Annotated in this window: 51 protein-coding genes and 2 pseudogenes (1 of these 53 running past the window's edge); 25 read left to right on the forward strand and 28 right to left on the reverse strand. The window is 63.1% G+C overall.

Going from position 1 to position 55913, the window contains the following annotated elements; genetic code table 11:
- Positions 1–91: 91 nt before the first annotated feature.
- The 3 genes and pseudogenes from tssC to tssA all read right to left on the reverse strand — a co-directional run.
- Positions 92–1159 (reverse strand): annotated as a pseudogene (gene tssC / locus AO268_RS14540) (type VI secretion system contractile sheath large subunit); the annotation flags it as partial.
- 2 nt (positions 1160–1161) lie between these two features.
- Positions 1162–1668 (reverse strand): type VI secretion system contractile sheath small subunit, encoded by a 507-nt coding sequence (gene tssB / locus AO268_RS14545; protein ID WP_010168268.1) that lies wholly within the window; start codon positions 1666–1668, stop codon positions 1162–1164.
- 54 nt (positions 1669–1722) lie between these two features.
- Positions 1723–2742: a type VI secretion system protein TssA gene (tssA, locus tag AO268_RS14550; RefSeq protein ID WP_099169060.1), complete on the reverse strand. Its 1020-nt coding sequence runs from the start codon at positions 2740–2742 to the stop codon at positions 1723–1725.
- A gap of 402 nt (positions 2743–3144) precedes the next feature.
- On the opposite strand from tssA, the gene tagH reads away from it, so the two are divergent.
- The 13 genes from tagH to AO268_RS14615 all read left to right on the forward strand — a co-directional run bounded on the left by tagH (position 3145) and on the right by AO268_RS14615 (position 20641).
- Positions 3145–4485 carry a type VI secretion system-associated FHA domain protein TagH gene (gene tagH, locus AO268_RS14555; RefSeq protein WP_099169061.1) on the forward strand — a complete coding sequence of 447 codons (1341 nt, stop codon included), beginning with the start codon at positions 3145–3147 and terminating at the stop codon, positions 4483–4485.
- A 43-nt stretch (positions 4486–4528) separates the two neighbouring features.
- The gene (gene tssJ / locus AO268_RS14560; RefSeq protein ID WP_099169062.1) at positions 4529–5035 is read left to right on the forward strand and encodes a type VI secretion system lipoprotein TssJ; all 507 of its coding nucleotides are present in this window, start codon (positions 4529–4531) and stop codon (positions 5033–5035) included.
- 18 nt (positions 5036–5053) lie between these two features.
- Positions 5054–6388 (forward strand): type VI secretion system baseplate subunit TssK, encoded by a 1335-nt coding sequence (tssK, locus tag AO268_RS14565; protein ID WP_099169063.1) that lies wholly within the window; start codon positions 5054–5056, stop codon positions 6386–6388.
- A 6-nt stretch (positions 6389–6394) separates the two neighbouring features.
- Positions 6395–7684 carry a DotU family type VI secretion system protein gene (locus AO268_RS14570; protein ID WP_099169064.1) on the forward strand — a complete coding sequence of 430 codons (1290 nt, stop codon included), beginning with the start codon at positions 6395–6397 and terminating at the stop codon, positions 7682–7684.
- On the forward strand, positions 7681–11181 hold the full coding sequence (gene tssM, locus AO268_RS14575; protein ID WP_099169065.1) for a type VI secretion system membrane subunit TssM: 3501 nt from the start codon (positions 7681–7683) through the stop codon (positions 11179–11181). The genes AO268_RS14570 and tssM overlap by 4 nt, the downstream gene beginning before the upstream one ends.
- Positions 11178–11831: a type VI secretion system-associated protein TagF gene (gene tagF, locus AO268_RS14580; protein WP_099169066.1), complete on the forward strand. Its 654-nt coding sequence runs from the start codon at positions 11178–11180 to the stop codon at positions 11829–11831. Before tssM ends, tagF begins: the two co-directional genes overlap by 4 nt.
- Entirely contained in the window at positions 11832–12551 is a 720-nt protein-coding gene (locus AO268_RS14585; RefSeq protein ID WP_076963454.1) for a PP2C family protein-serine/threonine phosphatase, read from the forward strand.
- Positions 12548–15535 carry a serine/threonine-protein kinase gene (locus tag AO268_RS14590; protein WP_099169067.1) on the forward strand — a complete coding sequence of 996 codons (2988 nt, stop codon included), beginning with the start codon at positions 12548–12550 and terminating at the stop codon, positions 15533–15535. Before AO268_RS14585 ends, AO268_RS14590 begins: the two co-directional genes overlap by 4 nt.
- Positions 15535–16239, forward strand: a complete 705-nt coding sequence (locus AO268_RS14595; protein WP_099169068.1) for an ABC transporter ATP-binding protein — start codon at positions 15535–15537, stop codon at positions 16237–16239. Before AO268_RS14590 ends, AO268_RS14595 begins: the two co-directional genes overlap by 1 nt.
- Positions 16239–17423 carry an ABC transporter permease gene (locus AO268_RS14600; RefSeq protein WP_099169069.1) on the forward strand — a complete coding sequence of 395 codons (1185 nt, stop codon included), beginning with the start codon at positions 16239–16241 and terminating at the stop codon, positions 17421–17423. Before AO268_RS14595 ends, AO268_RS14600 begins: the two co-directional genes overlap by 1 nt.
- Positions 17416–19128, forward strand: coding sequence for a formylglycine-generating enzyme family protein (locus AO268_RS14605; protein WP_099169070.1), 1713 nt, complete (start codon positions 17416–17418; stop codon positions 19126–19128). The genes AO268_RS14600 and AO268_RS14605 overlap by 8 nt, the downstream gene beginning before the upstream one ends.
- A gap of 83 nt (positions 19129–19211) precedes the next feature.
- On the forward strand, positions 19212–20138 hold the full coding sequence (gene tagQ / locus AO268_RS14610; RefSeq protein ID WP_076963449.1) for a type VI secretion system-associated lipoprotein TagQ: 927 nt from the start codon (positions 19212–19214) through the stop codon (positions 20136–20138).
- A 125-nt stretch (positions 20139–20263) separates the two neighbouring features.
- Positions 20264–20641: an SCP2 sterol-binding domain-containing protein gene (locus AO268_RS14615; RefSeq protein ID WP_099169071.1), complete on the forward strand. Its 378-nt coding sequence runs from the start codon at positions 20264–20266 to the stop codon at positions 20639–20641.
- 112 nt (positions 20642–20753) lie between these two features.
- On the opposite strand, the gene AO268_RS14620 is transcribed toward AO268_RS14615, so the two are convergent.
- From AO268_RS14620 to exbB, 6 genes are all read right to left on the reverse strand, one after another.
- Positions 20754–22154 carry an aminoacyl-tRNA deacylase and HDOD domain-containing protein gene (locus tag AO268_RS14620; protein ID WP_076963448.1) on the reverse strand — a complete coding sequence of 467 codons (1401 nt, stop codon included), beginning with the start codon at positions 22152–22154 and terminating at the stop codon, positions 20754–20756.
- Between the two features lie 88 nt (positions 22155–22242).
- Positions 22243–24318: an ATP-dependent DNA helicase RecG gene (recG, locus tag AO268_RS14625; protein WP_099169072.1), complete on the reverse strand. Its 2076-nt coding sequence runs from the start codon at positions 24316–24318 to the stop codon at positions 22243–22245.
- A gap of 8 nt (positions 24319–24326) precedes the next feature.
- Positions 24327–25247, reverse strand: a complete 921-nt coding sequence (locus tag AO268_RS14630) for a hydrogen peroxide-inducible genes activator (protein ID WP_076963446.1) — start codon at positions 25245–25247, stop codon at positions 24327–24329.
- Between the two features lie 238 nt (positions 25248–25485).
- The gene (locus AO268_RS14635; RefSeq protein WP_076963445.1) at positions 25486–26232 is read right to left on the reverse strand and encodes a TonB family protein; all 747 of its coding nucleotides are present in this window, start codon (positions 26230–26232) and stop codon (positions 25486–25488) included.
- Positions 26229–26654 carry a TonB system transport protein ExbD gene (exbD, locus tag AO268_RS14640; RefSeq protein ID WP_029289838.1) on the reverse strand — a complete coding sequence of 142 codons (426 nt, stop codon included), beginning with the start codon at positions 26652–26654 and terminating at the stop codon, positions 26229–26231. Before exbD ends, AO268_RS14635 begins: the two co-directional genes overlap by 4 nt.
- 6 nt (positions 26655–26660) lie before the next feature.
- Positions 26661–27665, reverse strand: coding sequence for a tonB-system energizer ExbB (gene exbB / locus AO268_RS14645; protein ID WP_099169074.1), 1005 nt, complete (start codon positions 27663–27665; stop codon positions 26661–26663).
- 190 nt (positions 27666–27855) lie between these two features.
- Here exbB and AO268_RS14650 point away from each other — a divergent pair, with 190 nt between their 5' ends.
- Entirely contained in the window at positions 27856–28707 is an 852-nt protein-coding gene (locus AO268_RS14650) for an NAD-dependent epimerase/dehydratase family protein (protein WP_099169076.1), read from the forward strand.
- A 110-nt stretch (positions 28708–28817) separates the two neighbouring features.
- Here the strand turns inward: AO268_RS14650 and AO268_RS14655 are convergent, their stop codons facing one another.
- The 7 genes from AO268_RS14655 to AO268_RS14685 form a co-directional block, all read right to left on the reverse strand.
- The gene (locus AO268_RS14655; protein WP_076963476.1) at positions 28818–29552 is read right to left on the reverse strand and encodes a hypothetical protein; all 735 of its coding nucleotides are present in this window, start codon (positions 29550–29552) and stop codon (positions 28818–28820) included.
- Between the two features lie 65 nt (positions 29553–29617).
- Positions 29618–30361 carry a hypothetical protein gene (locus AO268_RS14660; protein ID WP_099169078.1) on the reverse strand — a complete coding sequence of 248 codons (744 nt, stop codon included), beginning with the start codon at positions 30359–30361 and terminating at the stop codon, positions 29618–29620.
- Positions 30362–30416: 55 nt separating this feature from the next.
- A complete protein-coding gene (locus AO268_RS14665; protein WP_025130815.1) occupies positions 30417–30797 on the reverse strand; it encodes a RidA family protein in 381 nt (126 codons plus the stop codon).
- A 38-nt stretch (positions 30798–30835) separates the two neighbouring features.
- A complete protein-coding gene (gene spoT / locus AO268_RS14670) occupies positions 30836–32941 on the reverse strand; it encodes a bifunctional GTP diphosphokinase/guanosine-3',5'-bis pyrophosphate 3'-pyrophosphohydrolase (RefSeq protein ID WP_076963441.1) in 2106 nt (701 codons plus the stop codon).
- A gap of 60 nt (positions 32942–33001) precedes the next feature.
- Positions 33002–33265, reverse strand: coding sequence for a DNA-directed RNA polymerase subunit omega (gene rpoZ, locus AO268_RS14675; RefSeq protein WP_032856811.1), 264 nt, complete (start codon positions 33263–33265; stop codon positions 33002–33004).
- A gap of 167 nt (positions 33266–33432) precedes the next feature.
- Positions 33433–34053 carry a guanylate kinase gene (gene gmk, locus AO268_RS14680; protein ID WP_076963440.1) on the reverse strand — a complete coding sequence of 207 codons (621 nt, stop codon included), beginning with the start codon at positions 34051–34053 and terminating at the stop codon, positions 33433–33435.
- A 10-nt stretch (positions 34054–34063) separates the two neighbouring features.
- Positions 34064–34927 (reverse strand): YicC/YloC family endoribonuclease, encoded by an 864-nt coding sequence (locus AO268_RS14685; RefSeq protein WP_099169080.1) that lies wholly within the window; start codon positions 34925–34927, stop codon positions 34064–34066.
- 233 nt (positions 34928–35160) lie between these two features.
- Here AO268_RS14685 and rph point away from each other — a divergent pair, with 233 nt between their 5' ends.
- Both rph and AO268_RS14695 read left to right on the forward strand, forming a co-directional pair.
- Positions 35161–35883 (forward strand): ribonuclease PH, encoded by a 723-nt coding sequence (gene rph / locus AO268_RS14690; protein ID WP_076963438.1) that lies wholly within the window; start codon positions 35161–35163, stop codon positions 35881–35883.
- Between the two features lie 23 nt (positions 35884–35906).
- The gene (locus AO268_RS14695; protein WP_076963437.1) at positions 35907–36275 is read left to right on the forward strand and encodes a DUF4870 domain-containing protein; all 369 of its coding nucleotides are present in this window, start codon (positions 35907–35909) and stop codon (positions 36273–36275) included.
- A 58-nt stretch (positions 36276–36333) separates the two neighbouring features.
- Here AO268_RS14695 and AO268_RS14700 read toward each other — a convergent pair whose 3' ends face one another.
- A complete protein-coding gene (locus AO268_RS14700) occupies positions 36334–37113 on the reverse strand; it encodes an exodeoxyribonuclease III (protein ID WP_029289816.1) in 780 nt (259 codons plus the stop codon).
- An 82-nt stretch (positions 37114–37195) separates the two neighbouring features.
- On the opposite strand from AO268_RS14700, the gene pyrE reads away from it, so the two are divergent.
- Complete coding sequence (gene pyrE / locus AO268_RS14705) at positions 37196–37840, forward strand: orotate phosphoribosyltransferase (protein WP_076963436.1); 645 nt, start codon at positions 37196–37198, stop codon at positions 37838–37840.
- Positions 37841–37886: 46 nt separating this feature from the next.
- Here pyrE and AO268_RS14710 read toward each other — a convergent pair whose 3' ends face one another.
- From AO268_RS14710 to coaBC, 5 genes and pseudogenes are all read right to left on the reverse strand, one after another.
- Positions 37887–38762, reverse strand: coding sequence for a LysR family transcriptional regulator (locus AO268_RS14710; RefSeq protein ID WP_076963435.1), 876 nt, complete (start codon positions 38760–38762; stop codon positions 37887–37889).
- A 196-nt stretch (positions 38763–38958) separates the two neighbouring features.
- Positions 38959–39864 carry an acetylglutamate kinase gene (argB, locus tag AO268_RS14715; RefSeq protein WP_076963434.1) on the reverse strand — a complete coding sequence of 302 codons (906 nt, stop codon included), beginning with the start codon at positions 39862–39864 and terminating at the stop codon, positions 38959–38961.
- 21 nt (positions 39865–39885) lie between these two features.
- Positions 39886–41292: pseudogene (locus tag AO268_RS14720) on the reverse strand (phosphomannomutase/phosphoglucomutase); the annotation flags it as partial.
- A 148-nt stretch (positions 41293–41440) separates the two neighbouring features.
- Positions 41441–41896, reverse strand: a complete 456-nt coding sequence (dut, locus tag AO268_RS14725; RefSeq protein WP_076963475.1) for a dUTP diphosphatase — start codon at positions 41894–41896, stop codon at positions 41441–41443.
- A 5-nt stretch (positions 41897–41901) separates the two neighbouring features.
- Positions 41902–43110, reverse strand: a complete 1209-nt coding sequence (gene coaBC, locus AO268_RS14730) for a bifunctional phosphopantothenoylcysteine decarboxylase/phosphopantothenate--cysteine ligase CoaBC (protein ID WP_076963432.1) — start codon at positions 43108–43110, stop codon at positions 41902–41904.
- 130 nt (positions 43111–43240) lie between these two features.
- Between coaBC and radC the strand changes: the two genes are divergently transcribed.
- On the forward strand, positions 43241–43915 hold the full coding sequence (gene radC, locus AO268_RS14735; RefSeq protein ID WP_076963431.1) for a RadC family protein: 675 nt from the start codon (positions 43241–43243) through the stop codon (positions 43913–43915).
- Between the two features lie 4 nt (positions 43916–43919).
- Here the strand turns inward: radC and AO268_RS14740 are convergent, their stop codons facing one another.
- On the reverse strand, positions 43920–45512 hold the full coding sequence (locus AO268_RS14740; protein ID WP_076963430.1) for an ABC transporter substrate-binding protein: 1593 nt from the start codon (positions 45510–45512) through the stop codon (positions 43920–43922).
- A 459-nt stretch (positions 45513–45971) separates the two neighbouring features.
- On the opposite strand from AO268_RS14740, the gene rpmB reads away from it, so the two are divergent.
- Together rpmB and rpmG are read left to right on the forward strand one after the other, a co-directional pair.
- Positions 45972–46205, forward strand: a complete 234-nt coding sequence (rpmB, locus tag AO268_RS14745; protein WP_007920377.1) for a 50S ribosomal protein L28 — start codon at positions 45972–45974, stop codon at positions 46203–46205.
- Positions 46206–46216: 11 nt separating this feature from the next.
- Positions 46217–46372 (forward strand): 50S ribosomal protein L33, encoded by a 156-nt coding sequence (gene rpmG, locus AO268_RS14750; protein ID WP_003176906.1) that lies wholly within the window; start codon positions 46217–46219, stop codon positions 46370–46372.
- 80 nt (positions 46373–46452) lie between these two features.
- Here the strand turns inward: rpmG and AO268_RS14755 are convergent, their stop codons facing one another.
- Positions 46453–46815: a cupin domain-containing protein gene (locus AO268_RS14755; RefSeq protein ID WP_099169082.1), complete on the reverse strand. Its 363-nt coding sequence runs from the start codon at positions 46813–46815 to the stop codon at positions 46453–46455.
- A 227-nt stretch (positions 46816–47042) separates the two neighbouring features.
- On the opposite strand from AO268_RS14755, the gene AO268_RS14760 reads away from it, so the two are divergent.
- Together AO268_RS14760 and AO268_RS14765 are read left to right on the forward strand one after the other, a co-directional pair.
- Complete coding sequence (locus tag AO268_RS14760; protein WP_076963428.1) at positions 47043–48536, forward strand: aldehyde dehydrogenase; 1494 nt, start codon at positions 47043–47045, stop codon at positions 48534–48536.
- A 160-nt stretch (positions 48537–48696) separates the two neighbouring features.
- On the forward strand, positions 48697–49839 hold the full coding sequence (locus tag AO268_RS14765; protein WP_076963427.1) for an MFS transporter: 1143 nt from the start codon (positions 48697–48699) through the stop codon (positions 49837–49839).
- Between the two features lie 38 nt (positions 49840–49877).
- On the opposite strand, the gene AO268_RS14770 is transcribed toward AO268_RS14765, so the two are convergent.
- Together AO268_RS14770 and AO268_RS14775 are read right to left on the reverse strand one after the other, a co-directional pair.
- Positions 49878–51446 carry a phospholipase D family protein gene (locus AO268_RS14770; protein ID WP_076963426.1) on the reverse strand — a complete coding sequence of 523 codons (1569 nt, stop codon included), beginning with the start codon at positions 51444–51446 and terminating at the stop codon, positions 49878–49880.
- A gap of 63 nt (positions 51447–51509) precedes the next feature.
- On the reverse strand, positions 51510–52943 hold the full coding sequence (locus tag AO268_RS14775; RefSeq protein ID WP_099169083.1) for an aminotransferase-like domain-containing protein: 1434 nt from the start codon (positions 52941–52943) through the stop codon (positions 51510–51512).
- Between the two features lie 166 nt (positions 52944–53109).
- On the opposite strand from AO268_RS14775, the gene AO268_RS14780 reads away from it, so the two are divergent.
- Positions 53110–53343 carry a DUF1127 domain-containing protein gene (locus AO268_RS14780; protein ID WP_076963424.1) on the forward strand — a complete coding sequence of 78 codons (234 nt, stop codon included), beginning with the start codon at positions 53110–53112 and terminating at the stop codon, positions 53341–53343.
- 1 nt (position 53344) lies between these two features.
- On the opposite strand, the gene AO268_RS14785 is transcribed toward AO268_RS14780, so the two are convergent.
- Complete coding sequence (locus AO268_RS14785) at positions 53345–54637, reverse strand: NAD(P)/FAD-dependent oxidoreductase (RefSeq protein ID WP_076963423.1); 1293 nt, start codon at positions 54635–54637, stop codon at positions 53345–53347.
- Between the two features lie 115 nt (positions 54638–54752).
- Between AO268_RS14785 and AO268_RS14790 the strand changes: the two genes are divergently transcribed.
- Positions 54753–55106 (forward strand): YkgJ family cysteine cluster protein, encoded by a 354-nt coding sequence (locus AO268_RS14790; protein ID WP_029289779.1) that lies wholly within the window; start codon positions 54753–54755, stop codon positions 55104–55106.
- Between the two features lie 112 nt (positions 55107–55218).
- Here the strand turns inward: AO268_RS14790 and AO268_RS14795 are convergent, their stop codons facing one another.
- A complete protein-coding gene (locus AO268_RS14795; protein ID WP_003206849.1) occupies positions 55219–55707 on the reverse strand; it encodes an Lrp/AsnC ligand binding domain-containing protein in 489 nt (162 codons plus the stop codon).
- A 156-nt stretch (positions 55708–55863) separates the two neighbouring features.
- On the opposite strand from AO268_RS14795, the gene dadA reads away from it, so the two are divergent.
- Positions 55864–55913, forward strand: the start of a protein-coding gene (gene dadA, locus AO268_RS14800; protein WP_076963422.1) for a D-amino acid dehydrogenase. 1252 nt of this gene lie beyond the right edge of the window; 50 of the gene's 1302 nt are visible here — the first part of the coding sequence; the start codon lies at positions 55864–55866; the stop codon falls past the right edge of the window.

Consider the following 55913-nt stretch of genomic DNA (forward strand, 5'->3'; position numbering starts at 1 on the left):
CTCGTCGAATTGATTGTTTTTTGATCATTTGGCGAGTTTAAAAGTTGCGCTAGGTGGTATGCCGGGGAAATACATGGCTACTTCAGACCATCCTGTGCAGCAGCGGCATGAAACCGTTCTTCGCCAGTTCCGCTTCACGGCGGTCGCTGATGGCGATTTCGGTCGGGCACTTCATGTCCACGCCACCGTCATCGGTAGGGAAGGTGTGGGCCGGCAGGTTTTCCACTTCACCGCCGGACTCCACGCCACGAATGCGCGAGCACCAGCCGAAGTGTTTGAACGAACGGTTGATGTTCACCGCCATCGCGTACGCGGCGTTGGCCCAGGTGTACTTGGAGCTGTCGGCACCGTCGGTGTTTTCTTCAAAGGCAAAGGCTTCCACCGGGTCGGTCTTGGCGCCATACGGCAGGGGCGCAAGGAAGCGCGGCAAGGTCAAGCCGATATAGCGTGCGTCTTCCGACTCACGCAGCGAGCGCCAGCCGGCGTATTCCGGGGTGGTGAAGATCTTGGTCAGGTCGCGCGGGTTCGACAGCTCCTGCCACGAGCCCATGCCCATCACGGTCGGCGACGCGGCGGCGATGAACGGCGAGTGCATGGCGGCGCAGACTTTCGACAGCTCGCCCAGCAGTTCCACATCGGGTGGCGACTGGTCGAAGTAGTAATCGCCCACCAGGCAACCGTATGGTTCGCCGCCGAACTGGCCGTACTCTTCCTCGTACATCTTCTTGAAGATCGGGCTCTGGTCCCACGCGGTGCCCTTGAACTTCTTCAGGGTCTTGTGCAGGTCGGTCTTGGAGATATTGAGCACGCGAATCTTCAGCTGCTCATCGCTCTCGGTGTTGTTGACCAGGTAGTGCAGGCCGCGCCAGGCGCTTTCCAGCTGTTGGAAATCCGGGTGATGGATGACCTGGTTGACCTGGGCGGTGAGCTTGGCGTCGATGGCGGCGATGATCGATTCAATCGACTTGATCGCGTCGTTGGACACCAGGTCCGTCTGCGCCAGGGCCTGCTCGGCCAGGGTGCGCACGGCGGTCTCGACGGCTTCGCGGGCACGCTCGGTCTTGGGCTTGAATTCTTGCAGCAACAGCGAGGCGAACTCGCTGGTTTCTTCGGTGGCGCCCAGGTTCTGTGCGCCTTCGCGGGCGGTATTCTCGCTCATGATTACTGGTCCCCAGCAGGTTTGGGCGCGCTCGCAAGGGCCTGCAGCAATGCCGGGTCCTTGATCGCCTTCATGATGATTTCTTCAGCACCGGTCTTGCCGTCCATGTAGGTCAGCAGGTTGGCCAGCTGGGTACGGGCTTCGAGCAGCTTGTTCAGCGAGTCGACCTTGCGCGCCACGGCGGCCGGGCTGAAGTCGTCCATGCTTTCAAAGGTGATATCCAGGCTCAGGTTGCCTTCGCCGGTCAGTTCGTTGGGTACGTGGAATGCCACGCGCGGCTGCATGGCCTTGAGGCGTGAGTCGAAGTTGTCGACGTCCACTTCAAGGAACTTGCGGTCTGCCACCGGAGCCAGAGGCTCGGCGGGCTTGCCGGCGAGGTCGGCCATCACACCCATCACGAAGGGCAGCTGGACCTTTTTCTCGGCGCCGTAAAGCTCGACGTCGTACTCGATCTGCACTCGAGGCGCGCGGTTGCGCGCGATGAATTTCTGAGAACTTTGCTTCGCCACGTTGCTGCTCCTGGTCGCTTGAGCGACGGTGTTGTTACTGCAAAGCCTGGCGACTTACTCGCCGTCCGGGCCGCGCAGGTTTTCAAATTGGGACATGCCGTCGGGAATCAGATTGCGCACGATGGCCGCAAAATCGGCGTGCACCAGGTTTTTCGCCCGGTTCAACAGCACCGGCAGCGGGCTGGAAGGCTCGTGCCGGGTGTAGTACGCAAGGATTCGGTCCAGCTCGCGCAGCACCTCGTCGCGGCTGGCGATCTCGCCAGTATTGCGGGGTGCGGCAGGGGCGCCAGCGTGTTCGACCGAGGCGTGGCTGTCGTCACTGACCACCTCGGGTTCACGGCTGTCGCCGCTTTGCGCTGCGAACTGGCTGAAAATCTGCAGGGCTTGTTTAAGCAGGTGTTTCAGCGCGCCGAGGTCCACGCCCTGGGCGGAACCGACTTGCTCGCTGACATATTTTTCAATGGTTTCACAGGCCGCACGGGCCTCGACGAGGGCGGCGTGGGTGGCTTGCAACTGCTCTGGGTCGCTGTCGAGAAAGGCCCCGGCCAGTTGCTCGGCGCCGAGGCTTTCGCCGGGAAACCCTTGCAGGCCGCTGGCATTCAGGGCACCACGCAGGCTCACGGGGCCGAACGCTCGCGAGCGCGTGAGGACGCTTTCGCGCAGCAGGCGGATGTTCGTGTCGCAGGTCAAGCCGGCGAGGGCGTTGATGCGCACAGTGGGGTCGTTGTCGTCATCGGCATCCAGGCGCGGATGCAGCTCGGCCCAGTACTGCTGGAGCAGTTCGCTGATCAGGGTCAGGGCGCTGGCCAGCCCGCCGACGCCTTGCAGGGCGAGGGAGCTTTGCAGCAAAAAATGGGTGATGCGCAGGTCTTTGCTGCGTTGCAGCAGGTCCAGGCTTTGTTGCTGGATGCTACGCCATTCGGGTGGCTCGGCGGGCAAAATGGCATCGCCCATGCTGCGCTCGGGTTGACCCTGGGCAGCACGTTCCAATTGCAGGAAATCCGCGTCATATTCCAAGTCTTCGCCACACGGCGAAGTCGCGCAAACAGCGGCGAGCAGCAACGGCACATCCACTAAATTCGATCTCCATATCGCCCAGTTAGTCTCGGGCAGTTCATGCGTTAGTTGCGCAACTAGTTGCGCACTTTATCGGCATGGTTTCTTGGTCGGCTCAGCGCATTGATTTCAATGTGCCACTACTTATCTTCAAGAAGTTGTGCATTTTTGGTGTAGTAGTTAGGCGTTGTCAAGGTAAGCTATTCGTCCCATGTGACAGATGTGCGGTGCTTAACAACCTGTGCGACCCATGAGTCAATACAGGCACTGCTGGAGGATTTTTGTCACAAGAGCCAGTTAAAATCAGTGATCATGCTGATAAAGATGGCTTTTATAGGTTGTTTCAAGGATTTGGCGGGTGGTGCTTGGGAGGGTGTTTCCCTTGGGTCGGCCGTGCGCGAGGTTCAGCAAGGAGGCAAGATGTCGCTGTGTTTGACTATCACTAGTTATCACAAGATCACCCCAGGTCAATGCCCGGAAAAGTCCATGGATAATGGAGTGATGGCAATTGGCCGCTCCAGTGAAAACGACTGGATATTGCCCGATCCCGAGCGATTGGTCTCCGCGCAACATTGCGTTATTCAATACAAAGATGGTCGTTACTACCTGACCGATAACAGTACCAACGGTGTGGAATTGGTTAATGCCGGTATTCGTCTGCGCCGGGGAAATAGCGAGCCATTGCAAGACGGTGAGTTGATTCGGATCGGCGATTACGAAATCCAGGCACGGATTGATTCCGGCGTGAATGTGACAGGCAGCCTGCCTTTCGCCGGTGACGCCTCCAACAGTTTTGAAGCGCTGATGGGGCGACACAGTGGAGCCGTGGCCACGCCACTGCCGACCCCGGTGATTGCCCCGCAGTTCCAGGGCGCGTCGTCGATGGACACGCTGCCGGACCTGTTCGATTTCCTCGCGCCCACGGCCGTGCCACCGGCCACCCAGCCTGACCATGTGCCGGCTGAACAGCATGATTTTCGCCCGCCCATCGCCGTTAGCGTGCCTGCGCCCGAGCAGCCGGTGACTGCGGGCGCGGTGATTCCAGAAGACTGGGATCTGTTGGGGACAACACCCGCGCCGCCGATCAGCGCACCGCCGCCGACCATCGCGCCGCCTGAGCCTCCCCCCGCGCCACCTGTGGTCGAGCCCCCGCTCCCCGTGGCAGATGCCAACCCAACCGATTTGCTACAAGCCTTCCTGCGCGGTGCCGGTCTGGATCAACTGCGCCTGGACAAGGCCCAGGCCGAGGCGCAGATGGAAAGCATTGGCCGCAGCTACCGGCTGATGGTCGAAGGCCTGATCGACGTATTGCGTGCGCGCAGCAGCCTCAAGGGCGAGTTCCGCATGCAGCAGACGACGATCCAGCCGGTGGAAAACAACCCGTTGAAATTCGCACCGAATGCCGACGAAGCGTTACTGCTGCTGCTTCGTCACGGCAACCAAGCGTTTATGGCGCCGGACCTGGCGGTGCGCGACAGTTTCGACGACCTGCGTGCCCACCAACTGGCGGTAATGGCCGGTGTCGAGGCGGCCATCCAGCATCTGCTGACGCGCTTTGAGCCCGCGCAGTTGGAAACGCGCATGGGCAAGCCCGGCGGGCTGTCGAGCCTGTTCAACGGTTCGCGCCAGGCCCAGTACTGGCAACAGTTCACCGAGCTCTACAACAGTATTTCCCGTGAGGCCCAGGAGGACTTCCAGGACCTGTTCGGCCGTGAATTCAGCCGGGCCTATGAAGCACACAGCGCACGACAGCGGCGCTGAAACTGGAACAACGGACAGCCACATACGTCATTGAGGACGCAGGATGATTTCCAGGTTTTTACTCGCAGCCGCCAGCCTGTTGCTGCTGACGGCCTGTGCCAAGGATGCCGCGCCGCCCCAGGCGCCAGAGGCACACATCGACACTACCCGCGTCGAACTGCACTTCCATGCCATCGCTGGGCTCAACCCCGGCACCATGGGCCAGCCAGCCCCGGTGCGGGTACGGATTTTTGAGCTGAAAAACGCCGCAGCCTTCAGCCGTGCCGACTACTTCGCCCTGGCCGATCGTGCCCAGCCGACCCTCGGCCTGGACCTGCTGGACCAGGATGAAGTGGTGATCCAGCCTGGCCAGCAACTGAGCATCCAGCGCGACCTTGACCCGGCCACCCGGCAGATCGGCTTGCTGGTGGGCTATCGCGAACTGGACCGCGCGCAATGGCGCACGGTGTTCAGCGTGACGCCGCGCCAGGCCAGCCAATACCAGATCAGCCTTGATGTGCGCGCCGTACGTGCGCACCTCAGTGTTTCCCCATCCAGCCCTGCCCAATAAGAAGCAATCGGAGCCCCCATGTCCTGGAACAATCGCGTGGTCTGGTCGGAAGGCATGTTCATCGGAACGCAGCACTTCCAGCAGCATGACCGTTACCTGGAAAACCTGATCGATGCCCGCAGCCGCCCGCTGGCGGCCGGTGCCTGGGGGTTTTGCGAACTGCTGCTCGACCAGGGCCTGCTGGCCCAGGGCAAGCTGGCCATTGTCTCGGCCCGTGGCCTGTTGCCCGATGGCACCCCGTTCAATATTCCCCAGGACGACCTGGCGCCGAGCCCGCTGAATATCGACGACAACCTGCGTGACGGCCTGGTGTACCTGGCCTTGCCCCTCAAGCGTGCCGGTGCCCGCGATACGGTGGACGAAGGCGAGCCCCTGGGTGCTGCGCGTTACCTGAGCCAGGTGCGCGAGGTGCGGGATGACAACGCACCCTTCGAGAACCGCGCGCCGGTGGCCGTCGGCTCCCGGGCCTTGCGCTTGCTGACTGCCGCCGATGGCGTCAGCGACTACGCCGCCATCGGCCTGGTGCGCATCAAGGAAAAACGCGCCGACCGCGCCCTGGTGCTGGATGACAGCTACATCCCGCCGGTGCTCGATGTGGCGGCGAGCAAGCCGTTGACGGCGTTTCGCAGTGAGCTGCTGGGCCTGCTGCACCAGCGTGGCGAAGCCCTGGCCGGGCGGGTGGTGGCCTCGGGCGCCGGGGGCGCCTCGGAGATCGCCGACTTCATGCTGCTGCAACTGGTCAACCGCGCCCAGCCGCTGATCCAGCACCTGAGCCAGTTGAGCCCGCTGCACCCGGAGCGCTTGTTCAGTGAACTGGTCAGCCTGGCCGGCGAGTTCTCGACCTTCTCCACCTCGGGCCGGCGCCCCGAAGAATACCCGCGCTACCAGCACGACGACCTGGCGCTGAGCTTCGCCCCGGTGATGCAGGCCCTGCGTGAAGCGCTGTCGATGCTGATCGACAGCAAGGCCACGCCGATCCCGATTGTCGAGAAAGCCTACGGCGTGCATGTGGCGATGCTGGCGGATAAAACCCTGATCGACAGCGCCAGCTTCATCCTCGTGGTGCGTGCCGATGTACCGGGCGAAACCCTGCGCGCGCGCTTCGGCCAGCAGAGCAAGGTCGGCTCGGTGGAGCACATCCGCGACCTGGTCAACCTGCAACTGCCGGGCATCGGCCTGCTGCCGTTGCCGGTGGCGCCACGGCAGATCCCGTATCACGCCGGCTCCACCTACTACGAGCTGGACCGCGGCAGCGAGCACTGGCAGCAGTTGATCCACTCCGGCGGCTTTGCCTTCCATATCGCCGGGCAGTTCCCGGGCTTGAACCTGGCCTTCTGGGCGATCCGAGGATAATCCGCGATGCACCCCAATGATGACGACCGCACCCAGTTCATGCCGCGCCCGGGTGGCCGTGCGCCGGAGCCTGCCCGCGCGGAACCGGCGCCTTTGTCGATGCCGGCGGCGCCGATCCTCACCGGCAAAAGCCAGGGCCTCAACCCCCTGGAAAGTGCTGCCGGCCCGTTGTTGGCGCTGTTGACGCGCTTGCGCAACACCATCGCCCATCCCGCGCCCGCAAGCCTACGTGCGCAGTTGCTGGCCTACCTGCGCCAGTTTGAAGAGCGCGCCGAGGCCGCCGGCGTGGCCCGTAACGAGGTGCTGCTGGCGCGCTACGCGCTGTGCACCGCCCTCGACGAAGCGGTGCTGAGCACGCCCTGGGGCAGCGCCAGTGACTGGGGCAAGCAGAGCCTGCTGATCACCGTGCACAACGAAGCCTGGGGTGGGGAAAAGGTCTTCCAACTGCTGGACCATTGCCTGCAAAGCCCGCGTGAGCGCCTGTACCTGCTGGAGCTGTTGTACCTGTGCATGTGCCTGGGTTTCGAGGGCCGCTACCGCGTGATGAACGACGGCCGCAGCCAGTTGGAAACCCTGCGCGAGCGCACGGCAGCGGCGATCCGCAGTGCCCGTGGCGAGCATGAGCGCGAGCTGTCGCCCCATTGGCGCGGCGTGACCGTGGCCCGCGATCGCCTGGCGCAATTCATGCCGCCGTGGATCGCCGTGGCCATCGGCCTGGCCTTGTTGCTGGCCCTGCTGTTTGGCTTGCGGATGAAGCTGGCGTCGGATGCCGAGCCGGTGTTCAAGAACATCCATGCCCTGGGTGAAATCCCGGTGCAGGCGATCGACCGTCCGGTGGCGCAGCCGAAAATCATCGAGCGTCCACGCCTGGCGGGCTTTTTGGTCGAAGACATCAAGGCGGGCCGGGTGGCGGTGGAAGATGCCGTTGACCGTTCCGTGGTGACGATCCGGGGCGATGAGCTGTTCGCCTCGGCCAGCTCCAGCATTGTCGATGACTACCAGCCCCTGATGCTGCGCATCGCCGACGCCATCCGCAAGGTCAAGGGCCAGGTGCGGGTGACCGGGCACAGCGACAACCGCCCGATTGCCACCCTGCGGTTCCCGTCCAACTGGGCCTTGTCCGAAGCGCGGGCCAAGTCGGTGCTGGAAATGCTCGCGGCCAAGACCGGCCAGGGCGAGCGCTTCAGCGCCGAGGGCCGCAGCGACACCGAGCCAGTGGCGACCAACGCCACAGCCGAAGGCCGTGCCCGCAATCGTCGGGTTGAAATCACCGTACTGGCGGAGGGCGTCGAGTGAAGGCGTTTTTCAGTTTTATGATTCGCTGGGTGATCCCCGTGCTGGGCCTGATCGCCCTGGGCCTGATCATCTGGTTCGTCGGGCCATTGCTCGATGTACTGGTGCCGGAAGGCCGGCGCTGGGCCCTGATTATCCTGGTGTTCGCGGTGTGGATCGCCTACCGCGTGTTTCGCATTATCCAGGCCCGCCGCCAGGCCGCCGAAGTGATGCGCAGCCTGGCCGCCGAAACCCCGGCCGACCCCAACAGTGTCGCCACTGCCGAAGAGCTGGCCACCCTGCGCCAGCGCATGGACGAAGCCCTGACGCTGCTGAAAAAGGCCAGGCTGGGCGGTGACGAGCGGCGTAACCTCTACGAGTTGCCGTGGTATGTGATCATCGGCCCGCCGGGTTCGGGCAAGACCACCGCGCTGGTCAACTCCGGGCTGCATTTCCCCCTGGCTGCCCAGCTGGGTGCCGGCGCGGTGCGTGGCGTGGGCGGTACGCGCAATTGCGATTGGTGGTTTACCGATCAAGCGGTGCTGCTGGACACCGCCGGGCGCTACACCACCCAGGACAGCAACTCCACGGTGGATAAAGCCGCTTGGCTGGGCTTTCTCGACCTGCTGAAAAAACAGCGCGCGCGCCGCCCGATTGACGGCGCCTTTATCGCCATCAGCCTGTCGGACCTGCTGCTGGGCACTGACGCCGAGCGTGCTGCCCATGCGGCGGCGATCCGCTTGCGCATCCAGGAGTTGTACACCCAGCTGGGGGTGCGTTTCCCGATCTACCTGATGCTCACCAAGCTCGACCTGGTGCCGGGCTTCATGGAGTTTTTCGACAACCTGAGCAAGGAAGACCGCGCCCAGGTGTGGGGCATGACCTTTGCCCTGGACGACGGCAAACACAGCGACAGCCCGCTGGCCCACCTGCAAAGCGAATTCGCCGGCCTGGAGCAGCGCCTCAACGAACGTTTGGTGGAACGCCTGCAACAGGAACGCGACCCGGCGCGGCGCGACCTGATCTACGGCTTCCCGCAGCAGTTCGGTGCGCTGAAGGATTGCCTGCAAGGCTTCCTCGAAGGCGTATTCAAGCCCAATGCGTTTGAAGAGCGTGTGCTGCTGCGCGGCGTGTATTTCACCAGCGGCACCCAGGAAGGCAGCCCGATTGATCGACTGATCGGCGCCATGGCCCAGAGCATGAACCTCGACCGCCAGCACCTGGCGCGCCAGAGCGGCACCGGGCGCAGTTACTTCATCGAAAAACTGTTCAGTGCCGTGGCTTTTGCCGAGCGTGGCCTGGTGGGCGTCAACCCGAAGGTCGAGCGCCGCCGTAAATGGCTGGCCCGTGGGGTACTCGCGGCGACGGTCGCGCTGGTGCTGGTGGTCAGCAGCCTGTGGTGGCTGAGTTACCGGGCCAACCAGGCGTATATCGCCCAGGTCGACCACAAGGTCGCGCCCCTGGGCCAGGCCGTGCAGAGCCTGAGCCCGGCGCAGCGCGAGGTGCTGGCGGTGTTGCCGCTGCTCAACGCGGTGAAAAACCTGGCGGGCGATTCGCCAGGCTGGTCCGAGGGCCTGGGCCTGTATCAGGGCGACATGCTCGAAGCCGAGTCCGCCAGCGTTTACCGCAAGCTGCTGATCGCGGTATTCGCCCCGCGCCTGGTAACGCGCATCGAAGAGCAACTGCACGGTGGCGGCAATTCCGACTTCCTCTACGAAGGCTTGAAGGCCTACCTGATGCTGGCGGACAGCGAACATTACGACCCGGACTTTATCAAGGCCTGGATCGCCCTGGACTGGGACCGCAACCTGCCGCGCGACCTGCCCGCCGACCAGCGCCAGGCGCTGACCGGTCACTTGCAGGCGCTGTTCGACCGCCATCCGCCGAATGCGCGCCTCGACCCACGGCTGATCGATGACTTGCGCCGACAATTGCAACAACTGCCGGTGGCCCAGCGCGTGTACGACCGGGTCAAGCGCCAGAAGCTGCCCGATGGGGTGACCGATTTCCGTATCAACGAAGCTGCCGGGCGGGATGCCGCCCTGGTGTTCAGCCGCAAAAGTGGCAAGCCGCTGGGCGAGCCGTTGAGTGGCTTGTTTACCGCCAAGGGCTATCGCCAGGGCTTTTTGCTGACCAGCCTGAACCAGGCCGGCACCCTGGCCGAAGAGCAGTGGGTCTTGGGCCATGCACCGGCGGATCAGCAGAATGTCGCCAGCCTTGCTGCCGATGTGCGGCGCCTGTACTTCCAGGACTATCAGCGCCAGTGGGATGCCTTGCTGGCGGATATCGACTTTGTGCCCATCACCAGCGTGGCCCAGGCGGCGGATGTGTTGCGCGTGATCTCCGGCCCGACCTCGCCGCTGAAAAAGCTGCTGGTGGCGGTGGCCAAGGAAACCGACCTGCAAGCTGAAGAACGCCAACTGGCGGCCAAGGGCGTGCCGGTGGAAGGCGGTGTGGACAAGCTCAAGGAACGCCTCGGCAGCCTGCTCGGCGAGGCCCAGCCGACGGCCAGCGCCCCGGCCCTCACGGAAGACCCGGTGACTGCGCACTTTGCCGAACTCAACAGCATCGTTGCCAAGAACGAAGGCGAGCCGGCGGCCATCGACGGCCTGTTGGCGGACATGAATGCGCTGTATGTGCAGGTCAGCGCCATGGTCGGCGCCAGTGGCGATGCCTTGCTCGGCGAAGCCAAGAACCAGGCCGCGGCGGCAGCCACCCGGGTCAGCCTGAATGCCGAACGCCAGCCGCCGCTGGTGCAGGGCATGGTCAAGTCGGTGGTCAACTCCACCACCAACAGCATGATGGGCGGGGTGCGCAATCAGCTGAATGCAGCCTGGGTCAGTGAGGTGGTCAATGTGTATCGCCAGTCCCTGGCCGGGCGTTATCCGATGTCCCCGGGCAGCGCTCGCGACGCCACCCTGGACGACTTCGGCCAGTTCTTCGGGGTGGGCGGGGTGATGGATAACTACTTCCGCAAATACCTGCAACCCTACGTCGATACCTCCGCGCAGACCTGGCGCTGGCAGCCGGGGGCTGCGCAGAAGCTCGGCATCGCGCCGGGTGTGCTGCAAACCTTCCAGCGCGCGGCGACTATTCGGGATGCGTTCTTCCGTGCCGGTGGGACCCAGCCCATCGTGCGTTTCGAGCTCAAGCCGGTGGCGATGGACGCGACCATCACCCAGTTCCTGCTGGACCTGGACGGCCAGCAACTGAGCTACGACCATGGCCCGAGCCGCCCAGTGGCAATGCAATGGCCGAACCCCGGCAGCAGTGGCGGGGTGCGTATCTCGATCATGCCGCCAGCGGCCAGCGGGCGCTCCGGCGTTACCCTGGATGGCCCATGGGCGTGGTTCCGCCTGTTGGAGCAGTCGGAGCTGTCTGCCGGCAATTCGCCGGACCGCTTCAACCTGCGCCTGCGGGTCGATGGCGCGAGCATCGCCTATGAATTGCGCGCCAACAGCGCCTTCAACCCATTCAAGAGCCGCGTGCTCAGTGGGTTCAGCCTGCCGGAGCGGTTATGACCACCCTGGGGTTCTACGGCAAGTTGGCCAGTCGCGGGGACTTTGTCAGCCGCGCCTTGCCCCAGAGCTTTATTGGGCCCTGGGACAGTTGGCTGGCCGCCGGCTTGCTCGCCAGCCAGCACAGCCTGGGCGACAACTGGCTCAACGTGTACCTGGTCAGCCCGCTGTGGCGTTTTGTACTGGCGCCGGGGGTGTGCGGGCCGGATGCGGCGGCGGGGGTAGTGATGCCGAGCATTGATCGGGTCGGGCGGTATTTCCCGCTGGCGGTGGTCGTGTTGTTGGATCACGACACCAATCCGGCGTCCCTGGTGGGTGGCCCGGACGCCTGGTTCGAGCAGGCCGAGGAGTTGCTGCTCGGCACCCTGGATCCCGGCGCCACATTTGAAGGATTCAGCGATGGCCTTGAGCGCCTGGGTGTGCCGGCGAGTGATCCGCGTGCGCTGGACAGCCGTTTCGCCGGTCTGCAGCGGGTCGCCGCCACCGTGCCCCATGGGCGCATGACCGCCCTCGCCGAACAGGCCTGCGAAGGGGCGAGCCTGTGGTGGGGCCGTGGTTCGCAACGTATTTCCCCCGGTTTATTGCGGTGCCAGGGCTTGCCTGCCGCCGGCGATTTTGCGCAATTTTTGCTCGGACAAGAAGGTGTGGTGTAGATGGGGTCGACGTACAAATCCGCGAGCAAAACCCATGTGGGCATGGTGCGCCAGGTCAATGAAGACGCGTGCCTGGACCTCCCGGAAAACCGCCTGTGGGTGGTGGCCGATGGCATGGGCGGGCATGCGGCCGGCGACTATGTCAGTAGCCTGATCGTCGACAGCCTGCGCAGCCTGCCCGTGGGGCGGTCCCTGGACGAATACACGGCGGCGCTGCGCACTGAACTGACCCGGGTCAACGCCGCCGTACGTGAAGAAACCGCCAACCGTGGCGTGACCATGATGGGCAGCACTGTGGTGCTGCTGGCGGCTCGTGGCCTGCGCGGTGTATGCCTGTGGGCCGGCGACAGCCGCTTGTATCGCCTGCGCGACGGCGAGCTGGAACGTATCTCCCGCGACCACAGCTACGTCCAGGACCTGCAAGACAGTGGCCTGCTCAGCGAGGCCGACGCGCGGGTGCATCCACGGGCCAATATCGTCACCCGCGCCATTGGCGTGGAGGCGCAATTGGAGCTGTCGGTGGTCGACCTGTTGATCGCCCCCGGTGACAGCTACCTGCTGTGCAGCGATGGCCTGAACAAGACCGTCGAAGACCACGAGATCCGCGACGTGCTGAGCCATGCCGAGCCTGACGAAATCGCCCGCAGCCTGGTGCACCTGGGGCTCAACCGTGGAGCGCCCGACAATATCACCACCCTCGTCGTGAAGGTGTCGCCATGAGCCTGATCATCCCCGGCTACGACATCGACGGCGAAATCGGCGAAGGCGCCATGGCCAGCGTGTACCTGGCAACCCAGCGTTCGCTGGAGCGCAAGGTGGCGCTGAAAGTCATGGCCGCCGCGCTGGCCGCCGACCCAAGCTTTTGCGAACGTTTCCTGCGCGAGGGCAAGACCCTGGCGCGGCTGTCGCACCCGCACACGGTGACCATCCACGACATCGGCAATGTCGGCGAGCTGTATTACATGGCCATGGAGTACCTGCCCAACGGCACGCTCAAGGAGCGCATCGCCGCCGGCCTGACGCCGGAGCAGGGGCTGGTGTATATCCGCCAGATCGCCTCGGCCCTGGGTTACGCCCATGCCCAGGGCCTGGTGCACCGCGACGTTAAGCCGGCGAACATCCTGTTTCGCGCCGATGGCACGGCGGTGCTGTCGGATTTCGGGATCGCCAAGTCCCTGGATGACCGCACCCAGTTCACCCAGGCCGGGTTTGCCGTGGGCACCCCCAGCTACATGAGCCCGGAACAGGCGCGCGGCCAGGAAATCGACGGCCGCGCCGACCTGTACGCCCTGGGGGTGGTGCTCTACGAAATCCTCGTCGGCAAGCTGCCTTACAACGGCACCGATGCACTTTCCACCGCCCTGGCGCACCTGACCGAGCCTTTGCCGGAACTGCCGCTGCACCATGGCCGTTATCAAGAGGTGTTGAAAAAACTCCTGGCCAAGGACCCCGCAGAGCGTTTCCCGGATGCCGCTGCGTTGCTGCTGGCCCTGGATCGGCTGCCACTGGAGGCGCCAAAAGACGCGTTGGAAGCGACCTTGATTCGCCCCGCCGTGACGCCGGCCGGTAGTGACCTGGCCGGGCTGACCCCGGTGTCCATCGAAATCCCCACTGCCACACCGCAGCCACAAGCGGTGCGCCAGCCGGTGGTGAGCCCTACGCAGCCTCACGCCGTTTCCGAGCAGCGGCGTGGCCCGGTCCTGGCATTGGCCGCCGTGGCCGTGGCGGTTGCGCTGGCCATCGGTGGCGCCAGTTACTGGTGGCTGAGTGACGATGCCCCTGCGCCGCCGCCTGCTGCGGTTGTGCCCGTTACACCGGCCGGGGTTAAACCGGTGGCCGCTGATAGCGACGGCGGCCAGCGTCCCTTGCTGATGGCGGGCAAGAAAACCCTGTTCCAGCGTGTCTTGAGCAAGCCCGGCGCCAAGCTCTCCAGCGCGGCGGGTGGTGCACCGGGCGAGGCCTTGCCCGCGTTTTCGGTGCTTTATGTGTACCAGCGCAAGGATGTCGATGGCAGCCCATGGCTGCGCATTGGCACTGCCAGCGACGGCCGCAGCGACGGTTGGTTGCCGGCCGCGCAAGTCAGCGACTGGAAGCAGAGCCTGGTGCTCAAGTTCACCGAGCGTTCGGGGCGTGCGCCGGTGATGTTCCTGCGCCAGCCCGGCGAGGTGGAAAAACTCCTGGCTGACCCGGCAGCGGCGAAAAACCTGCTGCTCAAGGCGCAGAAAAACCCCGACGACAATCAACAGGTCCTGGCCCTGGAACCCGCCGCCAGTGCCGTGCCGCAGAACCAGTTCTACCTGTTGCCGATTTTCGACGCCAAAGAGAGCTTCGACGAGAATGGCCAGCCGGTGCAGCTGCTCAATGTGGCGTCCATCGACCCCGGCGGCGCCGCTGCCAAGCCGGCGACCCCGCTGATCAGCGCTAACGCCGATGCATTCCGTACCGCCGTGGTGTTGGTGGTGGATACCACGGTGTCGATGCAGCCCTATATCGACCAGGTGCGCGACGTGGTCCACGAGCTGCAAACCCGCATTGCCGAACGTGGCGAGTTGGACAGCGTCAGTTTCGGCATGGTCGGCTTTCGCAGCAGCGTCAAGAAAACCCCTGGCCTGGAATACGTGGCCAAGACCCTGATCACCCTCGACCAGGGCCGCGACCCCCAGCGGTTTCTCGACATGGCGCGGCAGGTCAAGGCCTCCAGTGTTTCCAGCCATTCGTTCAACGAAGACGCGTTTGCCGGGGTGATGCAGGCGGTGGAAGGCATGGACTGGTCCGGCTACGGCGGGCGCCTGATCCTGCTGGTGACCGATGCCGGGGCCCTGCGCAAGAACGACCCGTTCGCTGCGACCCAGATGAACGAAGCCGAAGTGCGCCAGGCCGCCCTGGGCAAGCAGATCAAGATCTATGCCCTGCACCTGCGCACCGACGCCGGCAAGAAAACCCACGGCGGCGCCGAATCCCAGTACCGCACCCTGACCGCCGACGCCAACCCGCGGATCGGCGACCTGTACACGGCGGTGCCGGGCGGTGATGTGCGCAAGCTGGGCGAGCGCGTGGATGAGATCGGCACGGTGTTCGCCAACCTGGTGCACCAGGTGCGCAGCAACACCCCGCAGCCGGTGCCGTTGCTCAGCAGTGCGCCGAGCCTGGCGGACAAATCCGCTGCCGTCGGCTATGCCATGCACATGGACTTCCTCGGCCATAAAAGCGCGAGCCAGGCACCGCAACTGGTCAGCGCCTGGACCGCCGACCGCGACCTGACCAACCCGGCACTGCCGGCGTTCCAGGTGTGCGTGATGCTGACCAAACTGCAGCTCAACGACTTGCAGCAATCGCTGAAACTGATCGTCGATGCGGCGCGCAAGACCCAGACGTCGCCCGGGGATTTCTTCCAGGAAATCGCCAGCGCCTCGGCCTATATGAGCCGCGACCCACAGGCCCTGCGCAAGGGTGGCAACCTCGCCGACGGCGGCATTCTGGGTGAATACCTGGAAGGCCTGCCGTACCGCAGCAAGTCGCTGAACATGACCCAGGACCTGTGGTTGTCGTTGAGCGTGGCTGAACAGGAAGACTTTATCGACGAGCTGGACTCGAAGATCCGCCTGTATGAAACCTTCCATAACGATGTGGCCAACTGGGTCCGTTTCGGTGATGCCGAACCGGGCGATGCGTTGTACCGCGTGCCGCTGTCGACGCTGCCCTGATGCTGAACCTGAGCGCGGTGCACAAGAGCCGGGGCCTCGGTAGCCAGCGCTATAGCCTGGTGATCCCGGCGCTGCACGTGGGCGCGGGTGAGCAGTTGGCGATTGTCGGGCCCAGTGGCTGCGGCAAAAGTACCTTGCTCGACCTGTTGGCGTTGGTCCTGGCACCGGACCAGGTCGGCCGGTTTGAATTCAACCAGCTGGATATCGACGGGCTGTGGCGTGCCCATCAGCAATCCACCTTGGCCGGGTTGCGTAGCCGGCATCTGGGTTACGTGCTGCAAACCGGTGGCCTGCTGGGCTTTCTCGATGTGCGCAGCAATATCGCGCTGTCCCGGCAACTGTTGGGCCTGAAGGACGATGGCAGCGTTGCGCGGCTGGCTGCGCAGTTGCACATCAGCGACCAGTTGGCCAAGAAACCGGCCGCGTTGTCGGTAGGCCAGCGCCAGCGTGTTAGTTGCGCCCGTGCCCTGGCCCATGCCCCGCAATTGGTGCTGGCCGATGAGCCGACCGCGTCCCTGGACCCGCTTAACGCCGAGCGTGTGATGCAGGCGCTGCTGGCCCAGGCCCGTGAGTACCGCGCCGCCTGCGTGATCGCCACCCATGACGAGCCCCTGGCCCGCGCCAGTGGCTTGCAGGTGCGGCGCATCAGTTGCCGGCGCGACAGCGACGGTGGCGTTACGGCGACCCTTGGGGAGGCGTGCTGATGCGCATCCCCCTGGTGGCTTCCCTCGCGTGGCAGGACTACCGCAACGATGGCTGGCTGTCGGCCTGTGCGGTGCTGGCGCTGGTGGCGGTGATCGCGCCGTTGCTGGTGTTGTTCGGCCTGAAATTCGGCTTGGTCAGCAGTTTGACCGAGCGCCTGGAGAATGACCCGGCGACCCGGGAAATCATTCCGTTGGGCGGGGGACGATTGAGCCGCGCGTTTGTCGAGCAGCTCGGCCAGCGCAGCGATGTGGCGTTTGCCATCCCACGTACGCGGCAGATCGCGGCCACGGCCCAGGTGGGGGCATTGAGCCTGGAAATGTTGCCCACCGCACCGGGTGACCCATTGCTGGGCGGCCTGCCTATTCCGGCGGGCCTGGACCAGATCGTGCTGAGCCACACCGCCGCCGAGAAGCTGGCGGCGCGACCGGGGGATTGGTTGCAAACCCGCTTTGCGCGGCAAGTGGCCGGGCGTGTCGAGGCCCAGGGTACGCGCTTGCAGGTGCTGGCAGTGCTGCCCCTGGAGGCGTTCGCCCGGGACGGTTTGTTTGCCGGCTTGAGCCTGCTGGAAGCGGCGGAAGATTACCGCGATGGCCGGGCAGTACCGGCGCTGGGTTGGGACGGTGATGCAGTGGGGGGGAGCGAGCAGCGGGTGTATCCGGCGTTTCGTCTATATGCGCGCAGCCTTACCGATGTAGAGCCGCTGCGGGTGTATTTCGCCGGGCAGAACCTGTTGGTCTCGACCCAGGCGCTGAGCATCGCCCAGGTGCAGTCGTTGAGCCGCAATTTGTCGATCGTGTTCTGGATCATCGCCGGCCTGGCCTTGGCGGGGGCGTTTGCGGCGATCTTCGCCGGCGCGTTGGCCGCTGTGGCGCGCAAGCGCCGGGAGTTGTCGGTATTGCGCCTGCTGGGGTTTTCCACTGGCGCGCTGCTGCTGTTTGTGGTGATGCAGGCGCTCTACAGCGCGGGTTTCGCCGCCGTGCTCAGCGCCGGGCTGTATGGCCTGGCCGAGGCGGGCTTGAATCAATTATTCGTGCAGGTGCCGGGCGAATACGCCAGCCACCTGCTGGCGCGGCATTACGCCCTGGCCCTGGTCGCGGTACTCGGCGTCAGCGCCGTGGCGGCCGCGTGCGGGGGGTGGCGGGTAGCGCGTATCCAGGCTTCTGAGGGCATCAGAGATGTATAGATTATTGGGCGCTGCCGTGGCGCTGAGCCTGGCCACTGCGGCCTGGGCCGACGAGGCCAGCGATAAGCTGGACAACCCCAAGCCGTTGGCCGATGACGTCAGCCTGCCGCTGCCGTGCGAGGGCAACATGGTGTTTCGCTACGCCTATGTCCTGGCCCAGGGCACCCTGGACGACCGGGAGGTCAGCCTCGGCTACCCGTTCAGCAAAGGTGAGGCGGGCTACAAGCAGTCGTTTATCTCCGGCTATCGCCGCGACTTTATCAACGGCCAATTCACTCTCAAGGATTTGCCCAAGGGCTGGAACAAGGTGATTGCGCCGCTGATGCCCAAGACCGACGCCAAGACCCCGCTCAAGCCGATGCTCTACTTTATCGGCAAGTACGAAGTCACCGCGCGCCAATACGCCCAGGTCATGTCCCAGGCCCAGTCCCTGGCCAGTGGCGAACCGGCGCCGGCGTGCGAAGCGCCCACGGGCATGGCCGGGCGCTTGCCCAAGGTCAAGCTGTCGCGCTTTGAAGCCGAGCGCTTCTCGGCGGTGTACAGCGCCTGGTTGATGAAAAATCACCGTGACCTGCTGCCGGTCAGTGGTCGCGGATCTTCGGCGGAGGATGGCGGCCTGGGCTTTGTGCGGCTACCCACCGAAGTGGAATGGGAGTTCGCCGCACGCGGCGGCCAGGCGGTGAGCCGCCAGGACCTGGAAGGCCGGCTGTTCCCACGGCGCCTTGAGGGCAGCGACAGCGACGGCCCGTTGGGCGACTGGGCGGTGTTCAACCAGGTCGCCGGCGGCACCGGCCAGGCGGCGCGACTGATGCCTATCGGCACCAAGTTGCCGAACCCCATCGGCCTGTTCGATGTGATCGGCAACGCCGCCGAGATGGTCCAGGAGTCATTCCAGCTGGTCCACGCCGGCCGCCGCCAGGGCACCTATGGCGGCTTTATCGTCAAGGGCGGCAACTACCTGGAGGGCGAGGGCACGTTGTTTAGCGGCATGCGCCGGGAATACCCGCTGTTCGGCGCCGACGGCACCGAGCAAAGCAACGAGACCACAGGCTTCAGGGTGGCGATTGGCGCGCTGTCGGCACCGCGTTCGCGCTACAACGAACTGTTCGCGCAGTGGCAGAAAGAGGGGCGGCTGGCCGCGTTGACCGATGCCATCGACGATGCCCAGGACCCGACCAAGCGCCTGGACAGCATCATCGCCGCCAGCGTCGACCCACGGCTGCAAGCCGAGTTGGGACTGGTCAATGAAGAGCTCAAGCGCAACGTATCGCTGATCGCCCAGCAGCGTGAGGAGGCGGCTGGCAATTTGATCCAGTCTGCCGCCCTGGTGGCCGAGACCATCAATAACTACAACATCCGCCTGATCAATCTGCACAAGAGTCGCCAGCAGTCCCTGGACGCCAAGGACGAGGCCAGCGCGCAGTTGTTCGCCACGGCCATCGCCAATGGCCGCAGCGCGCTGGACGGTGCGGTGGCGATCTATATCGACAACCTGGCCACCGGCACGCGCTACACCGATGCGGTGATCCAGGCGCAGTTTCAACGGATCCAGCAAGAGTTGGAGCGCAAGCCGGTGCTGGGCAAGAGCCTGGTGACGCGCGCGACGTTATTCGTTCGCCATGTCGGCAACTATCGCAAACAACAGCGAGCCGACCCGGCAACGATTTTGAAGGAATTGCTCGCAGCAAGCGGTCAGCGGTCTTGATCGCTCGCAGGCTGGCGAGCTTGGAAGGGACTCAGGCGGCATGGGCCGTGCTGGGCAAGTCAAACTTAAAAGAGAACACACCTATGCTTTTTTCCCGTAAGGCGGTTTCCAAGCGTCACTTGCTGCTGATTGCGGCTGGTTTCAGCACTGTGCTGACCGGTTGCGCCACGTCGCCGGCCTCCAAGGTCGCGTCGAGCACCAAGGTCGAGTACTACCCCAATTGCTACGAGCCGGTGCAGCACCTGCGTGCCACCGATTCGGACATGACCAAGTCGGTCGTCACCGGCGCCGCCCTTGGCGCGGCCGGTGGCGCGCTGCTGGGCGCCCTGACCGGCGACTCGGACAAGCGCGGGCGCAACGCGGCGATTGGCGCGGCGGGCGGTGCCCTGGCGGGCGGCGCGGCGGGTTACTACACCGAGCGCCAGAAGCAGATCAGCGATGACAACCAGCGCATCGCCTCCTACGCCACCGACTTCAATAAAAGCGCCTCCGACATCGACCGCAGCACCGCGTACGCCAAGGCGTCCCAGCAGTGCTACCAGAGCGCATTCACCAAGCTGGTGGCCGACCGCAAGGCCAAGACCGTCAATGACACCGAAGGTCGCAAGCGCCTGGCGGAAATCGTTGCGGGCCTGAAGGAATCCAACGACCTGATCGTCGCGGTCAACGGCAAGGCCAGCGAAGACCTGAACAACTACACCCAGGCCTACGAGAAAGACCTGCAACAAGTGGGCGTACAGCGTAACGATGTGGTGACTGTGGCTACTGCTGAGACCACCTCGGCTGCGGCTGCGGCGAAAAAAGACAAGAAGAGCAAAGTCGTGACCAAGCGTCCGCCACTGCCCAAGGTGCCGTCAGAAGCGGTGAGCACCGAAAGGAGCATCCGCACCGCCAAGGTCAAGCAGACTGAAAGCAATCAAGTGGCCAATGCCGGCAAAGCACAGATCGAAGGCACTTGCCGCGATCCGAACCTGGCCGACTGGGCACCGGTGCCTTGCCCTAACGTTTAAGCCAAGTTGTTGCTATAAGCGGTAAACGCCAGCCGATCTCCTGCTAACGCGGGAGATCGGTAGCGTTCTGCGCACAAATCGTTAAACTGCTGCGGCCACCCAATAATTACACTGAGGCCGTGTGCATGAAATTTCGTTTTCTCCTGTGGGTGCTGGGCCTGATGATGGCCAAAGCCAGCCGCAACAACCCCGCGTTCCAGCAACAGTTGGGTGACAAGGACCTGGCGTTCCAGTTGCAGACCCTCGACGGCAAGGTTGCCCGTCACTTCATCGTCAAAAACCAGCGCATCACCAGCCACTCGGGTGTGCACCCGGAGCCGGCGTTTGCCATCGCTTTTAAAGACGCCGCCTATGGCTTCGCCACGATGCAGGCGAAGAACAAGCAACTGGCGTTCATGACGGGGATTCAGGACAAGTCGATCCAGATCAAGGGCAACCCGGCCCTGGTGATGTGGTTCCAGGGCTTGACCAAGTATTTGAAGCCGAAGAAAAAGAAGGCCTGAGAGAGCGAGTTGCATTCATCGCAGGCAAGCCAGCTCCCACATTTTGACCTTGGAATGCATTCAAGATGTGGGAGCTGGCTTGCCTGCGATAGCGGTGTAACAGGCGCCAAATTTACCCCTGGCTGAACTGCGACGCCAATTCCCGCAACAACACCTCGGCATCCAGCACCTTGCTCACCACGTCCTCGGCCTTGTCGCGGCTCAGGCCCAGGCGCTCCAGCAACTCGTCCGGAATCTCGGCTTCAGGCCCGGAGCCAATCCCCCGCCCGCGCAGCAAGCGCACGGCCAGGCACACCAGGTTCGGGTATTCGGCGTATTGGCCGTCGTAGCTCGGGTCATGCTGGAAGCGCAGGGCCGTGGACAGCTCTTGCGGCATATCCCAGTAACGCATCAGCCAGGCGCCGATCTGCTCGCGGCTGATGCCCAGCAAGTGTTGCTCGACATAGCTGTGGCACAAGTGCGGGTTGACCTCCAGGTGCCGGCAGATCAGTGAGAAGTGCGGCGGGAAGACGTGGGCCAGCAACAGGTAGCCAAAGTTGTGCAGCAGGCCCGCCAGGTAGGTCAGGCCGGCTTCCGGGCGCTGGGCGCGGGGCATGGCGCGGGTCAGGCCTTCGATCACCGCCGCTGTGTAGATCGACTGGTGCCAGTAGGGCGTGGCCTGTTGCGGATGGTCCTTGGGCAGGCTCAAGGTCTTGCCCAGCGCCAGGCCCAGGGCCAGGTTGATCACCAGGTCGAAGCCCAGCACACGCACAATCGCATCTTCCACCGAGCGGATCTTGCCCGGCGAGGCGTAGTACGGCGAGGCCGCCCAGCTCACCACTTGCGCGGCCAGGGCCGGGTCGGTCTCGACCACGCCGGTGATGTCGTCGATGGTCGCGTTGGGATCGACCCGCAGCTTGATGATCTTTTGCGCGGTGTCGGCCAGCGGCGGGATCTCGATGGTGGCTTCCAGGCGTTGCTGAATACGGCGCGCGGTAAACGCCTGCATCGCCTGGGTGATCTCATCACGGTCGTCGGCAGGGCGGTCGAAGTTGGGGCGGATGCTGCTCAGGGGCTCGCCGAAGTGGGCGGCACTGGCTTTGCTCAACATGCGCTTGAAGTCATCGCTGGCGATTTCCAGCAACACCGTGGCTTCGCCCGAGTGCACCAGCAGGGTCGGCTCGCGTAGCAGGCTTTCTTCGTACAGGCACGGCGAGCTAGTCAGCGGCGGCAGGCCGGGCAGCAGGCTCAGGTGGTGTTTGCCGAGCATACGCTCCAGGCGCTCCGGTGCCACGGCGGTCAGGTTGCGGCCGGTCAGCTCGGTAAGGCGGTTGAGGTCCAGCAACTGGCTCTGGGGGAACAGCACCATCAGGGCGCCCACCGCGTCATCGACCAGTACCGCCTGAACCTTTCGGGCCGGGTTCAGGCCTGGGTGGTCGGTGACTTCCGTGTAGTTGACGGCGAGTTTTGCGAGCAGGTCCCGAATGACCGAGGGTGCGGTCGGTGGGGCTGTGGCGTGGGCAACTTCTGACATGGCCGGATCCAATTTCCTACATTTGCTTGGAGTATAACCAGCTTGGTCCGGCTGAGGGGGTCTAACTGCGGTTTGTGATGGGGGCGGGTCAGACCTGGCCGTATTGTTGGCCGTGGCGCAGCCAGCGATCCAGCAGCGGGCTGACGTGGTGCGGCCAGCGTTCCAGCAGGGCCTGGGCCGCATCGCGCACGGCGGGCAGCAGGTCGGCATCGCGCATCAGGTCAGCCACCTTGAATTGCAGCAGGCCGGTCTGGCGGGTGCCGAGCATCTCGCCGGGGCCGCGCAGTTCCAGGTCTTTTTCGGCGATCACGAAGCCGTCGTTGGTCTCGCGCATGATCCCCAGGCGCTGGCGGCCAATCTGCGACAGCGGCGGATGGTAGAGCAGCACGCAGTGGCTGGCGGCACTGCCCCGGCCGACCCGCCCGCGTAGTTGGTGCAACTGTGCCAGGCCCAGGCGCTCGGGGTTTTCGATGATCATCAGGCTGGCGTTGGGCACGTCCACACCGACCTCGATCACGGTGGTGGCCACCAGCAATTGCAGGTGGCCGGCCTTGAATTCGGCCATCACCGCGGCTTTTTCCGCAGGCTTCATGCGCCCGTGGATCAGCCCGACCTTGAGCTCGCCCAGGGCGCTGGTGAGGTCTTCATAGGTGGTTTCGGCGGCCTGGCAGGTCAGCTCTTCGGACTCTTCGATCAGCGTGCACACCCAATACGCCTGGCGCCCTTCGGCACAGGCGCCGCGCACCCGCTCGATCACTTCGACCCGCCGGGTGTCGGTGACCAGCACCGTATTGACCGGGGTTCGGCCCGGTGGCAGCTCGTCGAGGATCGAGGTGTCGAGGTCGGCGTAGGCACTCATGGCCAGCGTGCGCGGGATCGGGGTAGCGGTCATGATCAACTGGTGCGGGTTCATCCGCCCGCCCACGCCTTTTTCGCGCAGGGCCAGGCGTTGTTGTACGCCGAAGCGGTGCTGTTCGTCGATGATCACCAGGGCCAGGTTCTTGAATTTAACCTCGTCCTGGAACAGCGCATGGGTGCCCACCACCATCGGGGCGCCGGCGGCGATCTGCTCCAGGGCGGCCGTGCGGTTCTTGCCCTTGAGCTTGCCCGCCAGCCACGCGACTTCCAGGCCCAGGGGGTCGAGCCAGCGCTTGAAGGTGATGAAGTGCTGCTCGGCGAGGATCTCGGTCGGCGCCATCAACGCCACCTGGTAACCGGCCTCCAGGGCCTGCAGCGCGGCCAGGGCGGCGACCACGGTCTTGCCAGCGCCGACATCGCCCTGGATCAGGCGCAGCATGGGCTCTTTCTGGCTCAAGTCGTAGGCGATTTCATTGCCGACACGCTGCTGCGCGCCGGTCGGCGCAAAGCCGAGGTTGGCCAGGTACTGCGCGGGCAGGCGCGTGGCCTTGGGCATCGCCGGGGCGCGCAGGGAACGCATGCTTTCGCGCAGGCGTTGCTGGGACAGTTGATGGGTCAGCAGTTCTTCAAAGGCCAGGCGATGCTGGGCCCAGTGATGACCCAGGGCCAGTTCGTCGACATCGGCATCGGCCGGTGGATGGTGCAGGTAGCGGATCGCGTCCGCCAGGGGCGCCAGTTGGTAGTCGCGGGCCAGCTCCTGCGGCAGCCAGTCGGGCAGGCTTTGCGGGCCGAGCAGGGTCAGGGTCTGCATGCACAACTGGCGCAGGCGCTGTTGCGTCAGGCCTTCGGTGAGCGGGTAGATCGGGGTGAGGGTGGTGTCTACCGGCGGCGGCTCGTCGCCGGTAATGGCGCGGTATTCCGGGTGGTAGATCTCCAGGCCTGATGCCCCTGGCCGCGCTTCACCGTAGCAACGCACGCGAGTGCCGCGCTTGAGGCCTTCCTTTTGCGCATTGCTGAAATGGTAGAAACGCAGGCTCAGGCCACCGGTGCCGTCCTGCAGGCGTACCACCAGGCTGCGACGCTTGCCCATCACCACATCGGCACCGCTGACGGTGCCTTCGACCACGGCATCCTGCCCAGGGCGCAGATGGCCGATGGGCACCACGCGGGTGCGGTCCTGGTAACGCAGGGGCAGGTGAAAGAGCACGTCCTGGAGGTTTTCCAGGCCGACCTTGGCCAGTTTCTCGGCCATGGCTTCACCGACACCCTTGAGTGCCGTCACCGACACCTGCGACAGCTCAGTCATACACGCACTTAGCTCGCGGCAGGCGGCTTGGCCACCGAGCACAGGCGGATCGAGTCGGCGAGGATCTCAATGGCTTTCGGGCGTGGGAAGCTGGCGCGCCAGGCAATCGCCACGGTGCGGAACGGCACGGGTGGGGTGAGCGGACGCACTTCGATCACGCCGGCGGCGTAGTGATGGCTGTCCACGGCCGACAGCGGCAGGATCGAGATGCCCAGGCCGGACGCGACCATATGGCGAATAGTCTCCAGGGAGCTGGACTCCACGGTAGTGTGCTTGGCGCCGTCGTTGCCCTTGGTCAGGGTCGGGCAGGCTTCCAGTACCTGGTCGCGGAAGCAGTGGCCTTCGCCGAGCAGCAGCAGGCTCTTGTCGTTGAGCAGGCTGGCGTCGATGGTGTCTTTTTGCGTCCACGGGTGGGAGGCGGGCATCAGCACGTAGAACGGCTCGTCGTAGAGCGGCAATGTCAGCACGTCGGCTTCGTTGAACGGCAGGGCGATGATGATCGCGTCCAACTCACCGTTGCGCAGCTTGTCGCGCAGGACGTGGGTGAAGTTTTCTTCGATATACAACGGCATCTGCGGCGCGACGCGGTGCAGTTGCGGGATCAGGTGCGGGAACAGGTACGGGCCGACGGTGTAGATCGCGCCGACTTTCAGCGGGGCGGTCAGCTGGTTCTTGCCGGCCTGGGCCAGTTCACGAATGCTCTGGGCCTGTTCCAGCACCTTCTGGGCCTGGGCCACAATGCCTTCGCCGACCGGGGTGAGGCGCACGGCGCTTTTGCTGCGCTCGAAAATCAGCACACCGAGTTCGTCTTCAAGCTTCTTCACACCCACCGACAGCGTCGGCTGGCTGACATGGCAACGTTCGGCGGCATGGCCGAAGTGTTGCTCTTGGGCGAGGGTCACGATGTAGCGTAATTCTGTAAGAGTCATAGCGGGCGTCCATGAGGTTGCGGGCCAAGCATACCGGCTGCAATCGAGAGGCGCACGTTATCAGAACTAGATTGAGGATTGAGGGGTTTGTGCGGGGGATTTTGCTTAATGGCGTTGGCAGCTTTGTGTGTGGGGGTGGGCTTGCTCGCGATGGCGGTGTGTCAGTCACTGTGGATGTTGACTGTTACAACGTTATCGCGGGCAAGCCCGCTCCCACACAAGCCCGCTCCTACAGGGATCAGCGGCGGCGCTTCTCGATGTTGTAGACAAACGGCGCAACGATTTCGATGCTGCCGTTTTTCAACATATCGGCCGGTGGCTTGGGCAGCGGCTGGGCCCGACGGATCATCTCCAGGGTGGCGCGGTCCAGGTCGGCGTTGCCGGAGCGGCCCACCAGCTCATAGGACAGCACCTTGCCTTCGGCATCCACCACGAACCGCAAGCGGTTCAAGCCTTCCTTGCCACGGGCCTGGGCGCCTGGCGGGTATTTCTTGTACTTCGCCAGGTGGCCGAGCAGCGTGCTTTCCCAGGTGGCCTTGGCCGCGACCTGCGCCGGCGACGGGCCGGGTTGCGGCTGCGCGGACTTTTCCGAAGGCGCGTTGTTCTGAGGGGTTTCGCTCGGCGGGTCCTCGGAAGGTTTCTCCTTGGGCGGCTCGACCTTTTTCTCAGGCTTGGGCGGCTGCGGCTTGGGTTTTGGCTTGACCGGCTTGGGCACGGAAATCGTGGGTTTGGGTGCTTCGGCCAGTTTCGGCAAGGGCAACTCTTCCACCGGTGCCGGCGGTTGCGGAGGCGTCACCACCTTCGGCGGGGCCGGAGGCGGTGGTGCCGGCATCGGCGCCAGGTCGATGACCATGGCAGCCGGTGGCAACTGCACCATCTGTGGCGCCGACCACTGGAGCGCGAGGATGATCGCGACGGCGTGGACGCCCAGCACGACGGCGAGGCTGGTGCCATAACGCGTCAGTTTGTGGCGCGTCGTGATCATTTCTTGGCTGCCGTCTCAAGTCCGACCAAGCCGACCTTGAGGTAGCCGGCTGCCCGCAGGGCATCCATCACGCTCATCAGGTCGCCATAGTCCACGCCCTTGTCGGCCTGGAAGAAGATCGTCGTGTCTTTCTTGCCCTGGGTGCGGGCATCGAGCACCGCACCGAGGGTTTCGGATTTGACTTCTTCTTCGCCCAAGAACAGACGCTGGTCAGCCTTGACGCTGAGGAACACCGGTTTCTCCGGCCGGGGCGCGGGTTTCGCGCTGGAGGCGGGGAGGTCGACCTTGATGTCCACCGTGGCCAGGGGGGCTGCCACCATGAAGATGATCAGCAGAACCAGCATCACGTCGATAAACGGCGTGACGTTGATTTCGTGGTTCTCGACGAGCTCGTCGTCGCCTTGATTCAAATGCAGGCCCATGGCCGATTACCCCACTTTCACCATGTGCGGTTGCGAGCTGCGCTCGGTAGGCAGGTGATCGAGGTCACGGCTGACCAGCAGCAGGACTTCTGCCGAAGCATCCGACACCTGGGCCTTGTAGCCGGCGATCGAACGGGCGAACACGTTGTAGATCACCACCGCCGGAATCGCGGCGACCAGGCCCAGGGCGGTTGCCAGCAGGGCTTCGGCGATGCCGGGAGCAACCACGGCGAGGTTGGTGGTCTGGGTCTTGGCGATGCCGATGAAGCTGTTCATGATGCCCCACACGGTGCCGAACAGGCCGACGAATGGTGCGGTGGAACCGATGGTTGCCAGCACGCCGGTGCCGCTGCTCATGTTGCGGCCGCAGGCTGCTACCAGGCGTTCCAGGCGGAAGCTCACACGCTCCTTGATGCCTTCCTTTTCCCGGGTGTTGGCCGACAGGCGCATTTCTTCCAGCGCGTCGTGTACCAGCAGGTGCGCCAGGGTGCCCTTGATGGCCGCGCTTTCGCTGGCTTCCTTGAGGGTGGTGGCTTTTTTCAGGTTGGTGATTTCAGTGCGCAGGCGGCGTTTGGCGCCCAGCAGCTCAAAGCCTTTGGCGATCCAGATGGTCCAGGTGATGATCGAGGCGATGGCCAGGCCGATCATCACGATCTTCACGATGATGTCGGCGTTCTGGTACATGCCCCACGGCGACAGGTCGTGGGCCATGCCCAGGGTGTTGTCTTCTTCCAGGACCAGGCCGGTTTCATCTGTCGGGGCTACGCCCTCGGCAGCGGCCGGGTCGGTGGCGGCAGGTACGGCCGCCTGAGCGCCTGGTACTGCGCCGGCTTGCTCAGGTGCGGCAGCGGCTGGGGCCGTAGCGGCAGGCGGGGTGGCCGGTGCCGTGGCATCGGCGAATGCGGCGGTCGGAGCCAGCAGGACGCTGAACAGCAACGCAGTGATCGCGCGCCAGACGCGGGACGGGCTGTGAGGCTTGGTTGGCGAAGCGGGGAGGTTATTGCGTGTCATGCTGGCCGGACCTGAGAGGAAAAAATAAGGGCTTGTCCTGCCAGACCGCGAGAGGGTCGAGGACAAATGGGCGGTTATTATTGCAAGTAATTCTTGTTAACAGAAGTAATACAGTAACTTTATTTGTGCTTTTTCTGGCCGCTGGTCACCTGCGAGGGCTAATCTAGACCTTTGAGAACGGAGTTTTGTGATGTCTGCGCCTTCTGTGGTGATTGCCGGTTGTGGTGATGTAGGTAGTCGGCTGGCAAGTCAATTGCTGGCTGCCGGATGGGAGGTGCATGGCCTGCGACGCAATGTCTCGCGCCTGCCGCAAGGGGTGATCGGGATTGCCGGCGACCTGTTCAAAAAGGACTGCCCCGACACCTGGCCGATCGGCGGCGTGGACTACCTGGTGTACTGCGCAGCCGCCACCGATCATGACGAAGCGGGCTATCGCAAAGCCTATGTCGAAGGTTTGCAACATGTGTTGGAGTGGCTCGATGACTACGGCCAGCAGCCCAAGCAGTTGCTATTTGTGTCCAGCAGCAGCGTCTATGGGCAGCAAAACGGCGAATGGGTCGATGAGACGTCGCCTACCCAGGCCATTGGCTATTCCGGGCAGGTGATGCTGGAAGCCGAGCAAGTGGCTTTCGACAGCAGTATCCCGGCCACGACCGTGCGCTTGACCGGTATCTACGGGCCTGGGCGTGAGTGGTTGTTGAGCCAGGTGCGCCAGGGCTATCGCGTGGCGGTCGAGCCACCTTTATATGGCAACCGTATCCATGTCGATGATGCCGCGGGGCTGCTAGCCTTTTTGTTGCTGCATGTGGAGCAGGGCGGTGTGTTGGACAAGGTCTATATCGGCGTCGATGATGCGCCGGCACCGCTGGCTGAAGTCGTGGGCTGGCTGCGTGAATACCTCGGGGTGACCGAGTGGGCCGAAGACGCCAGTGTGCGGCGCTCCGGCAGCAAGCAGTGCAGCAATGCGCGGGCCAGGGCGCTGGGGTGGACACCAACCTATCCGAGTTATCGCGAAGGCTATGCCGCGATCCTCAAGGGCTGAAACGCGGTCAAAAATGTGGGAACGGGCTTGCTCGCGATAGCGGGATGTCAGGGAGCAGATCTGTCGACTGACCCACCGCTATCGCGAGCAAGCCCGCTCCCACATTTAGGTTACTGTTTTTCCAGCAACCACTGGCGCGGCCCGGGGCTCAACTGAGGTATTTCGTCTGGCCGGGAATGGTTGATCGCCTGGAAGATTCCCAGCGTTTTGCCGTAGCGTACGAAAATCCAGCTGTCTCCCACATCGCCTTTGCCCAGATACAGGGTGTCATTGCCGGCGCCCTGAGTGGCGCAATCCCCGCCCAGGCACAGCTCGTAGCGGTCATTCTTCCCCAGGCCCGACAGGTTGCCATCCGCATTGAACACTACGGTGCCGCCGGCGCCCTGGCCTTCGAGGATTTTCCATAGGCCACCCAGATAGGCTGAGTTCAGCTCCTGCCGGAATGTACTGCCCCATTGCGCGCCCGCCAGAGCGGGTGGATGGGGGCGTTGGAACACTTGGCCGGGAAGATCCTTGCGAGGCAATTGGAGCAGTTGCTGATCATTAAGGTGCAGTTCGTCACGGCTGTAGCCGTTGTGGTCGACGGTCCAGGCATTGGGTGCTTTTGGCAGTAGTTGGCCTTCATCGACCTCAAAGGCACTGCTGGCATGAGCTTGGCCTGTGCGGGTGTCGACATGCCACTCCAGATTATTGCCGTTGGCCTGCAGGCTTTTGAGCAGCGGCCGGCCCTGGGCGGCGGTTTCGATGGCGGCCTGGTTGATCCAGATCCCACTGATGTCGGCGGGTTGCGACACTTGGGTGCAACCGCCCAGCAAGGCCAGGCCAATGAGCAATGGTTTGAGCATGGAGTAGTCCGAGGCAAAGGAGTGCAACTCACAAAAAAGGAGCCCGTAAGCTCCTTTGTTCTGTATCACTGCTTTTCCAGCAACCACTGGCGCGGCCCGGGGGTAAACGAAGGCACTTCGTCGGCCTGGGACGTATTGATCGCCTGGAAAATCTCCAGTTGCTTGCCATTGCGGCTGAAGATCCATGGGTTGCCCTGGCCGCCTTGTTGCAACCAGATGCTGTCGTAGCCACCGCTCATGGAGGCGCAGTCGCCCGCCAGGCACAGTGAATACTGGTCGGCGCCGGGCAGGCCGGTGACTTGGCCGTTGGCCTGGAACTGTACGGTCGCGCCCTGGCCACTGCCGCTGGTGATTTTCCAGCTGCCGCCCATATAGGCCGAGTACAGCGTCCGTTCAAAGTTGGCACCCAGAGGCGCACCTTCGGGGGCAGGGTCCTTGGGGCGGCCAAAGAGCTGTTCGGGCTCGTTGTCGTTGGCCACTTGCAGCAGCTGCCTGCCCTTGCGCTTGAGCTCGGTGGTCGAACTGCCGTAGAAATCAACGTTCCAGGTGCCGGACTTTTCGCCGGCCAACTTGCCTTCAGGGCGCTCGAAGCCATTGAAGTAGCGCGCCTGGTTGGCCCGGGTGTTGACCTCCCATTCGAGGTTCGGGCCATAAGCCTGCAGGGCCTCACGCAAAGGACCGCCCTTGGAGGCCGCATCGATGGCGACCTGGTTGATCCAGGTGCCGCTCACATCCCGGGCGGCAGGATTGCTGGCGCAGCCGCCGAGGAGCAGGGCGAGCAGCGTGGAGGCAACGAGCGCTTTGCGCATTACGAAATCCTTTTAAAACGAAGTCGGCGCAACCCGTGGGGTTGCGCCGAATGTATTACTCGATGACCAGAATCGCGTCCATCTCAACCTGCGAACCCTTTGGCAGGGCGGCAACGCCAATGGCGGCGCGGGCTGGGTAGGGCTGTTCAAAGTACTTGCCCATGATCTCGTTGACCTTGGCGAAGTGGCTCAGGTCGGTAAGGAAGATGTTCAGCTTGACGATGTCCTTGAACGAACCGCCCGCGGCTTCGGCTACCGACTTGAGGTTTTCAAAGACTTGCACGGTCTGGGCTTCAAAGCCTTCAACCAGTTCCATGGTCTTTGGGTCCAGGGGGATCTGGCCGGACATGTAGACGGTGTTGCCCGCCTTGATCGCCTGGGAATAAGTACCGATGGCGGCAGGTGCCTTGTCGCTGGTGATAACAGTCTTGGTCATGAATGACTCCTTGTAATGTCCGGGCTATAGGGAGGGCGTTATGCGCGCATGCGAGTGATGCGGATAACCCCGGTCAGGGCACGCAGTTTCTTGATCACGCGGGCCAGGTGTACACGGTCGTGTACGCTGACCACCAGTTGAACCACGCTGATGCGACCATCGCGCTCGTCCATGCTGATTTTTTCGATATTGCCGTCGGCGGCGTTGACACTGCTGGCCAGCAGGGCGATCAGGCCACGCTGGTGCTCCAGCTCGACCCGCAGCTCGACATTGAATTCGCCGGTCACATCCTTGGCCCAGGACAGCTGGATGCATTTTTCCGGGTTGTGGCGGATTTCGCTGATATTGCGGCAGTTGTCCAGGTGCACCACCATGCCTTTGCCGGCGGACAGGTGCCCGACAATCGGGTCGCCCGGGATCGGCGTGCAGCATTTGGCGTAGCTCAGGACCAGGCCTTCGGTGCCGCGAATGGCCAGCGGGCCTTCAGGGCTCGGCAGTTGCTCGCCTTCGCCGAGCAGGCGGCGGGCGACCACGTAGGCCATGCGGTTGCCCAGGCCGATATCTTCGAGCAAGTCCTCGATGGCTTCCTGGCGGTACTCAAGGAGTATGGCCTGGACGCGCTCGCTGGGAATTTTCTCCAGGGAGCTGTCGAAACCGTTGAGCACCTTGTTCAGCAGGCGTTCGCCCAGGCTGATGGACTCGGAGCGGCGTTGCAGCTTCAGGGCATGACGGATATGGGTGCGGGCCTTGCCGGTGACCACGAAGTTGAGCCAGGCCGGATTCGGTCGGGCCCCCGGGGCGCTGACGATCTCCACGGTGGAGCCGCTTTGCAGCGGCTCCGACAGCGGGGCCAGGCGACGGTTGATCCGGCAGGCGATGCAGCTGTTGCCGACGTCGGTGTGCACCGCGTAGGCAAAGTCGACCGCCGTAGAGCCCTTGGGCAGCTCCATGATCCGGCCTTTGGGCGTGAACACGTAGACCTCGTCCGGGAACAGGTCGATCTTCACGCTTTCGATAAATTCCAGGGAGTTGCCGGCACGTTGCTGCATTTCCAGCACGCCCTTGACCCATTGGCGGGCGCGGGCATGGGTGCCTTTGGGCTGCTCGTCGCCACTGGATTTGTACAGCCAGTGGGCGGCGATGCCGTTATTGGCCATCTCTTCCATTTCCCGGGTGCGGATCTGGATCTCGATCGGCACCCCATGCATACCGAACAGCGTGGTATGCAGCGACTGATAGCCGTTGGCCTTGGGAATGGCAATGTAGTCTTTGAAGCGGCCTGGCAGGGGTTTGTACAAATTGTGTACAGCGCCCAGCACGCGGTAGCAGGTATCGACCTTGTCGACGATGATTCGGAACGCATACACGTCCATGATCTCGTTGAAGGCCCGGCGCTTGCCGCGCATCTTCTTGTAGATGCCGTAGATATGCTTCTGCCGGCCGCTGACCTCGCCTTCAATCTCGTCGATTGCCAGGCAATGGCTCAGGGATTCTTCGATCTTGTTGACGATTTCCTTGCGATTGCCCCGGGCGCGCTTGACCGCCTGGTAGATGCGCGCCGAGCGCATCGGGTGCATCGCCTTGAAGCCAAGGTCCTCGAATTCGATACGAATGGCATGCATGCCCAGCCGGTTGGCAATGGGCGCGTAGATTTCCAGGGTTTCCTTGGCGATGCGCCGGCGTTTTTCACCGGACAGCACTTCCAGCGTGCGCATGTTGTGCAGCCGGTCGGCCAGCTTGACCAGGATCACCCGGATATCCCGGGCCATGGCCATGGCCATTTTCTGGAAGTTTTCCGCCTGGGCCTCGGCCTTGGTCTCGAAGTTCATCTGGGTCAGCTTGCTGACCCCGTCGACCAGGTCGGCCACGGTTTCGCCAAATTGCGCGCTGAGCGCTTCCTTGGCAATGCCGGTGTCTTCGATCACGTCATGCAGCATCGCGGCCATCAGGCTCTGATGGTCCATGTGCATGTCGGCAAGAATATTGGCCACCGCAAGAGGATGGGTGACATACGCCTCGCCGCTGCGGCGGCGTTGGCCGTCGTGGGCTTGTTCGGCGTAGAAATACGCTCGGCGGACCAGGTTGACCTGGTCGGTGCCGAGGTAGGTCGATAAGCGATCGGCGAGGGCGTCTATGCTCGGCAAGGTATTAACTCCTGCCGAAGGCTGTGACCCCGCGCCGTGCTACGTCGACCAGGCATAGGCTTAGACGGCCTCGTTGGACTCGTCCTCGAACGCTGCAAACAGCGGTTCGTCTTCAACGATTTCAGCGCTGGCAATGTAGTCATAGCTCATCACGCCGGCCGCGATTTCGCGCAGGGCCATCACGGTAGGCTTGTCATTTTCCCAATTGAGCAGTGGCTCTTTGCCGCCAGTGGCCAATTGACGGGCACGCTTGGTAGAGAGCATGACCAGCTCAAAGCGGTTATCCACGTGTTCTAGGCAGTCTTCAACGGTTACGCGGGCCATGGTATTCCTCGGAGCGAATGCAAGATGCGCGCTGCCCGGTTGGGCGAGCGGACTCAACAGTTTAAAAAATCACCAGCGTTTAGGGAAGCGCTGATTTTCCGCAGGCCCCGGCAAACACGCTACAAGGGCCAATGTAAGGCCCTTGCAGCGGTTTTGGGAAGAGCCATTCAACCGAGCAGTTCGGCCAACAATTTGCCAAAACGCTGCTGTTGGCGCTTTTGCTGGAGCTGATTGGCGCGGAAAATCGCCTTCAGGTCGTCCAGGGCGTGGGCAAAATCGTCGTTGATGATCAGATAGTCATAGTCCACATAGTGGCTCATTTCGCTGACCGCTTCGCGCATGCGCCCGTCGATGATCTCGTCGCTGTCCTGGCCGCGGTTGGTCAGGCGCTGGTGCAAGGCCTCCAGGGACGGCGGCAGGATGAAGACCGAGCGTGCCTTGGGCATCAATCGGCGTACCTGTTCGGCGCCCTGCCAGTCGATTTCCAGGATCAGGTCGTGACCTTCGTCGAGGGTCTGCTGCAAATGGCTCTGGGACGTGCCATAGAGGTTGCCGAACACCTCGGCGCGCTCCAGGAAGTCGCCGTGTTCGATCATCTTCACGAACTCGCTGCGCTCGACGAAGTGATAGTTCACGCCGTTCACCTCACCGGGGCGCATGGCGCGGGTGGTGTGGGAGACCGAGACGCGGATTTGCGGGTTGGTGTCGGTCAGGGCCTTGACCAGGCTGCTTTTGCCCGCGCCCGAGGGTGCGGAAATGATGTACAGGGTGCCGGTGCTGTGGGTCATGGGAGTTGCCTTACTCAATATTCTGTACTTGTTCGCGCATTTGCTCGATCAACACTTTGAGGTTGACCGCAGCCGTGGTGCTGCGCGGGTCGAAGGCTTTGGAGCCCAGTGTATTGGCTTCGCGGTTGAGTTCCTGCATCAGGAAGTCCAGGCGCCGACCAGCGGCACCCGCCGACTTGAGCACGCGGCGCACTTCCAGGATGTGGGTGCTCAGGCGGTCGAGTTCTTCGGCGACGTCGCTTTTTTGCGCGAGCAGGACCATTTCTTGTTCCAGGCGCAGCGGATCGAGGTCGGTCTTCATGTCGGCGAAGCGGTCGAGGACTTTCTGGCGCTGGGTGGCCAGCATTTGCGGCACCAGCTCGCGCAGGGTCACGACGTCGGCCTCGATGGCGTTCAGGCGCTCGTTGATCAGCCGGGCCAGCTCGGCGCCTTCGCGCTCGCGGCCGGCCTTGAGCTCCTTGAGGCCCTGGTTGAACAGGGCCAGGGCCTCGGCATTCAGCGCCTGCGGGTCAGTGGCGTCGGCCACCAGCACGCCAGGCCAGGCCAACACTTCCAGCGGGTTCAGGGCCGCTGGCTGCTTGATCAGGCTGGCGATGGTCTCGGCGGCGGCGACCAGTTGCGCGGCGCGCTCGCGGTCAACCTGCAGCGGCTTGCCGGTGGTTTCCTCGGTAAAGCGCAGGGTGCACTCCAGTTTGCCGCGGGAGATACCGGCGCGCAGGGCTTCGCGTACGGCGCCCTCCAGGTCGCGAAAGGACTCGGGCAAGCGCAGGTGCGGCTCCAGGTAGCGGCTGTTGACCGAGCGCAATTCCCAGCTCAGGGTGCCCTGGGCCCCGGCTTTTTCGACGCGGGCGAAGGCGGTCATGCTGTGCACCATGGGGGTACCTCGCGATACAGTCCCGCAAACGGGCGGGCTGGTGGGTAGATTGAAGCCGACTGGCTGCGAAGGCGCAGGATTGTAGCGCAACGGGGCGGGCGCCCCCAAATGCGGGCTGTGACAAAGGGTGCCAGGGCTTGTCCATTCGTTACCGAATTTATTAGCAGTGCCGAGAAGCGGCCTGCGGCTCTATAATGCTCGGCAGTTTTTCGTCCTCAGTACAGGTATCCCCTATGAAACGTCCAAGTGGTCGCGCTGCCGATCAGCTCCGCTCGATCCGCATCACCCGCAACTACACCAAACACGCCGAGGGATCTGTACTGGTCGAGTTTGGCGATACCAAGGTCATCTGCACCGTCAGCGTCGAAAACGGCGTGCCGCGTTTCCTCAAGGGGCAGGGCCAGGGCTGGTTGACCGCCGAATACGGCATGTTGCCGCGCGCCACCGGCGAGCGTAACCAGCGTGAAGCCAGCCGTGGCAAGCAGGGCGGTCGCACCCTGGAGATCCAGCGCCTGATCGGCCGTTCCCTGCGCGCGGCGCTGGACATGTCCAAGCTGGGTGATGTGACCCTGTACGTCGACTGCGATGTGATCCAGGCCGACGGCGGCACCCGCACCGCCTCCATCACCGGCGCCATGGTGGCGCTGGTCGATGCGCTGAAAGTGATCAAGAAACGCGGTGGCCTGAAAGGCGGCGACCCGCTCAAGCAGATGATTGCCGCCGTATCGGTGGGCATGTATCAGGGCGAGCCGGTGCTGGACCTGGACTACCTGGAAGACTCGGCGGCCGAGACCGACCTGAACGTGGTCATGACCAGCACCGGTGGGTTCATCGAAGTGCAGGGCACCGCCGAAGGCGCGCCATTCCAGCCGGCAGACCTGAACGCCATGCTGGCCCTGGCCCAGAAAGGCATGAGCGAAATCTTCGATCTGCAGAACGCCGCACTGGCTGACTGAAACCGACCTCAAGGAGCAACGCCATGAGTGACAACCAGCTTCCCGTGTCAGCCCAGAACAAGGAAGTGCGCCAGTGGGCCATGCTCTGTCACTTTGCGGCGTTCCTGGGCCTGGTGTTCCCCTTTGGCAGTGTGCTGGGGCCGTTGATCCTATGGCAGGTGAAGAAGGACATGGACCCGCTGATCGATGACCAGGGCAAGGAAGCGCTGAACTTCCAGCTGACCGTGGCCATTGCCTGGCTGGTCTGTTTTGTCCTGGGGTTCGTGGTGATTGGCTTCCTGCTGATGGTGGTGTTGGTGATTGCCGCGCTGGTGTTGACCATCATCGGCGGGATCAAGGCCAACAAAGGCATTGCCTACCGTTACCCGCTCACCTGGCGATTGATCAAATAATGATCGCCCACAAAAAAACCGACAGTGATGTCGGTTTTTTTGTACCTGGATATTGACCTCAGATGGTCAAGGTCCAGTCGTAGTCCACGATCAACGGCGCGTGTTGCGAGAAGCGCGGTTGACGCGGCAAGCGTGCGCTGCGGACAAACCGGCGCAGGCCGGGGGTCAGCAACTGGTAGTCAAAACGCCAGCCCAGGTTGAGCATCTCGGCCTGTTCGTTGTCCGGCCACCAGCTGTACTGGTCGCCTTCGCGGCTGACTTCACGCAGGGCATCTACATAACCCATGTTGCCGACAATCTCGTCCATCCAGGCCCGTTCCGGCGCCAGGAAACCCGGGGATTGCTGGCTGTCGCGCCAGTTCTTGATATCCAGCTTCTGTTGCGCCACGTACAACGAGCCACAATAAATGTACTCGCGACGTTTGCGCCGCTGTTTATCCAGATAACGGGCGAAATCGTCCATTAGCTTGAACTTCTGGTTCAAGTCTTCGTCGCCGTTCATCCCCGAAGGGAGCAACAAGGTAGCAATACTGACTTTGTCGAAATCGGCTTGCAGGTAGCGCCCGTAGCGATCGGCTGTCTCGAAGCCGAGGCCGCTGATGACCGCCTTGGGTTGCAACCGTGAGTACAGAGCCACGCCACCTTGGGCGGGGACTTCGGCATCACAGGCATAAAGGAAGTAGCCATCCAGTTGGAAGGCTGGGTCGTCCAGTTCAAAGGCGGAGGCGCGGGTGTCCTGCAGGCAGATGACGTCGGCATTCTGGGCTTGCAGCCAACTGAGCAAACCACGCTCGACTGCAGCCTGAATACCATTAACGTTCACACTGATGATCCGCATAAATGGCCCCAAAAATCGCGTGCGTGTATGATACACGCCGTCTACCTATTTAGCTAAATCCGTGGTATCTGAGGCTTTTTTCATGCAGGCGTATCAACGCGATTTCATTCGTTTTGCCATCGATCGCGGGGTTTTGCGCTTCGGTGAGTTCACCCTCAAGTCCGGGCGTACCAGCCCATACTTCTTCAATGCCGGCCTGTTCAACTCGGGTTCTGCCCTGGCACAACTGGGTCGTTTCTACGCGGCAGCCATCGTTGAAAGCGGTATTGCCTTCGACGTGCTGTTTGGCCCGGCCTACAAAGGCATCCCGTTGGCCGCCGCCACTGCCGTGGCCCTGGCGGAACATCACGGGCGGGATCTGCCATGGTGCTTCAACCGCAAGGAAGCCAAGGCCCACGGCGAAGGCGGCAGCCTGGTCGGCGCGCCGCTGACCGGCGATGTGCTGATCATCGATGACGTGATCACCGCCGGCACCGCGATTCGTGAAGTGATGCAGATCATTGCGTCCCAGGACGGCGCCAAGGCCGCTGGCGTGCTGATCGCGTTGAACCGCCAGGAGCGCGGCAACGGTGAATTGTCGGCAATCCAGGAAGTGGAGCGTGACTTCGGGATTCCCGTGGTGAGCATCGTGTCGCTGAGCCAGGTGTTGCAGTTCCTGGAAGATGATCCGGCGCTCAAGCAGCATCTGCCGGCAGTCAAGGCCTATCGCGAGCAGTTCGGCGTCTGATGGGGGCGGTTGTGCAGCCCGTTGCGCGGGCTGTACAAGCCGATGCCTAGGTATCCATCAGCTGCGTGATATGTTTCTGGCAAAAATCCAGGTAAGCCCGCACGATCGCCGAGGGATGACGATGTGAGGGATAAAGCAGGTTGATCTGCTGTTCTGGCATCGGATGCTCCGGCAACAGTTTGACCAACCGCCCCTCGCCAATGGCTTTGGCGGCAAGAAACGGCGGCAATTCGGTGACGGCTTCCCCCGCCAGTGCACGACTTCGCAGGTGCGCGTAGTCATTGGTGGTCAGCAGCGCCTTGGGCTCCAACACCTGCCCACCCAGGCGCCATATCCCGCTGGTGGCTCCCGTGCTCCAGGTTGCACAGGGAAACCGGTACAGGGCCTCGGGTGTATCAGGCATCCCCAATCGTTCAACCAGTAACGGGCTGGCCACGAGTACGTGGCGATAGCTCAGCACTTGTCGCGCCACCATGGTTTCGTGGGTGATGGTGCCCACGCGCAATGCCACGTCAATGCCATCCTCCACCAGGTCGACCCGTCGCTCGGTGGTGTAGGCGTGCACGCGGATATCGGGGTAGCGCCGCTGGAAGGCCGCCAGCAATTCCCACCACGGCTCGAACGCGGGGGGCAGCGATAGCCTTAGGCGTCCTTTGAGTTGTGCCTGGTCGCTTATGACGGCTTGTTCGCCCTCGGCCAGGGCTTCGACGCCGCGGCTGGCATGTTCGTACAGGCGTGTCCCAGCGTCGGTGAGCCGGGTGCCGCGGACGGAGCGCTCCAGCAACTGCACCTTTAACTGCCGCTCCAGTTCGCGTACGCGCCGACTCAGTGTAGGCAGCGGCACCCCCAGGCGGTCGGCCGCAGCTGACAAGCTTCCGGCTTGCACCACGCTGACAAACATGTTTACGGCATTCAGATCCACAGTTCGATCCTCTTATCTATGGAAACAAGACTACCGCGAGCGACGAGCCCCTGCCATTCATGGGTGGGCCGGCAAGGCTTCAGGTGCGCAATCTCCCTTTGCTGGCGCTCGACGCGACCTTGCCGCCGCAGGCATAAAAAACCCCGCGCCCCTGGCAACGAGCCAGGGTTTGCGGGGGTTGTTGTGGCGTTGTTTGTTAAGGACGCTTGCGGTTGCTGATCAACGTACCCATGCCGGTATCGGTGAAGATCTCCAGCAGCACCGCATTGGGCACCCGGCCATCGATGATCAGCGAGCTGCCTACGCCGCCCTGCACGGCTTCCAGTGCGCAGCGGATCTTCGGCAGCATGCCGCCGTAGATGGTGCCGTCGGCGATCAGGTCGTCGACCTGCTGGGTGGTCAGGCCGGTCAGGACCTTGCCTTCCTTGTCCATCAGGCCGGCGATGTTGGTCAGCAGCATCAGCTTCTCGGCCTTCAGGGCCTCGGCCACCTTGCCGGCCACCAGGTCGGCGTTGATGTTGTAGGACTCGCCATTGGCCCCCACGCCGATCGGCGCGATCACCGGGATGAAGTCGCCCTTGACCAGCAGGTTGAGCAAATCGGTGTTGATGCCGATCACTTCGCCCACCTGGCCAATGTCGATGATTTCCGGCTGGGTCATCTCCGGGGTCTTGCGGGTCACGGTGAGTTTCTTCGCCCGGATCAGCTCGGCGTCCTTGCCGGTCAGGCCGATGGCGCTGCCGCCGTGGCGGTTGATCAGGTTGACGATGTCTTTGTTCACCTGGCCGCCAAGGACCATCTCCACCACGTCCATGGTCTGCGCATCGGTGACGCGCATGCCGTCGATAAAATGACTCTCGATGGACAGGCGCTTGAGCAGGTCACCGATCTGCGGGCCGCCGCCGTGCACCACCACCGGGTTGATCCCGACGGCTTTCATCAGCACGATATCGCGGGCAAAGCCGGTTTTCAGCTCGTCGCTTTCCATGGCATTGCCGCCGTACTTGATCACCAGCGTCTTGCCGACGTAGCGTCGAATGTAAGGCAGCGCTTCGGAAAGGACCTTGGCGGTGTTGGCGGCGGCGTCGCGTTCGAGGGTCATTCAGGGCTCCGGGGCAAATAATCAGAACGGTAGTTGGAGATCAGGGGCAACACGTTTCAACTGGGCGTGGAACACGTCCTTGATGCGCTGCAGCTCGGCCTCGGTATCCGCCTCGAAACGCAGGACCAGCACCGGCGTGGTGTTGGACGCGCGAACCAGGCCCCAGCCTTCGGCATAGTCGACTCGCACACCATCAATGGTGGTCAGGTTGGCGCCTGCCCCCCATTGCGCATCGTGCAATGCGTCAATGATGCTGAATTTGCTCTCTTCGGTCACATGGATATTGATTTCCGGCGTCGAAATATCGTTCGGGAAGGTCTCGAACAGCTCCTCGGCACTGGATTGCTCCTTGCTGAGGATTTCCAGCAGGCGGGCGGCGCTGTAGATGCCGTCGTCAAAACCGAACCAGCGCTCCTTGAAGAACACATGGCCGCTCATTTCGCCGGCCAGCAGGGCGCCGGTTTCTTTCATTTTCTTTTTGATCAACGAGTGGCCGGTCTTCCACATCAGTGGGCGGCCGCCGTATTCCTTGATCAACGGCGTCAGGCGTCGGGTGCATTTGACGTCGAAGATGATCTCGGCGCCCGGGTTGCGCGCCACCACGTCGCGGGCGAACAGCATCAGCAGGCGGTCCGGGAACACGATGCTGCCGGTGTTGGTCACCACGCCCACGCGGTCGCCGTCGCCGTCGAAGGCCAGGCCCAGATCGGCGCCCACTTCGGCGACCTTGGCGATCAGGTCCACCAGGTTTTCAGGCTTGCCCGGGTCGGGGTGATGGTTGGGGAAGTTGCCGTCGACCTCGCAGAACAGCGGGATCACTTCGCAGTTCAAGGCTTGGAGCAATTGCGGGGCGATCACGCCGGCGGCGCCGTTGCCGCAGTCCACCACGACTTTCAGGCGCCGCGCGAGCTTGACGTCGCGGGTGATTTCGTCCGAATAGCGCTGGAGGATATCGACCTGGGTGATGCTGCCCTGGCCGCTGGTCAGGTCATTGGTTTTCAGGCGCGTGTGCAGGGCCTGGATCTGTTCGTTGGCCAGGGTGTCGCCAGCGATCACGATCTTGAAGCCGTTGTAGTCCGATGGGTTGTGGCTGCCGGTGAGCATCACGCCGGATTTGCCGGCCAGTACGTTGGCCGCGTAGTACAGCGCCGGGGTCGGCACCAGGCCGACGTCGCTGACATGGCAGCCACTGTCGGCCAGGCCCTGGATCAGGCGCTCCACCAGTTCGGGGCCGGACAGGCGACCGTCACGCCCCACCGACACGTGGGGCTCGCCCTGGGCCAGGCTTTGCGAACCGATGGCACGGCCGATCCAGTAGGCGGTTTCGGCGGTCAGGGTTTTCGGGACGACACCACGGATGTCGTAGGCGCGGAAAATGCTGTCGGGAAACGTCGGTGCGACTGGGGCTGCGTTGCTCATCACTGGGGAAACTCCATCGATACGGGGCGGACAGGCCTGAATGTGGCGACCGGCAGGTTCAAACTGAAGGGTAAGACGGCGTTTTTGCCCTAGAGTTCGTGGTGCGAAAATGCCATCGGGGCATGCCGGACGCAGGGCCCGGCATGCCTGAGCGTAGTCAGTGGCTGCCGGAATGCCCGAAACCGCCCGCGCCGCGCTGGGTTTCGTCGAACTCGGTGACCAGTTCAAAATGCGCCTGCACCACCGGCACCAGCACCAGTTGGGCGATACGCTCGCCGACGGCAATGTTGAAGGCGGTCTGGCCACGGTTCCAGCACGAGACCATCAGTTCGCCCTGGTAGTCGGAGTCGATCAGGCCCACCAGGTTGCCCAGCACGATCCCGTGTTTGTGTCCCAGGCCCGAGCGCGGCAGGATCAGCGCGGCCAGGCCGGGGTCGCCGACGTAGATCGACAGGCCGGTGGGGATCAGCAGGGTCTGGCCCGGCTCAAGGACGGTGTCCTGCTTGAGCATGGCGCGCAGGTCCAGGCCGGCGGAGCCGGGTGTGGCGTAGGCCGGCAATGGGAATTCGCTGCCGAGGCGGGGGTCGAGGATCTTGGCTTGCAAAGCGTGCATGGACATTAAACCTGGTTCAGCCGTTGGGCGATAAAAGAGATCAGTTGGCGGGCAATCTTGCCCTTGCTGGTCTGGGCGAAAAGGGTGGCGTGCAGCTCGCGGTCAATCACGCTGCAGGCGTTTTCCTCGCTGTTGAAGCCGATGCTTGGGTTGGCGACATCATTGGCAACGATCAGGTCGAGGTTTTTGTCTTTCAGTTTGCGGGCGGCGTAGTCCAGCAGGTTTTCGGTTTCGGCGGCGAAGCCGACGCTGAACGGACGATCCGCACGGCTGGCGATGGTGGCAAGAATGTCCGGGTTGCGCACCATTTGCAGGAGCAGGCCGTCACCGCTTGTAGGGTCTTTCTTGAGTTTTTGCGGCGCAACCACTTCCGGGCGGTAGTCTGCAACCGCCGCCGAAGCGATAAACACATCGCAGGGAATCGCCGCCTCACAGGCCGCGAGCATGTCGCGGGCGCTGACGACGTCGATGCGGGTGACCCGGTCGGGGGTCGGCAGATGCACCGGGCCGGTGATCAGGGTCACGCGTGCGCCTGCCTCAACCGCCGCTTCAGCCAGGGCAAAGCCCATTTTCCCTGAGCTATGGTTGGTGATGTAGCGCACCGGGTCGATGTTTTCCTGGGTCGGGCCGGCCGTAATCAGTACGTGCTTGCCGGTCAGGGCCAGGTGCTGGAAACACTCGGCGGCGCACAGCGCCAGGTCGGTGGCTTCGAGCATGCGGCCCAGGCCGACATCGCCACAGGCCTGGCTGCCGGAGGCCGGGCCGAAGACCTTGAGGCCACGGCTTTGCAGGAGTTGGGTGTTGGCCTGGGTGGCCGGGTCGCGCCACATGGCCTGGTTCATTGCCGGGGCGATGGCGACGGTGGCGTCGGTGGCCAGCACCAGTGTGGTCAGCAGGTCGTCGGCAATGCCTTGGGCGAGGCGCGCGATAAGGTCGGCGGTGGCGGGGGCGATCAGCACCAGGTCGGCCCATTTGGCCAGTTCGATATGGCCCATGGCGGCTTCGGCCGCCGGGTCCAGCAGGTCCAGGTGCACCGGGTGGCCGGACAGGGCCTGCATGGTCAACGGGGTAATGAATTCACTGCCGCCACGGGTCATGACCACGCGCACTTCGGCGCCCTGGTCCAGGAGCCTGCGAACCAACTCTGCGCTCTTGTAGGCGGCAATGCCGCCGCCGACGCCGAGAACGATGCGTTTCCGATACAGACGCTGCATTGGTTTGCCTTTCCAGTTCAGTGATGGCGTTGCGATCCCCCTCCCCAGGTGAAATCGCGCGCAAAAAAGAGCGGCTAAGATAACACAGCGTCCGCCATGCAACAGCGGCGCACATGCACACGGAGGTGCCATGAGTATTCGCAATTGGCCTGCGGCGGAGCGTCCGCGGGAGAAGCTTTTGGAGTTGGGGGCGGCGAGTCTCTCGGATGCCGAGTTGCTGGCGATTTTCCTGCGTACCGGTGTCTCGGGCAAAAGCGCGGTGGACCTGGCGCGCCACCTGCTGGGGCAATTTGGCAGCCTGCGTGCGCTGCTGGAGGCCCGGCAGGGGGTGTTTATCCAGCATCTGGGCCTGGGGCCGGCCAAGTTCGCCCAGTTGCAGGCCGTGCTGGAAATGGGCCGGCGCCACCTGGCCGAACGGGTGCGCCACGATTCGGTGCTGGACAGCCCGATTGCCGTGCGTGACTACCTCAAGGCGCTGCTGCGCCATGAACCCCACGAGATATTCGGCTGCCTGTTTCTCGACTCAAGGCACCGGGTGCTGGGGTTTGAGGCACTGTTCCAGGGCACCATCGACAACGCCACGGTGTATCCGCGACATGTGGTCAAACGCGCCCTGGACTACAACGCGGCGGCATTGATCCTGTGCCACAACCACCCTTCCGGGAATGCCGAACCCAGCCTCGCTGATCGAAAATTGACCAAGGTGCTGCAAAAGGCCCTGGAGCTGGTGGATGTGCGGGTGTTGGACCACATCATTGTCGGCGAGGGAGACCCGCTGTCGATGGCCGAATATGGGTGGATATAGCAGCTTACGGCCTTACACCGACCCTGGAAAAATCCTGCCGCCCAAACGGACTAACCTGATACCCCTCGACATTCTTGCGCGTCAGGGCAAAGGCCGTCGGGTGGGCCAGCGGCAACCACAGCGCCTGCTGCTGGATCTGCGCCTGCGCCTGCTGGTACAGCTTGCTGCGCACGCCTTGCTCGTGGGTGGTCTTGCCGGCACTGATCAGCTTGTCCAGCGCCGGGTCGCAGTAACGGGCGAAGTTGGTGCCGGACTTGACCGCCGCGCAGGAAAACTGCGGGGTCAGGAAGTTATCCGGGTCGCCATTGTCGCCGGCCCAGCCCATGAACAGCAGGTCGTGCTCGCCCGCCTTGGCGCGGCGGATCAGTTCGCCCCATTCGATCACGCGGATCTCGGCCTGGATGCCGACCTTGGCCAGGTCGGCCTGCAACAACTGGGCGCCCAGGCTCGGGTTGGGGTTGAGCAGGCTACCTGATGGCCGGGTCCAGATAGTGGTCTTGAAACCGTCCTTGAGTCCGGCGCGATCCAGCAGCCCCTTGGCCTTGGCGAGGTCCTGTGGATAACCCGGCAACTCCTTGGCAAAGCCCCAGGTATTGGGTGGGTAGGGGCCGGTGGCGGCTTCGGCGGTGCCTTCAAACACGGCCTTGAGGTAGCTGGCCTTGTCGAAAGCCAGGTTGATCGCCTGGCGCACTTGCGGCTTGTCCAGCGGCGGGTGCTGGCTGTTGATGGCCACAAAGGCGGTCATGAAGGCTGCGGTTTTTTCCACCTTGAGCGCAGGATCCTGTTGCGCCTCGCCGATATCCAGAGGCTTGGGGGACAAGGCGATCTGGCATTCATTGCGGCGCAGTTTCTGCAGGCGCACATTGGCGTCCGGGGTGATGGCAAAGATCAAGTTATCCACAGCAGGTTTACCGGCAAAATAGTCCGGGTTGGCCTTGTAGCGAATGGCCGCATCTTTCTGGAAGCGCCCGAAAACGAACGGTCCGGTGCCGATGGGTTGGCTGTTGAGCTTTTCCGGGGTGCCGGCCTTGAGCAGGTTGCCTGCGTATTCGGCCGGGTAGATCGAGGCAAAGCCCATGCTCAGTGCGGCGAGGAACGTGGAGTCGGCGTGGTTCAGGGTAAAGCGCACGGTCAGCGGGTCCAGGGCGTCGATCTTCTTGATCAGCGCCGGCAGTTGCAGGGACTGGGCGTGGGGGAAGCCGCTCTGGGCGACCTGGTGCCAGGGGTTGGCCGGGTCGAGCATACGCTCGAAGCTAAAGCGCACGTCTTCGGCGGTGAGGCTGCGGCTTGGGTTGAAATACGCGGTGCGGTGGAATTTGACGTCCGGGTGCAATTTAAAGGTGTAGGTCAGGCCGTCCGGCGAGACGTCCCAGCTGTCGGCCAGGCTCGGCACCAGTTTGCCGCTCGCGGCGTCGAAGTCCACCAGGCGGTTCATCAGCACATCCGCCGAGGCGTTGGTGGTGGTCAGCGAGTTGTATTGCACCACATCGAACCCTTCGGGGCTGGCCTCGGTGCAGACGCTCAGCGTGGAAGCCGCCTGGGCCAGCGAAGTGAAGAAGAGCGGGGTGAGCAAGAGCGGCAGGGCAGCGAAGCGCATGGTCGGTTTCCTTTGCAGATCGGAGGCCCATCTGCGAGTGCAGTCTGGAAAACGCCTACCGTAGTGGCCTGATTCACAAATGACTAGCCCATTTTTGCCTGTGCATTTAGGGCAAATACTGTTTTGATGGCACTTCAGGTCATTTTGCCCGGCGCCTGTGGCCTACAGGCTGCGGCGATAAATCATTCGGTGCGACGAGCGGTCCGCCAGCACGGCGGCCCACCCTGGCAGTGCTTGCGCCCTGTTTGGGCAAGATTTACAGCGGGAAAAACACACCGGCTGTTGTTGCGCATGGGTCTTTCTGGTATAAAGCAGCGCTCTTTTCTAGGGGCCCGGTTCCTTCACTGTAGGTGTAGCCGGTAAGACCCTTAAAGAAACGCGGCGCCTGGCGCCAAATGACTGAGAGATTAAGCGGCCAACCCATGCCGGGTTGGGCATGTGGTTTTAGAGGGCTGAGGCATGTCGAGAGTCTGTCAAGTTACCGGTAAGGGTCCGGTGACTGGGAATAACATTTCCCACGCAAACAACAAAACCCGTCGTCGTTTCCTGCCAAACCTGCAGCATCACCGCTTCTGGGTTGAAGAAGAGAAACGTTTTGTCCGTCTGCGCGTATCTGCCAAAGGCATGCGCATCATCGACAAGCGTGGCATCACTGTCGTGCTCGCTGAACTGCGCCGCGACGGCAAAATCTAAGGAGCTAAATCATGCGTGAATTGATTCGAATGATCTCTAGCGCCGGTACTGGTCACTTCTACACTACCGACAAGAACAAGCGTACTACCCCGGACAAGCTCGAAAAGAAAATGTTCGACCCGCGCGTTCGCAAGCACGTGATCTACAAAGAAGGCAAAATCAAGTAATTGGTTTTCTTTCTTGTGAAAAAAACCCGTATCTCACGATGCGGGTTTTTTTTGCCTTGGAAAAAGTCGCGTTCGACCGATCAGGCCTTTTCTTCAAATACCACGTAGATCTTGCGGCACGGCTCCAGCACCTCCCAGGTGCCACTGAAGCCGGCGGGGATGACGAAGCGATCACCGGCGCGCAAGGTCTTGGCGTTGCCCTCGGCATCGCGCAGCACTGAAACGCCCTGCACGATCTCGCAGTACTCGTGTTCGGTGTAGTTCACCTTCCATTGCCCGACTTCACCTTCCCACACTCCGGCGTTCATCTGGCCGCACGGGCTGTTGTAGTGGTTGTAGAGCGTCTGCTGGGGGTCGCCCTTGAGGACTTTTTCTGTGGCGGGGCGGTAGCGTTCGGCGGCGGTGTTCGCCTGGCTGAAATCGACGACATCCTGAATGTTCATGCACGTATCCCGTCTAGGCCTGGGGTTGGAGAACCAAAGTCTATGTTTATTAAAATGAACATCGCAAGGGCGTTTGCTGCCGTTATGTCAAATATATTGAAACATCCCTTGTGGCTGGTTTAGGGTGGCGGGTGCCTCGGACCGAATAGCTGGCTGGTCGGGCAAGCATTTGGAAGGGAACGGTTATAACGCCGGGCCCTTATATTTAATAAGAGGAGGACACTCGCATGACCACCCTGACCCGTGCCGACTGGGAACAACGCGCCAAGGACCTGAAGATCGAAGGTCGCGCCTACATTAATGGCGAATACACCGCCGCGGTTTCCGGCGCCACGTTTGAATGCCTCAGCCCGGTCGATGGCCGCCTGCTGGCCACGGTTGCCAGCTGTGACGTCGCCGACGCCCAGCGCGCTGTGGAAAACGCCCGCGCCACCTTCAACACCGGTGCCTGGTCACGCCTGGCCCCGGCCAAGCGCAAAGCCACCATGATCCGCTTCGCCGCGCTGCTCAAGGCCAATGCCGAAGAACTGGCCCTGCTCGAAACCCTGGACATGGGCAAGCCCATCGGCGATTCCCTGGGCATCGACATCCCTGGCGCGGCGCAAGCCCTGAGCTGGAGCGGCGAGGCCATCGACAAGATTTACGATGAAGTGGCCGCCACCCCCCATGACCAACTGGGCCTGGTGACCCGCGAGCCCGTCGGCGTAGTGGCGGCCATCGTGCCGTGGAACTTCCCGCTGATGATGGCCTGCTGGAAGCTGGGGCCGGCGCTGTCCACCGGTAACTCGGTCGTGCTCAAGCCATCGGAAAAATCGCCGCTGACGGCCATCCGCATCGCGGCCCTGGCCGTTGAAGCCGGCATCCCCAAAGGCGTGCTCAACGTGCTGCCGGGCTACGGCCACACCGTGGGCAAGGCCCTGGCGCTGCATATGGACGTCGACACCCTGGTGTTCACCGGTTCGACCAAGATCGCCAAGCAACTGATGATCTACTCCGGCGAATCGAACATGAAGCGCGTCTGGCTGGAAGCGGGCGGCAAGAGCCCGAACATCGTGTTTGCTGATGCCCCGGACCTGCAAGCCGCTGCCGAATCCGCCGCGGGCGCCATCGCCTTCAACCAGGGCGAAGTCTGCACTGCCGGCTCGCGCCTGCTGGTGGAGCGTTCGATCAAGGACAAATTCCTGCCGATGGTGATCGAGGCCCTCAAGGGCTGGAAGCCGGGCAACCCGCTGGACCCGGCGACCAATGTCGGTGCGTTGGTGGATACCCAGCAGATGAACACCGTGCTGTCGTACATCGAAGCCGGGCATGCCGATGGCGCCAAGCTGGTGGCCGGTGGCAAGCGTACCCTGCAGGAGACCGGCGGCACCTACGTCGAGCCGACGATTTTCGACGGCGTGACCAACGCCATGAAGATTGCCCAGGAAGAGATCTTTGGCCCGGTGTTGTCGGTGCTGACCTTCGACAGCGCTGAAGAAGCCGTGGCCATCGCCAACGACACGCCTTATGGCCTGGCCGCTGCGGTATGGACCTCGGATATTTCCAAGGCGCACCTGACCGCCAAGGCCCTGCGTGCCGGTAGCGTGTGGGTCAACCAATACGATGGCGGCGACATGACTGCACCGTTTGGTGGGTTCAAGCAGTCGGGCAACGGTCGCGACAAATCGCTGCATGCGTTCGACAAGTACACCGAGCTGAAGGCGACCTGGATCAAGCTGTAACCCCGGGCTCCAGCTGCAGTAGATCCAAATGTGGGAGCGGGCTTGCCCGCGATGGCGGAGTTTCAGTCGGTACATGTATTGACTGACCCAGCGCAATCGCGAGCAAGCCCGCTCCCACACTGTTTTGTGTGATCTGGAAATAATCCACAGGAGCGTGGCAATGCGTTGGGCGACTTACTTCGCCGTCCTGGCCTCGGTACTCAGCGTCGGCCTCGCCCTGGGCGTGAGCATGCCGCTGGTGTCCCTGCGCCTGGAAAGTTGGGGTTATGGCAACTTTGCCATCGGCCTTATGGCGGCCATGCCGGCGTTCGGTGTGTTGTTGGGCGCCAAGGTGTCCAGTCGCCTGGCCTCCTGGCTGGGCACGGCGAACCTGATGCGCCTGTGCCTGTGGGCCGGGGCGGTTTCCATCGGTTTGCTCGCGGTATGGCCCAGCTACCCGGTGTGGCTGGTGCTGCGGTTGATGATCGGGGTGATCCTGACCATCGTGTTTATCCTCGGCGAAAGCTGGATCAACCAACTGGTGGTAGAGCAATGGCGGGGCCGGCTGGTGGCGCTGTATGGCTGTACCTACGCCTTGAGCCAGCTGTCGGGGCCGTTATTGCTCGGCGTGCTGGGCACCGGTCATGACTATGGCTTCTGGGTTGGCGTCGGCCTGTTGCTCGTGGCGCCGTTCCTGCTGCTGGGGCGCAGCGGGGCGCCGACGGCGGAGGCCTTCAGCGTGACCTTCGGCGACTTGTGGGGCTTTTGCCGGGGCCTGCCGGCGATTGCCTGGGCGGTGGCGCTGTTTGCCGCGTTCGAGGCGATGATCCTCACGCTGTTGCCGGTGTATTGCCTGCAACAGGGCTTCACCGCCGAGGTGGCGCTGGCGATGGTCAGCACCGTGGTGGTAGGCGATGCCTTGCTGCAATTGCCGATTGGCGCGCTGGCCGACTACCTGCCCAGGCGCACCCTGTTTCTCGGTTGCGCCGTGTTGCTGCTGCTGTCGAGCCTGGCCATTGCGCCATTACTCGATACCTGGCTGATCTGGCCGATCTGGGTGCTGTTCGGTGCCAGCGCCGGGGGGTTGTTTACCCTGTCGTTGATCCTGATCGGCGAGCGCTACCGGGACGATGCGCTGGTGCGGGCCAATGCCCATATTGCGCAGTTGTGGGGGATTGGTTGCCTGATCGGCCCACTGGTGGCGGGGGCGGGCAGCCAGTGGATCAGCGGGCATGCCTTGCCCTTGCTGATGGCGGTGGGGGCCTTGGGGCTGGTGATTCTGTTGTTGCGCCAAGGGGCGTTTGGCGTTGAGCAACCGGCCTGACTTGGAAATGGCATCCAAGCTGTGGGAGCTGGTGGTGCTTAGAGCATGCGCTCCAGGCCCACGGTGGTGGCGAACCAGGCATTGAACCGGCGCCACCAGCTGCCAGGCTCGCGGGTCAGGGTGTGTATCTGGCCGTTATCCTCCGTGACCCATACCACCTGGCCATCCTGCAGTTTCGCCTCATAGCTCAGGGCTGGCGCCATCCCTTGCAGGGCCAGGTTGCGCACATGCTCGGCCAGTTCCGGGCTGTCCACCAGTACGCCGACCTCGGTGTTCCACAGTACCGAGCGCTGGTCGGAGTTGAACGAGCCGATAAACGATTTTTGCCGATCGAAGATCATCGCCTTGCTGTGCAGGCTGGAATCGGACCCATACAACGAGCGGCTGCCCAGCAGGTGCGGGCCACTGCCGCCGCCGCCGTCGCCCGGTTGGCGGCGCAGTTCATACAACTTCACCCCGTGCTCCAGCAGCGCCTTGCGATAGGGCGCGTAGCCGCCATGTACCGCCGGTACGTCAGTGGCTTCCAGGGCGTTGGTCAAGAGGCTCACCGCCACGCCCGCATCCGCCCGGCTGGTCAGGTACGCCAGGCCGTGCTGGCCGGGGACGAAATAGGCCGAGATCATCATCAGTTCGCGGTGCACCCCTTCGAGCTCCGGGGCCAGTTGGGTGGTGAGCAGCAGCCGTGGATCGGGATCGCCCCTGGCCAGGACCTTGCTCGGCGCATCCCACAGTGCCTGGTTCCAGGCCCAGATCAGTTCCCGGCGCCAGATATCCATGCGCGGCTGGGTCTTGTAGGTCCGCAGGCGGTTATACAGGGCGTGGTTCTGTTGGCGGGACTCGGCCAGGGAGGTTTCCAGGTACCCGCGCGCCGTGGCCAGGTCGCGGGAGGACGGGGCGTTGGCGATAAAGTCAGAGATCGGTTTGCTCAGCGCACTGTTCCAGTACTGGTCAAAGCTGTGGCCCAGTTGTTCGGCCACCGGTCCCACGCTGAGCATGTCGATATCGGTGAAGTTCAGGTTGGGCTCGGCATCGAAATACTCATCCCCCAGGTTGCGCCCGCCGACAATCGCTACGCTGTTGTCCGCCAGCCACAGCTTGTTGTGCATGCGCCGGTGTTGCAGCGACAGGTTGAACAGCCGCCCCATGGCCCGCGTCACCCCGGTACTGCGGCCCAGGTGCAGCGGGTTGAACAGGCGGATCTGGATCTGCGGGTGCGCGGCCAGGGTGGCGATGATCTGGTCCAGGCCGTCGCTGGTGGTGTCGTCCAGCAGGATGCGAACCCGCACGCCACGGTCGGCCGCGGTGAGCAGCTCGTCCACCAGCATGCGCGTGCTGATGCCGTCATGGACGATGTAGTACTGCAGGTCGAGGCTGGCCTGGGCATTGCGGATCAATTCGGCGCGGGCCATGAACGCTTCGCTGCTGTTGGGCAGCAGGCGGAACCCGGAGCGGCCCTGGTAGGGCGCAGCCTGGGCCTGGATCGAACGACCGAAGGCGGACTGCGCCGCCGGCAGTACCTCGCTGGGCACCCGGGGCAGGTCCAGGGTGGCGCAACCGCCCAGGCCCAGGAACCCCAACAGGAAAAACGCTAACAGCCGTGGGCTCATCAAAGAGGCAGGTTCCGAATCAGGGCGGTGGTGGGCAATGGGACGGTGATTGCTGGCAAAAGGTCAGTCCACACGCTGTTCGGCTTCGGCGAGCATCTTGATCGCCGTTGCCCCGACCTTGCGCACCGCCTCTTCAATCTGGGGTGTTGGCTTGGCAGCGTAGTTCATCCGCAGGCAATTACGGTATTTGCCCGAGGCGGAAAAGATGCTGCCCACGGCAATCTGCACCCCTTGTTCGACCAGGGCCCGGTTGAGCTTGAGGGTGTCGAAGCCCTCGGGCAGCTCCACCCACAGCATAAAGCTGCCCTGGGGCCGGCTGGCGCGGGTGCCGGCGGGGAAATAGCGGCTGACCCAATCGAGCATCAGGTCGCGGTTGCGCTGGTATTGGCTGCGCATGCGCCGCAAGTGCGGCTCGAAGTGCCCGTTCTTGAGGAACTCGGCAATGGCAATCTGCGGTTGGGTGGCGGTGGAGCCGGTGCTGATGTATTTCATGTGCAGCACCCGCTCCAGGTAGCGGCCAGGTGCTACCCAGCCGATCCGCAGGCCGGGGGCCAGGGTCTTGGAGAAGGAACTGCAGAGCAGGACGCGGCCATCTTCGTCGAAGGATTTGATGGTGCGTGGTCGCGGGTAGCTGTAGGCCAGTTCGCCATACACATCGTCTTCGATGATTGCCACGTCAAAGCGCTGGGCCAGGGTCAGCAGCGCCCGTTTGCGTGCCTCGGGCATGATGTAGCCCAGGGGGTTGTTGCAGTTGGGGGTCAACTGGATGACTTTGATCGGCCATTGTTCCAGGGCCAGTTCCAGGGCTTCGAGGCTGATGCCGGTCAGCGGGTCGGTGGGGATTTCCAGGGCTTTCATGCCCAGGCCCTTGAGGGTTTGCATGGCGCCATGGAAGCTTGGCGAGTCGACGGCGACGATATCGCCGGGCTCGCATATGGCGCGGATGCTGGCGGACAGTGCCTCATGGCAGCCGGTGGTGATCACAATATCCTGGGCGTCGAGCTGGCAGCCGGAATCCAATGACAGACGGGCGACTTGTTCGCGCAGCTCCATACAGCCGTAGATATTGTCGTAATACAGGCCTGGCAGGTCCTGGCGCCGGCTGACCCGGGCCAGGCTGCGCAGCAGCGGCTTGATGGTCGGTGACAGTACATCCGGCATGCCGCGGCCCATCTGTGTGACATCTTTGCGCGGCACCGCGCGCACCAGTTCCAGCACCTGGTCCCACTGGGATATCTCCACTGGGCGCTGGGCCGGTCGACCCACGGCGGGCAGCGCCGGCAGCTCGCGCCCGATGGGCACGAAGTAGCCGGATTTCGGCTTGGGCGTTGCCAGGCCGTTATCTTCCAGTAACCGGTAAGCCTGTTGCACGGTGCTCAGGCTGACCCCGTGTTCCACGCTCAGGGCGCGTACCGAGGGCAGGCGGTCGCCGGGGCGATAGAAGCCCTGTTCGATGCGGGTGCCCAGCAGTTCGGCAAGGTTGACGTAGAGGGTCATGGCGGTCGCTCCCCGGGGACCAGTACAGATGGGAGGAAAATACAGGATTCAGCCCGCGCTTGGCAGTATCTGTATGGATTTAATAAAGGTGGGTTGAATCTGTAATGGTTTTGCCGCGCCGTCCATTCTAGTCACTCATGGCAACAGGCAAATGAGGGGCAAGACAATGAGTGGCTTGAGCGATGTGCGGCTGGCGTTACACAGTCAGGAACTGGAAGCAGGGCAGGGGCGCGAGATGGCCGGGCTGGCGCCTGGCAACCCAGGCCGTTGGGAACTGTTCTGGCGTCGTTGCCACACGCGCCAGGCCCTGCTGGACCTGACCCCGGAGCAACTGCGCGATATCGGCCTGAGTGCCGAGCAGGCGCGCCGGGAAGGCTTGAAGCCGTTCTGGCGCGGTTGAGTCAGAGCAGTTCTTTCATCCGGTGCCAGAGCATGCCCAGGGCCAACAGCGGGGAGCGCAGGTGCTTGCCGCCGGGGAAGGTGATATGTGGCACCTGGGCAAACAGATCGAAGCGCCCACTGTGCTGGCCGCTGATGGCTTCGGCCAACAGCTTGCCGGCCAGGTGGGTGGCGTTCAGGCCATGGCCGGCATAGGCCTGGGCAAAGTACACATTGGGCTGGTCGGCCAGCCGGCCAATCTGCGGCAGGCGGTTGGCGCCGATGCCGATCATGCCGCCCCATTGATAGTCGATCTTCGCCTCGGCCAATTGCGGGAAGACCTTGAGCATCTTCGGCCGCATATAGGCGCCGATGTCCTGGGGATCGCGTCCGGAGTAGTGGCAAGCACCGCCGAACAGCAGGCGCCGGTCGGCCGACAGGCGGAAGTAGTCCACGGTGACCCGCTGGTCGCACACCGCCATATTTTGCGGCAGCAGCTCGGCGGCCTGGGCCGGGCTCAAGGGTTCGGTGGCAATGATGTAGCTGCCGGCCGGCAGCACCTTGCCACTCAGGTGGGGGTTGAGGTTGTTGAGATAGGCATTGCAACCCAGTACCAGGGTCTTGGCGCGCACGTTGCCGTGGGCGGTGTGGACGTTGACTTCAGGGCCGTAGTCGATGCGTAGCGCTTGCGATTGCTCAAACAACCTCACCCCCAGTTGCTGCGCGGCGGCGGCTTCGCCGAGGGCCAGGTTCAGCGGGTGCAGGTGGCCGGAGCCCATGTCGATCATGCCGCCCACATAGCGGTCGGAGCCGATCACGCTGCCCATCTCCCCGGCTTGCAGCAAGCGCAGTTCATGGCGATAGCCCAGCTCGCGCAGTTCTTCGGCATCGGCGGCCAGGTCTTGCAGGTCGCGGGGTTTGTTGGCCAGGTCGCAGTAGCCCCAGGTCAGGTCGCAATCAATCTGCAAGCGCTCGACCCGCTGGCGCACGATTTCCACGGCTTCCAGGCCCATTAGCTTCATCTGCCGCACGCCTTCGGTGCCAACCACATGGGCAAACTGATCGAGGCCATGGCCGACGCCACGAATCAATTGCCCGCCGTTACGCCCGCTGGCGCCCCAGGCGATCTTGCGCGCCTCCAGCAGCACCACGCTAAAGCCGCGCTCGGCCAGTTCCAGCGCCGTGTTCAGCCCGGAAAACCCGCCGCCCACTACGCACACATCGGCGATGACTTCGCCCGCCAGTGCCGGGTAATCGGGTTGCGGCAGGCTGCTGGCGGCGTAGTAGGAAGCGGTGTGCCGGGCGCTGGCGGTCATGGGGAGCATCCGTGTTTGGAAAATTTGACGCAGGATACAGCGGTCGGGTGAAGCTGTCTCACTCGGGGCTTTTAGGGCAAAATCCACGCCTATTCGCCGTTCGGTATGGGTTTCAATGAGTTGCAACAGCCAGAAAGTCAACGCGCTGCGCCGGCAGATCCCCTCGTTCGAGTGTGTGCCGGGTTGCCATGATTGCTGTGGGCCGGTGACGACCTCCACCGAGGAAATGTCGCGCCTGCCGCGCAAGACGGCGGCCGAGCAGGAAGCGGCCATGGATGAGCTGAACTGCGTGCACCTGGGGCCCAACGGTTGCACGGTGTACGACGAGCGCCCGTTGATCTGTAGGCTGTTTGGGACTACACCCAGCCTGCCATGCCCCAACAACCGTGGCCCGGTGGAGCTGATTCACCCTCGGGTGGAGAAGCAGATTCACGAGTACATGGCGACGACGCGGCAGGTGCTGGTCTGACAGATGTACTCGGTCAAAAGGTGGGAGCTGGCTTGCCTGCGATGACGGTGTGCCAGGCAATGAAAATGGCGGCGGGTTGATCGCTATCGCAGGCAAGCCAGCTCCCACAGGATCAATCCGGGATCGGCAGGTTCAGGCTCTCCTTCACCTCTTCCATCACGATATAGCTCTTGGACTCGCGCACATGGGGCAGCTTGAGCAGGATATCGCCCAGCAGTTTGCGGTACGACGCCATCTCGGAAATTCGCGCCTTCACCAGGTAGTCGAAGTCCCCTGAGACCAGGTGGCACTCCAGCACATGGGGCAGTTTCAGCACGGCACGTCGGAATTCTTCAAAGGTGTCGCCGGATTTGTAGTCGAGGCTGATCTCGACAAACACCAGTAGGCTACCCTTCAAGTGCTGCGGATTGAGGCGGGCGTTGTAGCCCATGATGATCCCCTCGCGCTCCAGGCGTCGGACCCGTTCGGTGCAGGGCGTGGTCGACAGCCCGACCTTCTCCCCCAGCTCGGTAAACGAAATCCGCCCGTCGGCCTGCAGGATGCGCAGGATGTTGCGGTCGATCTTGTCCAGCTCCCGCTTGGTCTGGGTGTTGGTCCGCATAGGGGATGCTCCTCCGTGAAAAGGGTTTTTGCCGAGAATTGTCGCCAAATATAGGCACTTATATAGTGAAATGCACTGGTCATTGCTTTTTATACTGCCCGCATCTTTGTGCTGAACAACAAACGTCAGCGGTCAGGCCGCGATGAGGATATAAAAATGCGCGTTTTGGTCTTGGGTAGCGGTGTCATTGGTGTGGCCAGTGCCTA

The sequence above is a fragment of the Pseudomonas sp. ICMP 8385 genome, assembly GCF_002699915.1.
Taxonomy (GTDB): domain Bacteria; phylum Pseudomonadota; class Gammaproteobacteria; order Pseudomonadales; family Pseudomonadaceae; genus Aquipseudomonas; species Aquipseudomonas gessardii.

What these genes read in the sequence shown, in the direction of transcription:
- tagH (WP_099169061.1), top strand. Translation starts at nt 3,145, where the DNA reads ATGTCGCTGTGTTTGACTATCACTAGTTATCACAAGATCACCCCAGGT.
- tssJ (WP_099169062.1), top strand. Translation starts at nt 4,529, where the DNA reads ATGATTTCCAGGTTTTTACTCGCAGCCGCCAGCCTGTTGCTGCTGACG.
- tssK (WP_099169063.1), top strand. Translation starts at nt 5,054, where the DNA reads ATGTCCTGGAACAATCGCGTGGTCTGGTCGGAAGGCATGTTCATCGGA.
- AO268_RS14570 (WP_099169064.1), top strand. Translation starts at nt 6,395, where the DNA reads ATGCACCCCAATGATGACGACCGCACCCAGTTCATGCCGCGCCCGGGT.
- tagF (WP_099169066.1), top strand. Translation starts at nt 11,178, where the DNA reads ATGACCACCCTGGGGTTCTACGGCAAGTTGGCCAGTCGCGGGGACTTT.
- AO268_RS14585 (WP_076963454.1), top strand. Translation starts at nt 11,832, where the DNA reads ATGGGGTCGACGTACAAATCCGCGAGCAAAACCCATGTGGGCATGGTG.
- AO268_RS14590 (WP_099169067.1), top strand. Translation starts at nt 12,548, where the DNA reads ATGAGCCTGATCATCCCCGGCTACGACATCGACGGCGAAATCGGCGAA.
- AO268_RS14595 (WP_099169068.1), top strand. Translation starts at nt 15,535, where the DNA reads ATGCTGAACCTGAGCGCGGTGCACAAGAGCCGGGGCCTCGGTAGCCAG.
- AO268_RS14600 (WP_099169069.1), top strand. Translation starts at nt 16,239, where the DNA reads ATGCGCATCCCCCTGGTGGCTTCCCTCGCGTGGCAGGACTACCGCAAC.
- AO268_RS14605 (WP_099169070.1), top strand. Translation starts at nt 17,416, where the DNA reads ATGTATAGATTATTGGGCGCTGCCGTGGCGCTGAGCCTGGCCACTGCG.
- tagQ (WP_076963449.1), top strand. Translation starts at nt 19,212, where the DNA reads ATGCTTTTTTCCCGTAAGGCGGTTTCCAAGCGTCACTTGCTGCTGATT.
- AO268_RS14615 (WP_099169071.1), top strand. Translation starts at nt 20,264, where the DNA reads ATGAAATTTCGTTTTCTCCTGTGGGTGCTGGGCCTGATGATGGCCAAA.
- AO268_RS14620 (WP_076963448.1), bottom strand. Translation starts at nt 22,154, where the DNA reads ATGTCAGAAGTTGCCCACGCCACAGCCCCACCGACCGCACCCTCGGTC.
- recG (WP_099169072.1), bottom strand. Translation starts at nt 24,318, where the DNA reads ATGACTGAGCTGTCGCAGGTGTCGGTGACGGCACTCAAGGGTGTCGGT.
- AO268_RS14630 (WP_076963446.1), bottom strand. Translation starts at nt 25,247, where the DNA reads ATGACTCTTACAGAATTACGCTACATCGTGACCCTCGCCCAAGAGCAA.
- AO268_RS14635 (WP_076963445.1), bottom strand. Translation starts at nt 26,232, where the DNA reads ATGATCACGACGCGCCACAAACTGACGCGTTATGGCACCAGCCTCGCC.
- exbD (WP_029289838.1), bottom strand. Translation starts at nt 26,654, where the DNA reads ATGGGCCTGCATTTGAATCAAGGCGACGACGAGCTCGTCGAGAACCAC.
- exbB (WP_099169074.1), bottom strand. Translation starts at nt 27,665, where the DNA reads ATGACACGCAATAACCTCCCCGCTTCGCCAACCAAGCCTCACAGCCCG.
- AO268_RS14650 (WP_099169076.1), top strand. Translation starts at nt 27,856, where the DNA reads ATGTCTGCGCCTTCTGTGGTGATTGCCGGTTGTGGTGATGTAGGTAGT.
- AO268_RS14655 (WP_076963476.1), bottom strand. Translation starts at nt 29,552, where the DNA reads ATGCTCAAACCATTGCTCATTGGCCTGGCCTTGCTGGGCGGTTGCACC.
- AO268_RS14660 (WP_099169078.1), bottom strand. Translation starts at nt 30,361, where the DNA reads ATGCGCAAAGCGCTCGTTGCCTCCACGCTGCTCGCCCTGCTCCTCGGC.
- AO268_RS14665 (WP_025130815.1), bottom strand. Translation starts at nt 30,797, where the DNA reads ATGACCAAGACTGTTATCACCAGCGACAAGGCACCTGCCGCCATCGGT.
- rpoZ (WP_032856811.1), bottom strand. Translation starts at nt 33,265, where the DNA reads ATGGCCCGCGTAACCGTTGAAGACTGCCTAGAACACGTGGATAACCGC.
- gmk (WP_076963440.1), bottom strand. Translation starts at nt 34,053, where the DNA reads ATGACCCACAGCACCGGCACCCTGTACATCATTTCCGCACCCTCGGGC.
- AO268_RS14685 (WP_099169080.1), bottom strand. Translation starts at nt 34,927, where the DNA reads ATGGTGCACAGCATGACCGCCTTCGCCCGCGTCGAAAAAGCCGGGGCC.
- rph (WP_076963438.1), top strand. Translation starts at nt 35,161, where the DNA reads ATGAAACGTCCAAGTGGTCGCGCTGCCGATCAGCTCCGCTCGATCCGC.
- AO268_RS14695 (WP_076963437.1), top strand. Translation starts at nt 35,907, where the DNA reads ATGAGTGACAACCAGCTTCCCGTGTCAGCCCAGAACAAGGAAGTGCGC.
- AO268_RS14700 (WP_029289816.1), bottom strand. Translation starts at nt 37,113, where the DNA reads ATGCGGATCATCAGTGTGAACGTTAATGGTATTCAGGCTGCAGTCGAG.
- pyrE (WP_076963436.1), top strand. Translation starts at nt 37,196, where the DNA reads ATGCAGGCGTATCAACGCGATTTCATTCGTTTTGCCATCGATCGCGGG.
- argB (WP_076963434.1), bottom strand. Translation starts at nt 39,864, where the DNA reads ATGACCCTCGAACGCGACGCCGCCGCCAACACCGCCAAGGTCCTTTCC.
- dut (WP_076963475.1), bottom strand. Translation starts at nt 41,896, where the DNA reads ATGCACGCTTTGCAAGCCAAGATCCTCGACCCCCGCCTCGGCAGCGAA.
- coaBC (WP_076963432.1), bottom strand. Translation starts at nt 43,110, where the DNA reads ATGCAGCGTCTGTATCGGAAACGCATCGTTCTCGGCGTCGGCGGCGGC.
- radC (WP_076963431.1), top strand. Translation starts at nt 43,241, where the DNA reads ATGAGTATTCGCAATTGGCCTGCGGCGGAGCGTCCGCGGGAGAAGCTT.
- AO268_RS14740 (WP_076963430.1), bottom strand. Translation starts at nt 45,512, where the DNA reads ATGCGCTTCGCTGCCCTGCCGCTCTTGCTCACCCCGCTCTTCTTCACT.
- rpmB (WP_007920377.1), top strand. Translation starts at nt 45,972, where the DNA reads ATGTCGAGAGTCTGTCAAGTTACCGGTAAGGGTCCGGTGACTGGGAAT.
- rpmG (WP_003176906.1), top strand. Translation starts at nt 46,217, where the DNA reads ATGCGTGAATTGATTCGAATGATCTCTAGCGCCGGTACTGGTCACTTC.
- AO268_RS14755 (WP_099169082.1), bottom strand. Translation starts at nt 46,815, where the DNA reads ATGAACATTCAGGATGTCGTCGATTTCAGCCAGGCGAACACCGCCGCC.
- AO268_RS14760 (WP_076963428.1), top strand. Translation starts at nt 47,043, where the DNA reads ATGACCACCCTGACCCGTGCCGACTGGGAACAACGCGCCAAGGACCTG.
- AO268_RS14765 (WP_076963427.1), top strand. Translation starts at nt 48,697, where the DNA reads ATGCGTTGGGCGACTTACTTCGCCGTCCTGGCCTCGGTACTCAGCGTC.
- AO268_RS14770 (WP_076963426.1), bottom strand. Translation starts at nt 51,446, where the DNA reads ATGAGCCCACGGCTGTTAGCGTTTTTCCTGTTGGGGTTCCTGGGCCTG.
- AO268_RS14775 (WP_099169083.1), bottom strand. Translation starts at nt 52,943, where the DNA reads ATGACCCTCTACGTCAACCTTGCCGAACTGCTGGGCACCCGCATCGAA.
- AO268_RS14780 (WP_076963424.1), top strand. Translation starts at nt 53,110, where the DNA reads ATGAGTGGCTTGAGCGATGTGCGGCTGGCGTTACACAGTCAGGAACTG.
- AO268_RS14785 (WP_076963423.1), bottom strand. Translation starts at nt 54,637, where the DNA reads ATGACCGCCAGCGCCCGGCACACCGCTTCCTACTACGCCGCCAGCAGC.
- AO268_RS14790 (WP_029289779.1), top strand. Translation starts at nt 54,753, where the DNA reads ATGAGTTGCAACAGCCAGAAAGTCAACGCGCTGCGCCGGCAGATCCCC.
- AO268_RS14795 (WP_003206849.1), bottom strand. Translation starts at nt 55,707, where the DNA reads ATGCGGACCAACACCCAGACCAAGCGGGAGCTGGACAAGATCGACCGC.